This window comes from Chromobacterium sp. Panama, from assembly GCF_003052555.1.
Classification (GTDB): domain Bacteria; phylum Pseudomonadota; class Gammaproteobacteria; order Burkholderiales; family Chromobacteriaceae; genus Chromobacterium.
In genome coordinates this window covers 3,201,982-3,259,652 of the sequence record NZ_QARX01000001.1, presented here as the reverse complement: position 1 = coordinate 3,259,652, position 57,671 = coordinate 3,201,982, and the positions used below count along the sequence as shown (strand labels likewise).

At 63.7% G+C, this 57,671-nt stretch carries 48 protein-coding genes and 1 pseudogene (1 of these 49 running past the window's edge); 30 read left to right on the top strand and 19 right to left on the bottom strand.

Going from position 1 to position 57,671, the window contains the following annotated elements; all coding sequences use genetic code 11:
- Window positions 1–312, top strand: partial view of a sphingomyelin phosphodiesterase gene (sph, locus tag DB032_RS14725; RefSeq protein ID WP_158274313.1) — the 3' end only. The gene continues 1,209 nt to the left of window position 1, outside the view; the window shows 312 of its 1,521 coding nt (coding positions 1,210–1,521); its start codon lies beyond the left edge, outside the window; its stop codon occupies window positions 310–312.
- A gap of 185 nt (window positions 313–497) precedes the next feature.
- Here the strand turns inward: sph and DB032_RS14720 are convergent, their stop codons facing one another.
- From DB032_RS14720 to pflA, 4 genes are all read right to left on the bottom strand, one after another.
- Window positions 498–902, bottom strand: a complete 405-nt coding sequence (locus tag DB032_RS14720; protein WP_107800141.1) for a DUF3995 domain-containing protein — start codon at window positions 900–902, stop codon at window positions 498–500.
- A 198-nt stretch (window positions 903–1,100) separates the two neighbouring features.
- Window positions 1,101–3,185 (bottom strand): phosphate acetyltransferase, encoded by a 2,085-nt coding sequence (gene pta / locus DB032_RS14715; RefSeq protein ID WP_107800140.1) that lies wholly within the window; start codon window positions 3,183–3,185, stop codon window positions 1,101–1,103.
- 115 nt (window positions 3,186–3,300) lie between these two features.
- On the bottom strand, window positions 3,301–4,494 hold the full coding sequence (locus tag DB032_RS14710) for an acetate/propionate family kinase (protein WP_043594375.1): 1,194 nt from the start codon (window positions 4,492–4,494) through the stop codon (window positions 3,301–3,303).
- Between the two features lie 92 nt (window positions 4,495–4,586).
- Entirely contained in the window at window positions 4,587–5,378 is a 792-nt protein-coding gene (gene pflA / locus DB032_RS14705; protein ID WP_107800139.1) for a pyruvate formate-lyase-activating protein, read from the bottom strand.
- A 450-nt stretch (window positions 5,379–5,828) separates the two neighbouring features.
- Between pflA and DB032_RS14700 the strand changes: the two genes are divergently transcribed.
- Window positions 5,829–6,962: a hypothetical protein gene (locus tag DB032_RS14700; RefSeq protein WP_107800138.1), complete on the top strand. Its 1,134-nt coding sequence runs from the start codon at window positions 5,829–5,831 to the stop codon at window positions 6,960–6,962.
- Between the two features lie 141 nt (window positions 6,963–7,103).
- On the opposite strand, the gene DB032_RS14695 is transcribed toward DB032_RS14700, so the two are convergent.
- Window positions 7,104–7,832: a FadR/GntR family transcriptional regulator gene (locus DB032_RS14695; protein ID WP_107800137.1), complete on the bottom strand. Its 729-nt coding sequence runs from the start codon at window positions 7,830–7,832 to the stop codon at window positions 7,104–7,106.
- A 228-nt stretch (window positions 7,833–8,060) separates the two neighbouring features.
- Between DB032_RS14695 and lhpI the strand changes: the two genes are divergently transcribed.
- The 3 genes from lhpI to DB032_RS14680 all read left to right on the top strand — a co-directional run bounded on the left by lhpI (window position 8,061) and on the right by DB032_RS14680 (window position 11,301).
- Window positions 8,061–8,972: a bifunctional Delta(1)-pyrroline-2-carboxylate/Delta(1)-piperideine-2-carboxylate reductase gene (lhpI, locus tag DB032_RS14690; RefSeq protein ID WP_107800136.1), complete on the top strand. Its 912-nt coding sequence runs from the start codon at window positions 8,061–8,063 to the stop codon at window positions 8,970–8,972.
- 86 nt (window positions 8,973–9,058) lie between these two features.
- Complete coding sequence (locus tag DB032_RS14685) at window positions 9,059–10,075, top strand: proline racemase family protein (protein ID WP_107800135.1); 1,017 nt, start codon at window positions 9,059–9,061, stop codon at window positions 10,073–10,075.
- Between the two features lie 80 nt (window positions 10,076–10,155).
- The gene (locus DB032_RS14680) at window positions 10,156–11,301 is read left to right on the top strand and encodes a branched-chain amino acid ABC transporter substrate-binding protein (RefSeq protein WP_107800134.1); all 1,146 of its coding nucleotides are present in this window, start codon (window positions 10,156–10,158) and stop codon (window positions 11,299–11,301) included.
- Window positions 11,302–11,598: 297 nt separating this feature from the next.
- Here DB032_RS14680 and DB032_RS14675 read toward each other — a convergent pair whose 3' ends face one another.
- Window positions 11,599–12,273: a M24 family metallopeptidase gene (locus tag DB032_RS14675; RefSeq protein WP_107800133.1), complete on the bottom strand. Its 675-nt coding sequence runs from the start codon at window positions 12,271–12,273 to the stop codon at window positions 11,599–11,601.
- Window positions 12,274–12,823: 550 nt separating this feature from the next.
- Between DB032_RS14675 and DB032_RS14670 the strand changes: the two genes are divergently transcribed.
- Entirely contained in the window at window positions 12,824–13,264 is a 441-nt protein-coding gene (locus DB032_RS14670) for a hypothetical protein (protein ID WP_107800132.1), read from the top strand.
- A gap of 145 nt (window positions 13,265–13,409) precedes the next feature.
- On the opposite strand, the gene DB032_RS14665 is transcribed toward DB032_RS14670, so the two are convergent.
- The 8 genes from DB032_RS14665 to DB032_RS14630 all read right to left on the bottom strand — a co-directional run bounded on the left by DB032_RS14665 (window position 13,410) and on the right by DB032_RS14630 (window position 20,979).
- Window positions 13,410–14,168: an NYN domain-containing protein gene (locus DB032_RS14665; protein WP_107800131.1), complete on the bottom strand. Its 759-nt coding sequence runs from the start codon at window positions 14,166–14,168 to the stop codon at window positions 13,410–13,412.
- A gap of 113 nt (window positions 14,169–14,281) precedes the next feature.
- A complete protein-coding gene (locus DB032_RS14660) occupies window positions 14,282–14,632 on the bottom strand; it encodes a hypothetical protein (RefSeq protein WP_146176690.1) in 351 nt (116 codons plus the stop codon).
- A gap of 359 nt (window positions 14,633–14,991) precedes the next feature.
- Window positions 14,992–15,462: a VOC family protein gene (locus DB032_RS24440; RefSeq protein WP_199225910.1), complete on the bottom strand. Its 471-nt coding sequence runs from the start codon at window positions 15,460–15,462 to the stop codon at window positions 14,992–14,994.
- A gap of 248 nt (window positions 15,463–15,710) precedes the next feature.
- Window positions 15,711–16,364 (bottom strand): hypothetical protein, encoded by a 654-nt coding sequence (locus DB032_RS14650; RefSeq protein ID WP_107800129.1) that lies wholly within the window; start codon window positions 16,362–16,364, stop codon window positions 15,711–15,713.
- A gap of 406 nt (window positions 16,365–16,770) precedes the next feature.
- Entirely contained in the window at window positions 16,771–17,247 is a 477-nt protein-coding gene (locus DB032_RS14645) for a VOC family protein (RefSeq protein ID WP_233246721.1), read from the bottom strand.
- A 200-nt stretch (window positions 17,248–17,447) separates the two neighbouring features.
- The gene (gene pflB, locus DB032_RS14640; RefSeq protein WP_107800127.1) at window positions 17,448–19,706 is read right to left on the bottom strand and encodes a formate C-acetyltransferase; all 2,259 of its coding nucleotides are present in this window, start codon (window positions 19,704–19,706) and stop codon (window positions 17,448–17,450) included.
- A gap of 227 nt (window positions 19,707–19,933) precedes the next feature.
- Window positions 19,934–20,761, bottom strand: a complete 828-nt coding sequence (locus DB032_RS14635; RefSeq protein ID WP_158274312.1) for a formate/nitrite transporter family protein — start codon at window positions 20,759–20,761, stop codon at window positions 19,934–19,936.
- Window positions 20,762–20,766: 5 nt separating this feature from the next.
- Entirely contained in the window at window positions 20,767–20,979 is a 213-nt protein-coding gene (locus tag DB032_RS14630) for a hypothetical protein (protein ID WP_107800125.1), read from the bottom strand.
- Between the two features lie 807 nt (window positions 20,980–21,786).
- On the opposite strand from DB032_RS14630, the gene DB032_RS23795 reads away from it, so the two are divergent.
- The 3 genes from DB032_RS23795 to DB032_RS14620 all read left to right on the top strand — a co-directional run bounded on the left by DB032_RS23795 (window position 21,787) and on the right by DB032_RS14620 (window position 25,304).
- A complete protein-coding gene (locus tag DB032_RS23795; protein ID WP_146176689.1) occupies window positions 21,787–22,326 on the top strand; it encodes a hypothetical protein in 540 nt (179 codons plus the stop codon).
- A 201-nt stretch (window positions 22,327–22,527) separates the two neighbouring features.
- Window positions 22,528–23,817 carry an HAAAP family serine/threonine permease gene (locus DB032_RS14625; RefSeq protein WP_107801908.1) on the top strand — a complete coding sequence of 430 codons (1,290 nt, stop codon included), beginning with the start codon at window positions 22,528–22,530 and terminating at the stop codon, window positions 23,815–23,817.
- Between the two features lie 86 nt (window positions 23,818–23,903).
- Complete coding sequence (locus DB032_RS14620; protein WP_107800124.1) at window positions 23,904–25,304, top strand: L-serine ammonia-lyase; 1,401 nt, start codon at window positions 23,904–23,906, stop codon at window positions 25,302–25,304.
- A gap of 67 nt (window positions 25,305–25,371) precedes the next feature.
- Here DB032_RS14620 and DB032_RS14615 read toward each other — a convergent pair whose 3' ends face one another.
- The 4 genes from DB032_RS14615 to DB032_RS14600 are packed head-to-tail and all read right to left on the bottom strand — an operon-like array spanning window position 25,372 to window position 28,019.
- Entirely contained in the window at window positions 25,372–26,172 is an 801-nt protein-coding gene (locus DB032_RS14615; RefSeq protein ID WP_107800123.1) for an anti-sigma factor, read from the bottom strand.
- Window positions 26,172–26,690: an RNA polymerase sigma factor gene (locus DB032_RS14610; protein WP_107800122.1), complete on the bottom strand. Its 519-nt coding sequence runs from the start codon at window positions 26,688–26,690 to the stop codon at window positions 26,172–26,174. The genes DB032_RS14615 and DB032_RS14610 overlap by 1 nt, the downstream gene beginning before the upstream one ends.
- The gene (locus DB032_RS14605; RefSeq protein ID WP_107800121.1) at window positions 26,687–27,673 is read right to left on the bottom strand and encodes a YncE family protein; all 987 of its coding nucleotides are present in this window, start codon (window positions 27,671–27,673) and stop codon (window positions 26,687–26,689) included. Before DB032_RS14605 ends, DB032_RS14610 begins: the two co-directional genes overlap by 4 nt.
- Window positions 27,660–28,019, bottom strand: coding sequence for a hypothetical protein (locus DB032_RS14600; RefSeq protein ID WP_107800120.1), 360 nt, complete (start codon window positions 28,017–28,019; stop codon window positions 27,660–27,662). The genes DB032_RS14605 and DB032_RS14600 overlap by 14 nt, the downstream gene beginning before the upstream one ends.
- A 508-nt stretch (window positions 28,020–28,527) precedes the next feature.
- On the opposite strand from DB032_RS14600, the pseudogene infB reads away from it, so the two are divergent.
- The 6 genes and pseudogenes from infB to DB032_RS14570 form a co-directional block, all read left to right on the top strand.
- Window positions 28,528–30,417 (top strand): annotated as a pseudogene (infB, locus tag DB032_RS14595) (translation initiation factor IF-2); the annotation flags it as partial.
- Between the two features lie 210 nt (window positions 30,418–30,627).
- Window positions 30,628–31,047, top strand: coding sequence for a 30S ribosome-binding factor RbfA (gene rbfA / locus DB032_RS14590; RefSeq protein WP_107800119.1), 420 nt, complete (start codon window positions 30,628–30,630; stop codon window positions 31,045–31,047).
- Complete coding sequence (truB, locus tag DB032_RS14585) at window positions 31,044–31,967, top strand: tRNA pseudouridine(55) synthase TruB (RefSeq protein WP_107800118.1); 924 nt, start codon at window positions 31,044–31,046, stop codon at window positions 31,965–31,967. The genes rbfA and truB overlap by 4 nt, the downstream gene beginning before the upstream one ends.
- Before the next feature lie 121 nt (window positions 31,968–32,088).
- On the top strand, window positions 32,089–32,358 hold the full coding sequence (gene rpsO, locus DB032_RS14580; protein ID WP_019104449.1) for a 30S ribosomal protein S15: 270 nt from the start codon (window positions 32,089–32,091) through the stop codon (window positions 32,356–32,358).
- Window positions 32,359–32,551: 193 nt separating this feature from the next.
- Entirely contained in the window at window positions 32,552–34,696 is a 2,145-nt protein-coding gene (gene pnp / locus DB032_RS14575; RefSeq protein ID WP_107800117.1) for a polyribonucleotide nucleotidyltransferase, read from the top strand.
- Between the two features lie 85 nt (window positions 34,697–34,781).
- On the top strand, window positions 34,782–35,315 hold the full coding sequence (locus DB032_RS14570; RefSeq protein ID WP_146176688.1) for an STM3941 family protein: 534 nt from the start codon (window positions 34,782–34,784) through the stop codon (window positions 35,313–35,315).
- A 193-nt stretch (window positions 35,316–35,508) separates the two neighbouring features.
- Here the strand turns inward: DB032_RS14570 and DB032_RS14565 are convergent, their stop codons facing one another.
- Window positions 35,509–36,186 (bottom strand): DUF3313 domain-containing protein, encoded by a 678-nt coding sequence (locus DB032_RS14565; protein ID WP_107800115.1) that lies wholly within the window; start codon window positions 36,184–36,186, stop codon window positions 35,509–35,511.
- Between the two features lie 283 nt (window positions 36,187–36,469).
- Between DB032_RS14565 and DB032_RS14560 the strand changes: the two genes are divergently transcribed.
- The 15 genes from DB032_RS14560 to DB032_RS14490 all read left to right on the top strand — a co-directional run bounded on the left by DB032_RS14560 (window position 36,470) and on the right by DB032_RS14490 (window position 57,552).
- Complete coding sequence (locus tag DB032_RS14560) at window positions 36,470–39,091, top strand: family 20 glycosylhydrolase (protein ID WP_107800114.1); 2,622 nt, start codon at window positions 36,470–36,472, stop codon at window positions 39,089–39,091.
- A 382-nt stretch (window positions 39,092–39,473) separates the two neighbouring features.
- Window positions 39,474–40,688: an aspartate aminotransferase family protein gene (locus DB032_RS14555; protein ID WP_107800113.1), complete on the top strand. Its 1,215-nt coding sequence runs from the start codon at window positions 39,474–39,476 to the stop codon at window positions 40,686–40,688.
- A gap of 159 nt (window positions 40,689–40,847) precedes the next feature.
- Window positions 40,848–41,879 carry an arginine/ornithine succinyltransferase subunit alpha gene (aruF, locus tag DB032_RS14550; RefSeq protein ID WP_107800112.1) on the top strand — a complete coding sequence of 344 codons (1,032 nt, stop codon included), beginning with the start codon at window positions 40,848–40,850 and terminating at the stop codon, window positions 41,877–41,879.
- The gene (gene astA / locus DB032_RS14545; RefSeq protein WP_107800111.1) at window positions 41,876–42,910 is read left to right on the top strand and encodes an arginine N-succinyltransferase; all 1,035 of its coding nucleotides are present in this window, start codon (window positions 41,876–41,878) and stop codon (window positions 42,908–42,910) included. Before aruF ends, astA begins: the two co-directional genes overlap by 4 nt.
- On the top strand, window positions 42,910–44,370 hold the full coding sequence (gene astD, locus DB032_RS14540) for a succinylglutamate-semialdehyde dehydrogenase (RefSeq protein ID WP_107800110.1): 1,461 nt from the start codon (window positions 42,910–42,912) through the stop codon (window positions 44,368–44,370). Before astA ends, astD begins: the two co-directional genes overlap by 1 nt.
- A 201-nt stretch (window positions 44,371–44,571) precedes the next feature.
- Window positions 44,572–45,918 carry an N-succinylarginine dihydrolase gene (gene astB / locus DB032_RS14535; protein ID WP_107800109.1) on the top strand — a complete coding sequence of 449 codons (1,347 nt, stop codon included), beginning with the start codon at window positions 44,572–44,574 and terminating at the stop codon, window positions 45,916–45,918.
- A 600-nt stretch (window positions 45,919–46,518) separates the two neighbouring features.
- Entirely contained in the window at window positions 46,519–47,829 is a 1,311-nt protein-coding gene (locus DB032_RS14530; RefSeq protein ID WP_107800108.1) for a lysine N(6)-hydroxylase/L-ornithine N(5)-oxygenase family protein, read from the top strand.
- The gene (locus tag DB032_RS14525; protein WP_199225908.1) at window positions 47,826–48,878 is read left to right on the top strand and encodes an FAD-binding oxidoreductase; all 1,053 of its coding nucleotides are present in this window, start codon (window positions 47,826–47,828) and stop codon (window positions 48,876–48,878) included. Before DB032_RS14530 ends, DB032_RS14525 begins: the two co-directional genes overlap by 4 nt.
- 6 nt (window positions 48,879–48,884) lie before the next feature.
- Window positions 48,885–50,903 (top strand): class I tRNA ligase family protein, encoded by a 2,019-nt coding sequence (locus tag DB032_RS14520; RefSeq protein ID WP_107800106.1) that lies wholly within the window; start codon window positions 48,885–48,887, stop codon window positions 50,901–50,903.
- Window positions 50,900–52,522 carry an AMP-binding protein gene (locus tag DB032_RS14515; RefSeq protein WP_107800105.1) on the top strand — a complete coding sequence of 541 codons (1,623 nt, stop codon included), beginning with the start codon at window positions 50,900–50,902 and terminating at the stop codon, window positions 52,520–52,522. The genes DB032_RS14520 and DB032_RS14515 overlap by 4 nt, the downstream gene beginning before the upstream one ends.
- Window positions 52,523–52,558: 36 nt before the next feature.
- Window positions 52,559–53,164 carry a GNAT family N-acetyltransferase gene (locus DB032_RS14510; RefSeq protein WP_107800104.1) on the top strand — a complete coding sequence of 202 codons (606 nt, stop codon included), beginning with the start codon at window positions 52,559–52,561 and terminating at the stop codon, window positions 53,162–53,164.
- 35 nt (window positions 53,165–53,199) lie between these two features.
- On the top strand, window positions 53,200–53,928 hold the full coding sequence (locus DB032_RS14505; RefSeq protein WP_146176687.1) for a carboxylesterase: 729 nt from the start codon (window positions 53,200–53,202) through the stop codon (window positions 53,926–53,928).
- A gap of 132 nt (window positions 53,929–54,060) precedes the next feature.
- Entirely contained in the window at window positions 54,061–55,032 is a 972-nt protein-coding gene (locus DB032_RS14500) for a cupin-like domain-containing protein (RefSeq protein WP_107800102.1), read from the top strand.
- Between the two features lie 47 nt (window positions 55,033–55,079).
- Entirely contained in the window at window positions 55,080–56,297 is a 1,218-nt protein-coding gene (locus DB032_RS14495; protein ID WP_107800101.1) for an ATP-grasp domain-containing protein, read from the top strand.
- 37 nt (window positions 56,298–56,334) lie between these two features.
- Window positions 56,335–57,552 carry an MFS transporter gene (locus tag DB032_RS14490; protein ID WP_107800100.1) on the top strand — a complete coding sequence of 406 codons (1,218 nt, stop codon included), beginning with the start codon at window positions 56,335–56,337 and terminating at the stop codon, window positions 57,550–57,552.
- Window positions 57,553–57,671 lie beyond the last annotated feature (119 nt).

Sequence of the window (57,671 nt, the reverse complement as noted above, 5' to 3'; positions counted from 1 at the left end):
GGCCTGGACGCCAATCAATACGCCTACTACACCAAGCAAGGCCCGCTCAACGCCTCCACGGAACTGCGGCTGCAGATTCAGGACCGGCCGGACGGCTGCCTGCGGGACGGCGACATCGTCAGTTTCAAGGATTGGGCGCGGCAGAGCGATTACTATCTGACCGCCTGGAACGGCGGCGCTCACGATGGCCAGCTCTATCTATGGCAGCCCGGCGTCGGCCCGCGCGAACGCTTCCGCGTCGGCATCGCGCGCCAGCCGCAGCGGCAGGATTGGAAAGCGCAATTGATTTACGCGCAGAACAAGAAGCGCTAAGAACGTGTTTACGATCTCGCGAGCTAAGGCGAGACAAGGCGAAAACGGGCGAAAAAGCGGAGTGCAAACACGGTATATGAGCATTTCGAAGCGGTACTCGCCGTGTCACGTCTCACGACGCGCAGCAGATCGTAAACAGATTCCAACGAGAACAGCGGGCGGCTAGCCGCCCGCTTTCAGGAGCGTTACCAGGCGAGGATCAGCAACAAACTGCCCAGCAACAAACACAAGGGGGAATAGAAACGGGTGTCGTTGCGGGCGAAGCGGCTGTCGCGCACGCTCTTGAACAAGCCGACGTAGCGGAATTCGCCGATGCCGCGCAGCAGCAACGCCGCCGCCAGCGCCAGCAAGCCCCAGCGCACGGTCTCCATTTGCCAGAAGCGCGTCAGATGGCCATGCAGCGCAACCGCCAGCGCCGACAAGGCCAACACGCCGGCCACGGCGAACGTGCCGCCGCGGGTGGGCTGGAACAAGGGCTTGCCGTCCACTTCGGGCACGGCGGCGCCCATGCCCACGGTGCCGCCCAGCGCCCAATAGCAATGGACCAGACTGATAATCAGAAAAACAGTAATCAAAAACAGGCTCAGCATAAGCAGGTTCCCTTTCTAATTAAGTGTTTATCGGAAGTTCAACCTCTCCTTGATTATAACACAATCCCATCTGCATTGATTTTCGGCAAAAAAACGGCAACGCCGGGCAAAGCCCGCTCACTCTCGCCAAGCCTCAAACAAAACAGCCCCCGGCGCTTTCGCACCGGGGGCTGTTTTCAGATCAAGCGCTCTCGCCGCTTACTGCGCGTCCGCCTGGATCGCGGTCAGGGCTATGGTGTAGACGATGTCGTCCACCAGCGCGCCGCGCGACAGATCGTTGACCGGCTTGCGCAGGCCTTGCAGCATCGGACCCACCGACACCACGCCGGCGGAGCGCTGCACCGCCTTGTAAGTGGTGTTGCCGGTGTTCAGGTCCGGGAACACGAAGACATTGGCTCGGCCGGCCACTTCACTGTCCGGCGCCTTTTGGCGGCCTACGGATTCCACGCTGGCGGCGTCGTACTGCATCGGGCCGTCAATCATCAGATCCGGGCGCTTTTCCTTGGCGATGCGGGTGGCTTCGCGCACTTTCTCCACGTCCGAACCGCTGCCGGAAGTGCCGGTGGAGTAAGAGATCATCGCCACGCGCGGGCTCAGGCCGAAGGCGCTGGCGGAATCCGCGGACTGGATGGCGATGTCGGCCAGCTGCTCCGCGTTCGGGTCCGGGTTCACCGCGCAGTCGCCGTACACCAGCACCTGATCCGGCATCAGCATGAAGAAGATGCTGGACACGATGCTCGCGCCCGGCGCGGTCTTGATCAGCTGCAGCGCCGGACGGATGGTGTTGGCGGTGGTGTGCACCGCGCCGGAGACCAGGCCGTCCACCTCGTTCAGGGCCAGCATCATGGTGCCGATCACCACGCTGTCCTCCAGCTGCTCCGCCGCCTGCGGCGCGGTCAGGCCCTTGCTCTTGCGCATTTCCATCATCGGCGCCACATAGCGGCCGGCGGCCTCTTTCGGGGCCAGGATTTCAATATCGGCCGGCAGGGTCACGCCCTGGGCTTCCGCCACTTGGCGGATGCGCTCCGGTTCGCCGATCAGCACGCAGCGGGCGATACCCTTCTCGTGGCAGATGGCGGCGGCCTGGATGGTGCGCGGCTCGTCGCCTTCCGGCAGCACGATGCGCTTTTGCGAGCGGCGCGCGCTCTCGATCAGACGATGGCGGAAGGCCGGCGGCGGCAGGCGCACTTCGCGCGGCTCGCCGATCTTCTGCACCAGCACCGCGGTGTCGATGCGCTCGGCCACGAAGTCGATCATCGCCTGCATGCGCTCGGCGTCTTCCATCGCCACGTGACGGTCCAGATTGGCCAGCATGGTGCTGGTCTCATAGGTGTCGCGCTCGGTGGACAGAATGGTCAGGCCGGCTTGGCGCGCGGACTGGATCAGCGGCAGGATGCTGCCGGACACCGGTTCGCCGCAGGTCAGCAGCAGGCCGGCCAGCGGCACGCCGCGCAGCATGGCCAGCGAGGTGGCCAACACCACGTCGCTGCGGTCGCCCGGCGTCACCACCAGGGTGCCCGGCAGCAGGCGTTCGGCCATTTTCTCCACGGTGCGGGCCGCCACCACGGTTTCGCGCATGCGCGCTTGCTCGATCTGGCCGGCGTGTTCAATCTTCAAACCCAGCGCGCTGACCACGTCCAGCACGCGCGGCGCGTCCAGTTTGGCGTCGTAAGGCACGCAGCCTAGCAGCGGCGTGGCGCAGCCCTGCTCCGCCAGCTCCGCGCGCAGGCCGGCCAGATTGCCGCACTCCGCGCCGCGGTTCAGCAGCAGACCGGCCAGTTTGCCGTTGCCGTCGGCGCCGAACTGGCGCTGCACCAGCTGCACGCATTCGGCGATGTCGCGCGCGCCGCGGCCGGCGCCGGACAGCACCAGCAGCAGTTCCGCGGACAGGCTGCCGGCCATTTCCGCGTTCAGGCGGATGGCGGTTTGCGCGTCGCTGTCCGGCACCAGGCCTTCAACAATCAGCACATCGTGATTGTCCCGCGCCTGTTCCGCCAGGCGCACCACGTCTTCCATCAAGGTGGCCAGCTCGCCTTCGCGCAGCATGGCTTGAGCGCGGGCAAACGGGATGGACGCCGGCGCGTCGATATTGCACAGCTGACGGGCGAAGTGGCTGGACAGCTCTGCGCCCACGCTGGCGGGCTGCGCGATGGGCTTGACGAAGCCCACCTTGATGCCGTCGCGCTCCAGCGCGTGCACCAGGCCCAGGGTCATGGAGGTCAGCCCAGCGTCCGAACCATAGGACGCCAGGAAAAACACTCGTTTCGGTTGTTGCGATGTCATGAGTTTTACTTTCGACGCGCGCGCCGCCGCAAAGCGGCCCGGCGTTCAGAATCAGGCGGCGGCCGACGGAGCGCCGGCCGCGCGATACGGACGCGGCTTGCGCCGCGAAGTCCTATCAGATACCGGCCAGGTCGGCGGTATCCTTGGCGATCATCCACTCTTCGTTGGTGGCCATCACCAGCGCGGTGGTGCTGCCCGGCTGGCTGATCACGCCGGTGTTGCCGCGCACGGCGCGCTCGTTGGCGGCCGCGTCCACGGCGAAGCCCAGCACCTTCATGTGGTTCAGGGTCTTCTCGCGCAGCAGGCTGGAGTTCTCGCCGATGCCGCCGGTGAACACCAGCGCGTCGATGCGGTCCAGCGAAGTGGCCAGGCCGCCCAGCAGGCGGGCCAGACGGTGGGCGAACATGTCCAGCGCCAGTTGCGCGTCCACATTGCCTTCCGCCGCCGCTTCTTCCAGAGCGCGACAGTCGCTGGACACGCCGGAAATGCCCAGCAGGCCGCTCTGCTTGTTCAGCAGATTGTCGATGCCGTCCAGATCCAGGCCTTCCTTGCGGGCGATGAAAGTCACCGCGGCCGGGTCGATATCGCCGGAACGGGTGCCCATGATCAGGCCTTCCAGCGGGGTCATGCCCATGGTGGTGTCCATGCACTTGCCGTTCTTCACTGCGGAAGCGGACGCGCCGTTGCCCAGGTGGGCGATCAGGATGCCGTGATTAGCCGGGTCCAGCTTCAGCTCGGCCACGGTTTCGCCGGCGATGAAGCGGTGGCTGGTGCCGTGCATGCCGTAGCGGCGCACGCCGTATTCTTTGTAGAAGCGCTGCGGCACGGCGTACATATAGGCCGGCTTGGGCATGGTCTGATGGAAAGCGGTGTCGAACACCACCACCTGCGGCAGCTTGGGGAAGGCTTTCTGCGCGGCGCGGATGCCCACCAAGTGGCCCGGGTTGTGCAGCGGCGCCAGCGCGCAGCATTCTTCGATGCCGGCCAGCACTTCGTCGGTGATCAGCGCGGACGCCTGGAAGCGCTCGCCGCCGTGAACGATGCGGTGGCCGATGGCGACCACGCTGTCCAGCCACTCATGCTCGCCCATGAAACGGGTCAGCGCTTCCATCGCCTCGGCGTGGCTGCCGCCGTTCAGCGACTCCGTCTTCTTGCCTTCCGCGGTTTTGAAAATGATGCGCGAATCCGCCAGGCCCAGGCACTCGGCCAGACCGGACAGCAGCGGCTCGCTGGAGCCCTTGGGCAGCAGCGCGAATTTCAGCGAGGAACTGCCGCAGTTGATCACCAGAATTTCAGAAGATGTCGTCATAATATATCAGCGATTCATGATAGATAATTCGATAAACAAGCAGCGCCGCTCCGGGCGACGCTGCCAGCCAAAAACCACCGGCCGGAAGGCGTTCAAGTCACCTTCAAGCCTTTACAGGAAAACAACTCGCGGGCACGTTTGACTTGCTCCGGCGTGGGAATCGGCGTATCCGCCAACTGGTATTCCATGCCCAGCTTCTGCCACTTGTCCATGCCCAACTGATGGAAGGGCAACACCTCCACCCGCTCCACCACACTACCCAGGCCGGCGACGAAATCCGCCAGCCTGCTGATGTCCTCGTCGCCGTCGGTCAAACCCGGCACCAGCACGTAACGCACCCACATTTTCTTGCCCAGGCGTTGCAGCCGGCGGGCAAAGTCCAGCGTCGGCTGCAAGGGCTGGCCGGTCAGCGCGTGATAGCGCTCCGGGTCCGAATGCTTGATGTCCAGCATCACCAGGTCCACCGCGTCGAACCACTCGTCGCTCACCCGCTCGTGCAAAAAGCCCTGGGTATCCAGCGCCGTGTGCAGGCCGAAGCGGCGCTTGGCCTCGCGGAACAGCGCGCCCACGAAACCGTCCTGCATCAGCGGCTCGCCGCCGGACACCGTCACGCCGCCGGCGAACTTCAAAAAGCGCGCGTACGGCTCCAGCTCCGCCATCGCCTGCTCCACCGTGGCCTGGCGGCCGTTGTGCAGCTTCCAGGTATCCGGGTTATGGCAGTATAGGCAGCGGAACTGACAGCCCGAGGTGAAGAAGACAAAGCGCATGCCAGGCCCATCCACCCCGGCCCCGCTCTCCGTGGAGTGCAGGTAACCCACCACGGATTCGGGAGACATGGCGTGTTCTTGCGGGACCGTGTCCACGGCGGTTTGGGTATCTGGCATGCGTTTGTGCTCCTATGGCCGACAGAGGCCGGCCCTTAACAGGCCGCCTTTTAAAGCATAGTGCGCGGTTCCGAACGGGGGCGAGCCCAAAACGCCAGAGCCGAACACAAATGTTATTTTACGAACACATTTTATATTCTAAAACGAAAATATGTGTTTGATACAGGTCAAAAGCGTACATTGTGATGTGCGCACGCCACATCCTCCCACACCCCCCACCCGGCAAACCCTTGATTTACGTGGAGTTCTAGTTAAAACAGTCGTTAGTTTTACCTTGCACTGCAATATTTCCGCTCGTTCACGAACATCGTCATCACACGCCGGGGGCATAAACCCGGCCCCGCAAGCGCCGGACCGCGGCTGAGCTGGATCAAGGCAAGCCCCATTTTTGCAAACGTCATGACCGCCACCTATTATGCCAAAGGGATTCCACACCTTCGGTAAACCGCCATGAACGCACTGCGCCTCGCCCTCAAAAGCGTGATCGAATATCCGCTGCCCGCCTCCAGCCAAACCCATGAAGTGGCCGCCATCGGAGCGGACCTGCTGCTGATCTCCCAACAGCCGTCCGGCGCCCTGGTCAAAATGCGCGTGGACCCGCACAGCGGCCAGCCGCGCGCCGCCGTGTCCCACGTCATCGACAATCCGTTTTCCGGCCTGCACGGGCTGACCGTTTCCAAAACCCACCCCGGCTGCCTGTGGGTGACGCTGCAATTCCAGTCCGAGCTGCTGCTGATAGACCCGATAGCGTCTGACCTCACCACGCAGCCAAAAATCCTCAAGCGGGTGCCGCTGCCGCCGCCGGCGCGCGGCCCGCACGTGGTGGCGGAAGACGGCGACATCCTGTGGACCTCCTGCAAGGACAGCCATCACATCGTGCGCATCAACAGCCTCATGCCCGCGGACGCCACCCTCTATCCCTGCCCCCCGCGGCCCATCTTCGTCCAGCTCCACCCGGACAGCGGCGACGTGTACGCCGCCCTGGACCAATCCAGCCAGCTCTACCGCATCCCGGCCAACGGCGACGCGCCGGCCGCCATTGAAATCCCCGCCGAACACGGCAACACCCCGGTGGGCATGGTGCCGGGGCCGGACGGCAATCTGTGGTTCGCGCTACTGGGCAACGCCTCCGGCGGCAACGGCGGCTTCGGCCGCGCGCTGGCCGGCGGCGACATCGACTGGTTCCAGCTCACCACCGCCCCGGCCGCCGGCGCCGGCTTCATCCACCTGGGCTTTCCGCCCGTCGCCGGCCCGGAGCCGCGGCTGTATCTGCTGGCCTCGTCCATGGCCTGCGCCAACGCCCTCAACGGCGTGGTGCAAGTGAAGATGAGCGCGGACTACAGCCGCGTGGAAGCGCAACAAACCATCGCCTTCCCCTCGCAGCACAGCATGAGCCACCGCGTGCTCAGCACAGTGCACGGGCTCTACGCCACCGAACTGGGCGCCTGCTGCCTGGCGCATCTGCGCCCGGCGGAGAATCGTTACGGCGAAGGCGTCAATGAAATGGCCGACCCCTACTCGCTGTGGGGCTGCGGCATACCGGAGGGAGAAGTGCGCTATCCGGGAGCGCACCGGGAGGAATAGCGCCTGGCCATGCCCGGTCTGGCGAGGCCTTGACGGCAGGATACACATGAACGGCTCCGGCCCCGCAAACAGCCCTGTCCAGTGACGGGCGCGCCTGCGGGGCCGGAGCCGTTCAGCCATGCGGATCCATGCGCTGGCGGCTTAGCCGGAGATATCCCGCCTTACCCGTCGCAAATGCTGCTCAACGTAAAAGGCCGCGGCATCCTCATCGCCGATGATGATGGATTCGTAAATCAGCTGATGTTCCGCAACGTACAAGCCAATACGCTCCTCGTCATAGATGCCATCGTCGCGCAAGCGCTGCCAGAGAGGCTGCGCCATGGCTTTGGCCACCTCATCCGCGATGCGCACCATCAGCGCATCGCCGGTCATCACCGCCAGTTGCCGGTGGAACAAGCGGTCGCTTTCGCTCCAGAGCACTTGCTGCGCCGGAATGTCTATGTTTTTGACCCCCTTCATTTGCGCCAGGTAATACTCCGCCCTTTCATCGCGCTGGCCTTTTCTGGCCGCCATGCGGGCAATGGCCGGCTCTAGTATCAGCCTAACTTCCAGCGTCGATATCGGACTGTCGTCCGCCTGCCCGCGCTCGTTTGCGGGCACGGCTTGCCGCAGCCGTTGCAAGGCATCCGGGCAGACATAGGTGCCCGATCCACGACGCGTCATCACCAGTTGCTGATTCTGCAAAGCGCCAATGGCCTCCCGTACGGCAGGCCGGCTCACGCGGTAACGGGCGGCGAGCTCTCTTTCCGAGGGCAGCCGCGATTCAGGAGGAAACTCCCCTCCAACAATGCCGTTGCGGATCTGTTCAGCAAGCTGCTCATAGATGGGAAGCGGCTGAAAGTGGCTCTGTTCCAGAGTACTGGCATCCATTCTGGTTACCCCAAAAACCAATTTGTTGTGAATTGGTGACAATTGCGACCATGCCCCCGCCGCAGCAGCAGAAGCCCTTGTGACGCCACCTCCAAATTGGTAACTTACAAAACAAGTTAACGATATAACAAGGTAATTTTAAGACCAGTTTTATGGATTCCGGCAAAAACCCCAAGGGTAAACCGCGGATTTGGTCTGAATTTTGCCACTTATCGATGAGGGAGCACCATGTCCATCCCCGTACTGCCCGCCTCCGCAACCAAGAGCTTGTTGCCGATTGCCGATCTTTGTCAGGCCCTGTCCCTTGCCGCCGCCGAATACACGGCAGGGCGGATCGTCAGCCCGGAGCGGCAGGTGCTGCCTTTGCGGGGCGACGCCGTGCTGCTGTCCATGCCGGCCAGCGCCAGCGATATCGGCATTCACAAACTGGTCAACGTGTGCCCGGACAACCTCAAGCAGGGCCTCCCCACCATCCATGGCATCGTCAGCGTGTACGACGCCCTCACCGGCCAGCCGCTGCTGATTCTTGACGGCCCCACGGTGACCGCCCAGCGCACCGCCGCCATTTCCATGTTGGCGATCAACAGCCTGTACGCCGGCAGGCCGGCCGCCATCGCGCTGATAGGCACCGGCAAGCAGGCCTCCGGCCATCTGGAAGCCATTGCCGCCCTGTTCCCGGACATCCGCGTGGATGTGCATGGCCGGGAAATGGCGGACAGCGCCGAATTCTGCCGCCGGCACGCCCCCCTTCCCTTAGCGCTACGGCCATGCCGCGGCCGCGTAGCGGACGATGTCGGCGTGGTCATCACACTGACCACCAGCAAAGCGCCGATCTACCACGAGGACGCCCGCAGCAACCGGCTATTGGTGGGAGTGGGAGCGTTTCGTCCGGACATGGCCGAAATCGGGCCGGCCGCCATCGCCGGCAGCCAGCTGTTCTCTGACGACCCTGTCGGAGCGCGGCATGAAGCCGGAGACCTGATCCAGGCGGGCGTGGACTGGAACACCGTGCGGCCCTTGGCTGAGGCGATAGCAGGACGCTACGACGCCAAGCGCCCGCGCCTGTTCAAGAGCGTGGGCACCGCGGCCTGGGATTTGGCGGCGGCGCGCTGCGCGCTGGCGCATTGGAAGGCCGGTTAGCCGGGCGGCAACGTCCAGTTAGCCAAACGAACGGTGCGCCAACGCACCCGGTGATAAATAGGGTGATAAATAGGAGGAGAGAACACATGGATCCATTGCCTGCGGATTTTGTCATCGAGACCGTGGAAATGCACACCGGCGGCGAGCCGGTGCGCATCGTGCTCAACCTTGGCGACAGAATTCAAGGAGCGGACATCCTGGCCAAACGCCGTTTCATGAGCGAGCGCCTGGACCCCGTGCGCCGCCTGCTCATGCATGAACCACGCGGCCATTACGATATGTATGGCGCGGTGCTGGTGCAGCCCTCCATGCCAAACGCGGACCTCGCCGTGCTGTTCACCCACAATGAAGGCTATAGCACCATGTGCGGGCATGCCGTGATCGCCCTGGCCCGCTTTGCGGTGGACAGCGGCAAAGTGCCCGCCGTGGCGCCGCTGACGCGGGTGGGCATCGAATGCCCATGCGGCCTGGTGGAAGCCTTGGTGGAAATCCAGAACGGCAAGGCCGGCGCCGTGCAATTCGAGAGCGTGCCCGCCTTCGCCTTTGCCCTGGACCTGCCCGTCACCGTGCCGGGCATCGGCGAAGTGGTCGTGGATATCGGCTACGGCGGCGCCTTCTACGCAGTCGTCGCCGCTGAAAAACTGGGCGTGTCGCTGGATGGCCGCCTGCGCGAACTGGTGGACGCCGCCTCCGCCCTCACCCAGGCGGTGCGCGACGCCATCGCGGTGCGCCACCCCATTGCCGACGACCTGAGCTTCTTGTACGGCAGCATCCTCACCGATGGCCGCGACCGGGCCGCCGATGGCGGCAGCCGCAATGTCTGCGTCTTTGCCGACGCCGAAGTCGACCGCAGCCCCACCGGCTCCGGCGTCACCGCGCGCATGGCCATCCGACACGCCAAGGGGCTGGTCGCGCCTGGTGAAACCTGCGAATTCCAAAGCCTGACCGGAGCGCTGTTCAGCGGCGCAGTGATCCGCCAAGCCCAGTTGCCGGGCCATGACGCGGTGACGGTGCGCGTGGCCGGGCGCGCCCACTACAGCGGCAAAGCCAGTTGGTCATTGGAGCCTGACGATTTGATTGGCCGGGGCTTTCTACTGCATTGAACGCTTGCGTGGCGGCCCCCAGCCGCGCAAGGCGATGGCGCGGCCAGCCATCAAAACAGAGCAGCGCAAAGGAGACACGCATGAAACAGCAGCATCCTCGCAGCCTGATCGCCCTATTGGCTCTTGGCGGCACGATCACCCTCTTCGCCCTCAGCCCCGCCCATGCCGACACCGTGGTGAAAATAGGCTTCTCCTCGCCCTTGTCCGGCCCGCAATCCCACTACGGCAAGGACAATGAGAACGGAGCCAGGCTGGCGATCAACGAGCTGAACGCCAAGCCCATCACCCTCGGCGGCCAAAAAGTGAAGTTCGAACTGCGGTCCGAAGACGACCAGGCGGACCCGCGGGCCGGCACGCAAGCCGCTCAACGCCTGATGGATGCCGGCGTCAAAGCGGTGATCGGCCACTTCAACTCCGGCGTCACCATTCCCGCCTCGCGCATCTACGCCAAGGCCGGCGTCCCGCAACTCTCGGTCTCCACCAACCCCGCCTATACCGCCGCCGGCTACAAAACCGCCTTCCGTCTGGTGGGCAGCGACAGCCAGGTGGGCGGCGCGCTGGGCCGCTACGCGGTACAGCAGCTCAAGGCGCAGCGCATCGCGGTCATCGACGATCGCACCGCTTACGGCCAGGGCATTGCCGACGAATTCATCCAATCCATCACCGGCCTGGGCAAGCCGCCGATCAAGCGTGAGTACACCCATGACAAGGCCGCCGATTTCAGCGCCATCCTGACCGCGCTGAAGGCGCAGAAACCGGACATCGTGTTCTACGGCGGCGCGGACGCCCAAGCCGCGCCGATGGCGCGCCAGATGAAGCGCCTGGGCATGAGCGCCACCTTGATGGGCGGCGACATGCTGAGCACCGAGACCTTTATCAAACTGGCCGGCGCCAATGCGCTTGGCCACATTTCCGCCGTACCCGGCGGGCCGCTGGAAGCGCGGCCGGCAGGCAAGGCATTTCAAGCGCGCTACCAGGCCAGTTACCAACAAAACGTCGTCCTGTTCGCCCCGCACTTCTACGACGCGGTCATGATGGTGGCCGACGCCATGAAGCGCGCCAACTCGCCGGAACCGGCCAAATACCTGCCGCTGCTGGCCCAAACCCGCTACCAGGGCGTCAGCGCCGACTTCAGCTTCGACACCAAGGGCAATCTGAAGCAAGCGCCGGTGACGATCTCCGCGGTGGAAGGCAATGCCTGGAAGGTGCGGTCGGTGGTGCAGTAAGAACCGGTTTACGATCTGCTGCGCGTCGGCGATACGGCGTTGAAAACCGCTTCGAAATGCTCATGTACCACGCGTACATTCCGCTTTCTCAGCCGTTTTCGCCTTGTCTCGCCTTAGCTCGCGAGATCGTAAACACGTTCTAAGAACCAGTTCATAATCTGCTGCGCGTCAGCGATACCGCCTTGCCTCAGATTCTCTGCGGGGTTTTGTTCGCCGTTCTCAATTCGCCCGCGTCGCGGACGCAAACCCCGGCCAAGCGCCAAAGCGGGCGGGCGGCTCGCCACCGCCCGCCCCGGATCAGCCCTCGATCACCAACAGGTCTTCATAGAAAGCGCCAAATTCGCCGGACGGATCGGCAATCTGGATTTCCAGAATCCACAAACCGGTGTCCGGGCATTGGGCGAAATCGCCCAGGCTGCCGGCCTTGTAAATGGCGTGCGGAAAGTCCGATACCCGGTGGCCCTTGATGTCCAGGTTCAGCCGCCAGCCCATTGCCTCGGCGCGCTCCGCCGCGTACTGGTACAAGGCTGGGCCGGCCAGGCGATCGCGCCGCCATTTGTCCGCCACCTCCTGCCACAGCTGGCGCGCCGCCTCCGCACAGGCCTGCTTGCGCGCGTTGTCGCCGACCACGAAGGTATCGCCGGCGTCGCCCTCATGGCCATCCCAGACAATGCCCAGATCAATGAAAAAGATGTCGTCGTCCAGCAGCACATTGTCCGGGTCGATCTGCTGCTTGAAGATTTTCAGCGTGCTGCGGCCAAAGCGGATGATGATGCCGTGCCAGATGCGGTCCATGCCCATGCTTTCCAGCTCAGCCTTGGCCAAATCCTTGGCCTGCTGTTCGGTCATGCCGGGGCGGATCTGCGCGGCGATGCGCCGTACCGCCGCCATGGTTTTGTCGCGGGCGACGATCATTTTGTCCAGGGAGAAAGCGCTGCCCACCGCTTCCGGTGGGAGAGAGACTGTGGTCATGAGAAATGCCCTGTCTTAAGAACCTGTTTGCGATCTGCTGCGCTTCATGAGAGGTGACACGGTGAGTACCGCTTTGGAATGCTCATATACCACGAGTACATTCCGCTTCCTCAGCCGGTTTCGCCTGGTCTCGCTCTTGCTCGCGAGAACGTAAACACGTTCAAAAAATAAAGTGATGAAATGGGCAGTGAAGTATACCGCAACGCAGCAGAATCATGACATTCAAATCACGGACAAATCCTCCTGCCAGCCCCTGCTCTCGCGTCCCCGCTGGCTTGACCCTGCCGGCCCACTCGGTAACAATCGCCGGGTGCTGTTATTCACGGCACCGGGATTGGCATCTCGCAATTAACAACCAACGGACATATGCGTTACCGCATAGGCCCGTATTTCTCCATGGCTGCGCCAAATTCGGCAGGCTCGTGGTGGGGGAGCGCCCCGCGCTCGCCGGTTGGTTGTTACCGGAAATGCCAATCCTGCCTCGCGCCTGCCAACTCCCGTCTGAATACCTGGCAGGTGGTTTATCTTGTGTCAGCGCAGGAGAAACACCATGTCGAAAACCTTTCCCACTCGCCGCCGCTATCGCCAAGCCTCGCTGGAAGCGCGCGAAACCCTGCTCCCCTTCGTGTCCCGACGCCCAGGACGGCCGCAAGCCGATTACTGGCAGATGCCGGCCGCCCACCCGGACTACGCCGCCGACTGCGCCTACGGCCGCGAATGCGGCGCGCACTTCGTCCAATGGCTGAAGGACAACCCCGGCTATTGCGGCCAAAGCCTGCTGGCGCGCATCACCCGCGACATCGACTTCCGCAAGCCGGAGCAGCGCGGCTACCGAGTGGGCTTCTTCAACTATCTGGAAGCCATGCTCACGCTGGCCGCGCGCAAGGTGGACGTGTTCGAGCATGTTGACGAACTGCACCGCCAGCAACAGGCGCAGATCAAACGCAAGAATATGGAAAACCGTGCAGTGCGGAAGATAGAGAAGAAGTAAGGAAGAACGAACCCCGGCTTTGGCCGGGGTTTGGTTTGGGGGTTAGGTTTCTGTTAGCTTACGACCTCTTACGACCCGAAGCGGCCGGTCACGTCTCTAACGTAGAAGTGAGGGGAGGTCGGAGCAATGCGTAGGGACGGCCGGGTTAGGTTCTGTTCTTTGGCCGGTATGCCACAATGTTTACGACGCCCTTGCCTTTGAATTTTGTCATTTCGAAGATATCTATCTTCGCAATCAACTCTGGAATTTTGGTTACCCCGTAAGTGCGGGGATCGAAATCAGGTTTTAGTCTTTTTAACAGACCTCCCACTGGCGCCACATTTACCCAGTCTTCGCCATCATCTTCTTTGTACTGAAGCCAGCCAGATAGAAGTGCATCAACGATGTCTTGTGGAATCTCTTCGGTATTTGTGGCGGGCGAAGTGCCAGGTTTTTCGCTGAGTACGAACGAAATACTAGGCTCACCGAGATTCTCTGAAAAGATAAAATCATCACACGAGTTTCTAAATGAAACTGGCGTTTTCCTTTCACCAACGCCGAATACGTACATTTCTGACTCACGCAACCGAGATGCCAACTTTGTGAAATCACTGTCCGAGGAAATAATGGCAAATGCATCGTATTTTTCGGAGTACAGCAAGTCCATTGCGTCAATTATTAGTGATGAATCAGTCGAGTTCTTGCCAGTTGTATAGGCGAACTGTTGTATTGGTTGAATAGCTAATTCATTAAGGATTGTTTTCCAATTCTTAAGATATTCGCTGGACCAATCGCCGTAAGCTCTTTTTGTGATGACGTGACCATGCTTTGATATCTCGTCAAGAATCGACTTGATCTTTGAATGTTGCGCGTTGTCCGAGTCAATGAGAACAGCGATTTTTTTCTGGTCGTCCAAATTTTTCACGTGTAACCTCTCAAGTAGAACCTACGTGATGTCGGCACCAAATGGTGTCATAAAAAAAATAACCCACCAAGTGGTGGATAAAACGGAATGCCGAAGTTCCGCTTCTGGCCGGTTCAGTACCTGCCAACAATTTTGAGTTCCTCCGCAGCTTCCTGCACGCGCTGATGCAGTTTATCCGCTGCGACAAACCACCAAGGCTCCCGATAGCGACCATCCACCATCCGTTCAAGCTCTGGCGTCCACTCCTTGTGAAGCCAAAATACCCGCGGGACGGCTCTCGACAAGACGTTTAGGTCATCCTGGCAAAACCCCTCAGAAAGAAGACGGTCGATCTCAGCAAGGCACCCTTGGAATGCGGCGACCGACCCTTGAAGCGTTGCCACCTCCGATACCACAGGCATGAACGCTACGATGGCGCTTTTGAGCTCGCTCAACTGCTGCATACGGCAGAGATAATTAATCAAGTGTGACCTTTATGATGGTCGACCAGCTTGCAATGTCATGTAGCTCTTTGAGAAAACAGCCACTGCGAAGCGCTTGCAAGTGCCTGGTGTTGATGAATTGAAGTTCACATTCTCCAGGCCATCCAGGGCCGCCATTCAGGCCGCCCCAGAATGCATTGAGGTTGCGTCCCAAATAGTCCGCACCGCTAGGTTGGACCGATGCCATGTACATCGCCCAAAAGTCGGCTTCGGACTGAACAGTGAGGCAATCAACAACTATGGTTCGCATACTTTCTAGATCTACTCGGAAAACAGTCCTTCATCGACACCCCCTCTTTGCCATCACCCCCCTAGCAAAGATAAAACCTTCCCATCCCAAACTACCCTCTCCTCGCCTTCTCAATCCCCGTAATATCAATCTTCACCATCCCCATCATCGCGTCGAACACCCGCTTGGCGGCGGCGCGATCCGGATCGGCCAACGCTTCGGTCAACACCCGCGGCGTGATTTGCCAGCTTAGACCCCATTTATCCTTGCACCAGCCGCAGGCGCTGGCCTGGCCGCCGTTGCCGACGATGGCTTGCCACAGGCGGTCGGTTTCGGCCTGATCTTCGGCGGCCACCCGACCAGAAGTAATGACGTATAAATTAGACCACTTTATAGCACATGGGCATTTATTGCGGCATTGATCCAAAACAGCCGCGCATAAAAAATCCTCCTGAGCCGCGACATCGACTTCCGCAAGCCGGAACAACGCGGCTACCGAGTTAGCTTCTTCAACACTCTGGAAGCCATGCTCACGCAGGCCGCGCGCAAGGTGGACGTGTTTGAGGACGTTGACGAACGGCATCGCCAGCAGCGGGCACAGATCAAACGCAAGAGTATGGAAAACCGCTCAGTGCGGCGGATGGAGAAGAAGTAAGGAAGAACGAACCCCGGCTTTGGCCGGGGCTTGGTTTGGGGCGTGACGCTTTCTGAAAGAATAAGTGCTTAGCTTGCGGCCTCTTACGCCCCCTAGCTGTCCCTCGTGGAGGGCCGCAAGCGGCCAGTCTGCCCATCAAATGGAACTGTCCCCAACCGTTCACTGGGAAGTTCGTTTCAGTGGTTCAACTTGAACATATTGACGTGAACGCAGGAGGGGACGGCATAGTAGGTCATCAGGTGGTTCTCCAGTTCCGTCGCTGCCGTGGCGAGGTTCGTCAATGTGTGAACGCCCGAATTGGGATCGAAGAAATAGAGATCGCTACCGTCATAGGCAAGCGCCACAGAGTGGGGCGTAGCGCTTTGCATGGCGATCAGGGCCGCGCCGCGCCCGCTGCTCACCAATAGTTCGATGGTGTGCGTCAGCAACTGGACGAAGCCTCCCTCGAAGAAGGAAGACAAGGTTCCAATCGACTTGCAGCCCAGGGTCTGCGCCTCCTGTGAGTACAGGTTATGAAACGCCTGGATGGCCTTGCCCTGGTTGCGAATACCAGGAAGGTTGCCTCCTCTGGGGTCGCTGATCGGCTGGTTGTCAATGTCGGTTTCATAGGCGCCGGATGTCATGAGGCCATCACAGATCTGGTCCTGCAAAGCCATGATGCGCTCAACCTTCCGACTGATATTCCGCTGTTCCAACATGTCGGCAAGTCCCGGCACCGGACCCAAGTCGAGCGCGCGCATGCAGAAATAAAAGGAAATGCCTTCGCAGGAGCCACTATGCCGTGCGTTGAAGTCACTTTGTTTGCAAGCCAAAACGAGGGTGATAGCCACAACATGCTCCTTGCTTATTCTCGGTTTTCATAACCAGCTTCGACTGACCGAGCCGGATATTCGAAGTGAGTCCTGCTCGAAGAACGACCGGCGAAAGACATGCAACTGCAATCTGGCCCCTTTAAATTTCCTGTAGCAGGCGCCTGACGCTTCTAAGAACCTGTTTACGATCTGCTACGCTGCGTGGAGCGTTACACGATGAGTACGCCTTCGAAATGCTCATGTACCACTTGTACATTCCGCTTTCTCAGCCGTTTTCGCCTTGTCTCGCTCTTGCTCGCAAGAGCGTAAACACGTTCTACGCAATTGAAACAAGAAAAGCATTGGGCTCAGGGGTAAGCCGATGGCGTGTTGCTGCCCGAAATCAGCCACTTTTGGCCGTCAACAGCCACCTGAAAAATAACAACTATCCCCTCCTCGCCTTCTCAATCCCGGCAATATCAATCTTCACCATCTCCATCATCGCGTCGAGCACCCGCTTGGCGGCGGCCCGGTCGGGATCGGCCAGCGCCTCGGTCAACACGCGCGGGGTGATTTGCCAGCTCAGGCCCCACTTATCCTTGCACCAGCCGCAGGCGCTAGCCTGGCCGCCGTTGCCGACGATGGCTTGCCACAGGCGGTCGGTTTCGGCCTGGTCTTCGGTGGCCACCTGAAAGGAGAAGGCTTCGCTGTGTTTGAAGGCTGGGCCGCCGTTGATACCCAGACAGGGAATGCCCAGCACGGTGAATGCCACGGTGAGCACATCGCCCTCTTTGCCGGCCGGGTAGTCGCCGGGCGCTCGCAGCACCGCGCCGACGTGGCTGTCCGGGAAGGTGGCGGCGTAGAAGCGCGCGGCGTCTTCGGCGTCGCGGTCGTACCACAGGCAGATGGTGTTTTTGTCCACTCCCCATCCCTTTGCTGGCTCATATCGCTCAAAGACAGGCCATTGCCATGCACAAGAATAAGCAATGGCCGCATGCCCGAAACATACATTTGTCATGGTAGACAATTTTGGCGATCTCGCCGCGCGCATAAAAAAAGCCTCCCCTAAGGGAGGCTTTGCGCTGTGCCGGCTGGCCGTCGCGGTGGCCAGCGGCGTTGGACTTACATGCTGCCGTGGAAGGTGCGGTTGATCACGTCCAGCTGTTGCTCGCGCGTCAGCTTGACGAAGTTCACCGCATAGCCGGACACGCGGATGGTCAGTTGCGGGTACAGCTCCGGGTGTTCCATCGCGTCCATCAGGGTTTCGCGCTTGAACACGTTGACGTTGACGTGGAAACCGCCGGCGTCGGAGAAGCCGTCCAGGCAGTTGGCCAGGTTGGCAACGCGTTCTTCTTCGCTATGGCCCAATGCGTCCGGGGTGGCGGAGGCGGTCCAGCTGATGCCGTCCAGCGCGGCTTCATACGGCAGCTTGGCTACCGATGCGCCCGCGGCGACAAAGCCTTTCACGTCGCGGCCGTTCATCGGGTTGGCGCCCGGGGCGAACGGTTCGCCGGCGCGGCGGCCGCACGGGGTGTTGCCGGTTTTCTTGCCGTACACCACGTTGGAGGTGATGGTGAGCACGGACTGAGTCGGCATGGCGTTGCGATAGAAGTGCGGCTGGGCCTTGATCTTGTCCATGAAGGTTTCGGTCAGCCATACCGCGATGCTGTCGGCGCGGTCGTCGTTGTTGCCGTAAGCCGGGTAGTCGCCTTCGATCTTGTAGTCCACCGCCAGGCCCGCTTCGTTGCGGATGATGTGCACTTTGGCGTGCTTGATGGCGGACAGGGAGTCGGCGGCCACGGACAGGCCGGCGATGCCGCAAGCCATGGTGCGCAGGATGTCGCGGTCGTGCAGCGCCATTTCGATGCGTTCGTAGGCGTATTTGTCGTGCATGTAGTGGATGCAGTTCAGCGCCTTGACGTAAGTGGCGGCCAGCCAGTCCATCAGCAGGTCGAACTTGGGCATCAGTTCGTCGTAGGTCAGCACGTCGCTCTTGATCGGCTCGAAGCCCTTGGCCACTTGCACGCCGGATTTTTCATCCACGCCGCCGTTGATGGCGTAGAGCATGGCTTTGGCCAGGTTGGCGCGGGCGCCGAAGAACTGCATTTGCTTGCCGATGCGCATCGCGGACACGCAGCAGGCGATGCCGTAGTCGTCGCCCCAGTGCGGACGCATCAGGTCGTCGTTTTCGTACTGGATGGAGCTGGTGTCGATGGACACTTTGGCGCAGAAGTCTTTGAAACCGCGCGGCAGCTGGGTGGACCACAACACGGTCAGGTTGGGTTCCGGCGCCGGGCCCAGGTTGTACAGGGTGTTGAGGAAGCGGAAGCTGCTCTTGCTCACCAGGGTGCGGCCGTCTTCGCCCATGCCGCCGATGGATTCGGTCACCCAGGTCGGGTCGCCGGAGAACAGTTGGTCGTATTCCGGGGTGCGCAGGAAGCGCACGATGCGCAGCTTGATCACCAGGTCGTCGATCATTTCCTGGGCTTGTTCTTCAGTCAGCGCGCCGGAGGCCAGATCGCGCTCGATGTAGACGTCCAGGAAGGTGGCGACGCGGCCGAAGGACATGGCGGCGCCGTTTTGTTCTTTCACGGCGGCCAGGTAGGCGAAGTAGGTCCACTGCACCGCTTCGCGGGCGTTGACGGCCGGGCGGCTGATGTCGAAGCCGTACTTGGCGGCCATCTGCTTCAGTTCGTCCAGCGCGCGGAATTGTTCGGACAGTTCTTCGCGCAGGCGCAGCACGTCTTCGTTGAAAACGGCGTCGTCCAGCTCATGGAATACTTTTTGGCGTTCGGCCCGCAGGAAGTCGGTGCCGTACAGGGCCACGCGGCGGTAGTCGCCGATGATGCGGCCGCGGCCGTAGGCGTCCGGCAGGCCGGTGATCACGCCGGATTTGCGCGCGGCCATGATGTCCGGGGTGTAGGTGTCGAACACGCCCTGGTTGTGGCTCTTGCGGTAGTGGGTCCACACGTCCTTGATGACCGGGTCCAGCTTGAAGCCGAAGGCTTCCAGGCCGTTCTCAACCATGCGCAGGCCGCCGTTGGGCATGATGGCGCGCTTGAGCGGCGCATCGGTTTGCAGGCCGACGATGACTTCGCTGGCTTGGTCGATGTAGCCGGCGTCATGCGCGGTGATGGAGCTGCCGCGGTCAGCGGCTACGTCCAGCACGCCACGGGCGCGTTCTTCTTTCAGCAACTCGCTCAGGGTGTCCCACAGCTTTTGGGTGCGCGCGGTAGCGGGCGCCAGGAAGCTGGCGTCGCCTTCAAACGGCTTGTAGTTCAGCTGGATGAAGTTGCGGACATCCACCTTGCTTTGCCATTCACCGCCGGTGAAATCGCGCCAGGGGTTGGCTTGAGTCGCGTCACGATTCAGAGCATCCATGTGTGCCTCCTAGTAACTATCAGTAAATGTTGAGTACTGAACATATTGTACATTCGGTTTCGAAAAAAATCGTTTGATAAAGATCAACTGCCGCAGACTAAAACGCGCGTGCGGCCCCGCCCGAGTCGGCGGCAAAATCTCTTAAAAAACGCTTTATTTTCAATACCCTGAAAAACCACATCAACACGCCGTCATTGTAGCCGGCGCATTACATTCGAAAACGAACATCAAACACTCGTTCCAAGCGCCGCCGCGGCCGGTTTTGCGGCTTCGCGCCGCGCCGGCAGGGTGTGGCGCTCCAGCAGGTAAACCACCAGGCCCACGCCCAGCGCGCCGCCGGCGATATTGCCCAGGGTGGCCGGAATCATATTGTGCAGGATGGCGGCGGCGTCCAGGCCTTGCATGCCGTGCAGCAGCGCCAGCGAGAAGAAGGCCATATTGGCGATGCTGTGCTCAAAGCCGGAGAAGAAGAACACGAAGACCAGCAGCAGGATCATCAGCATCTTGGCGGCGTCGCCGGCCATGCGCAGCGGCACCCATACCGCCAGACAGATCACCCAGTTGCACAGCGCGCCCTTCCAGAAGATTTCCCAGCCGCCGGCGTGCACTTTGTGCGCGGCCACATTGAACAGCAGGTGGTCGGCCGGCAGGCTGCCCATGCCGCCGGCGCCGGCGAACACGGCGGTAAACAGCAACACGCCCAGCAGATTGCCCAGGTAGACCATGGTCCAGCTGCGCAGCAGGTTGCAGACGCGGCAGTCGCCGCTGAGCACGCCCACGCTGAAGTACATCACATTGCTGGTGAACAGTTCCAGCTTGCAGACGATGATGCTGACCAGGGCCACGCCGAAGAAGCCGGCCACGGCGATGTAGTAGCCGGGGGAGCCGACGGCGAAGAAGACCTGGCCCAGCTTGAGGCTGACGCTGAGCACCACGGCGATCAGCGCGCCGGCCATGCCGGCGCTCAATAGATAGCGGCCGGGGTGCTGACGCAGCACGGTCTGTTTGGCGGCGGCTTCTGCCGCGACGTAGGCGAGTGTGGAGGCGTGATTCATGTTTTTCATTTCGCGAGCTTGGGCAACGCCGCCAGCCGCGGGTCCATCTTGATGCAATGCCTATCAACTGCTGATGCCGTTTTCAGGTTTTGCCGGATTTTGCCCGGCCCGGCCTGCTTCCGGCATTGGCTTGGTTGGCTGTCATCCTTGATTGGTTCCCGCGTCTGCGCTTGCCCTGATTGTTGATTCACGAAAATTTTATGTTCGTATTGCATCATTGTTGTTTGATAACTATCAAACGCAAGCCTTTCCTTGGCACGCTTTCGCTCAAGCCTTTCTTTTTACAACATGCCCGGCAATGGATTTGCCGTCCCCGCCGCGGTTCAGCCGCCGGCTCTCCTTAGATCCGGTTCAAAGCCTGCCGCGCTTTACAAGACGCGGCGCGGCGAGCGCCGCTTCGAAATGCGGACGCACCGCGCGCGCATCCCGCTTTCTCAGCGGTTTCCGCCCTGTCTCGCTCCGGCTCGCGAGACGTTGACAGCCTCTTGCCTAGCCATTGAAGAGCCGCCGCGCCAGACGGGACGCGGCACAGCAATCGCGGTTTCGAGGATGCGCATGCGTTCCTGACACATTCCGCCCTTGAGACCGCCGCGCCTGGCCTTGCCCCTAATCGCGCGGTCTTGAACCGCTCGCGCGGCCAAGCAACCCCGATGCCGCATGCGCCGACTTGAGCGATTCCCGTAGCGCCGGCGTTGGCGCGCCTTGCTTCAGCCGCATAACTTGAGCGTGTTTGCCGCTCTTAAGAGGCGGTTCACCGCCTGCCGCGCGTCAGCGGGATGGTCCGAGCGAGGCCTTGAAACCGGCTTCAGAGCGCCCATGCGCCCCTTGCGCATTCCGCTTCTTCGGCGGCAAGGCCTTGCCTGGTTCTTGCTCGAGAGACTTTGAACAGGCTCTTAGGCGGATGGCAAGCGCGATAATAAACAAGCAAAAACACCATATAAATCATATGGATAATAGAAAAACGATCGTTTGAACGCTAGCGACATGTTGGAAACCAACCAAATAATGTTCGTTTTGAAATATTTTTGTTCGTTTTCGAAAACGATTTGGCTGCTCAGATTTCATATTATGATACTCCACCGGCCGCCCTCGGCTCTGCTGATATAGCAAATGTCTTGACGCAAGCGGCGGCGCCCAGCACCGTCTCCCCATCCCCGCCCCCAGACGTCAAAACCGAATTAATTCATTTTATTCATCAAGTTATCAAGCAAAAACCGGATGGGCAAACCACTCGCCGCAGCCAAGCACCCGTGCCGCCGCGCCAGCGGCAACCATGCCATTGGCGTGTTCCTTCCCGCTACAACTGCCTCGAACTATTGCGCAAAGTCGATGCGCCTTTTCAAGCAAGCGCTCGATTTCACTCAGCAACAATCAGCAAAGCAACAAGAAAACAAAGTAATCCGAAAATTGGAAGATTCTCAAAAAATGCGCGCTTTCTAGCCATTTTTTCAATAAACATAGATATTTTGTGGTTTTTTAAACCAAAACAAAGCAATCGTCATGATATTGATAAGACATCTACAGCAAATAGCAATTGTTCGGATGTTCGTTTTGCTTCAAAATAAAGTTGATTAGAATCAACTGATGTTCTGAAAGGTGTAACCCTCGCAGTACAACTGCCTATACCATGCACATCAATGAAGCCGTGAATCACTAATCAGCGGTTCCAGCTACTGACCAAAAGTCTAGCAAGAGATGAAAACGGCGCGCCGCCGGGCGGCACGCCAGAACGATTACCCCATTTGTCTTTAATGAAGGCCAATATCATGTCTCAAGCCGTTTCCACCCCCCTGCCCAAATCAGGCGCTTCGTCCTCCTGGACCAAGCAAGATACCGTCTGGATGTTGGGTCTGTACGGCACCGCCATTGGCGCCGGCACCTTGTTCCTGCCCATCAACGCAGGCATTGGCGGTCTGTGGCCGCTGATCGTCATGGCGCTGCTGGCCCTGCCGCTGACTTTCTTCGCTCACCGCGGCCTCACCCGTTTCGTACTGTCCAGCTCCAAGCCGGGCGCCGACATCACCGAGGTGGTGGAAGAGCACTTTGGCGTGGGCGCGGGCAAGCTGATCACCCTGCTCTACTTCTTCGCCATCTACCCCATTCTGTTGGTGTATAGCGTAGCCATCACCAACACCGTGCAATCCTTCATGGTCAACCAGCTGGGCGTGTCCGCTCCGCCGCGCGCCATTCTGTCGCTGATCCTGATCCTGGGTCTGATGGCCATCGTGCGCCTGGGCGAGAAGATGATCGTCAAGGCCATGAGCGTGCTGGTTTACCCCTTTGTCGCCTGCCTGATGCTGCTGGCGCTGTACCTGGTTCCGGAATGGAACAGCTCGGCCATCCAGCAAGCCGGCAGCCTGGGCGACGCCCTGTCCCACGGCGCGTTCTACAAAACGCTGTGGCTGGCCATCCCGGTCATGGTGTTCTCCTTCAACCACTCGCCCATCATTTCGTCCTTCTCGGTTGACCAGCAGAAGCTGCATGGCGACGCCGCTGAACCGGCCGCCGGCCGCGTGCTGATCCGCGCTCACATCATGATGGTGCTGTCGGTGATGTTCTTCGTGTTCAGCTGCGTGTTCAGCCTGTCCCCGGCCGACCTGGCCGCCGCCAAGGCGCAGAACATTTCCATCCTGTCCTACCTCGCCAACCACTTCCGCAACCCGGTGATTGAATGGGTGGCTCCGCTGATCGCCATCGTCGCCATCAGCAAATCCTTCCTGGGTCACTACCTGGGCGCCAAAGAAGGCTTCAACGGCCTGATCATCAAGCAACTGCGCCAGAGCGGCAAATCCATCGAGACCGCCAAACTGGACCGCTTCACCGCCGTGTTCATGATCATCACCACCTGGGCCGTGGCCACCTTCAACCCCAGCATCCTGGGCATGATCGAAACCCTGGGCGGCCCGGTCATCGCGATGCTGCTGTTCCTGATGCCGATGTACGCCATCGCCAAAGTGCCGGCCATGAAGAAATACTCCGGCGCCGCCAGCAACATCTTCGTGGTTCTGATCGGCCTGATCGCCATCTCCGCCATCTTCTACGATCTGTTCGCCTGATCGCCCTTCTCTGACAGCCCGGCCGGTCACGGCCGGCCGGGCTCCTCAGCATCAAGCCAAAGTATCAAGCCAAGAGGTAAGCAATCATGTTCAGCATGACTGATATCTACAAAATCGGCGTCGGCCCCTCCAGTTCCCACACCGTCGGTCCGATGAAGGCCGGCCACCAGTTCCTGGGCTCGCTCAAGGAAACCGGCCGTTTCAACCAAGTCACCCATGTTCACGTCGACTGCTACGGCTCGCTGGCCCTGACCGGCAAGGGGCATTGCACCGACCACGCCATCATCCTGGGCCTGGCCGGCAATCTGCCGGACACCGTGGACCCGGAACAGACGCCGGCCCTGATCGCCGATGTGGAAAAAACCCGCCAGCTGACGCTGGGCCGCACGCATCAGCGCGTGGGCTTCGACATGGATTTCCACACCGCCAACCTGCCGATGCACGAAAACGGCATGCAGATCCACGCCTTTGTCGGCGACGAGTGCGTGCTGACCAAGACGTATTATTCGATCGGCGGCGGCTTCATCGTGGACGAGGAGCATTTCAATCAAAGCTCCTGCAGCGACACCCCGGTGCCTTACCACTTCCTCAGCGCGCAGCAGATGATGGATATGTGCGAGGAAACCGGCCTGTCCATTTCCGCGCTGGTGATGGAAAACGAAAAAGCCTTCCATGAGGTCAAGGACGTTCAGCAGCATTTCGCCAAAGTGTGGGATGTGATGAAGACCAGCATTGACCGCGGCATGCGCACCGAGGGCAATCTGCCCGGCCCGATGCGGATTCCGCGCCGCGCGCCGGCCCTGCACCGGATGCTGACCAGCTCCTTGCAAGTGGCCAAGGACCCGATGAGCGTGATGGATTGGGTCAATATGTACGCGATGGCGATGTCGGAAGAAAACGCGGCCGGCGGCCGCGTGGTCACCGCGCCCACCAACGGCGCCTGCGGCATCGTGCCGGCGGTGCTGGCCTACTACAACCACTTCATCCAGCCGCTGGACGAGGACAGCTGCCTGCGCTTCTTCCTGTCTTCCGGCGCCATCGGCTGCCTGTTCAAGCTGAACGCGTCGATCTCCGGCGCCGAGGTGGGCTGTCAGGGCGAGGTGGGCGTGGCTTGTTCCATGGCCGCGGCCGGCCTGACCGAGTTGATGGGCGGCAGCCCGTCCCAGGTGTGCATGGCGGCGGAAATCGCCATGGAGCACAACCTGGGCCTGACTTGCGACCCGGTGGGCGGCCAGGTGCAGATTCCCTGCATCGAGCGCAACGCCATCGCCGCGGTCAAGGCTATCAACGCCGCGCGCATGGCCATGCACCGCGTCAGCAGCCCCAAGGTGTCGCTGGACAAGGTGATCGCCGCCATGTACGAAACCGGCAAGGACATGGACGCCAAGTACCGTGAAACCTCCTGCGGCGGCCTGGCCCTGCAGATCGTGACCGAGAGCAAGGTGGCGCCGACCCAGGCCATCCGCTGGGTGAACGACGCGGCCTGAGCTTAGGCCAGCCGTCAAAAGACAACGCCGCCGGGGCCAACCGGCGGCGTTTTTTTTACGCTGCGGCTCAGGAGGTCCGCAACTGGCCGTGCGCCGCCTCCGCCAACCTCCCCAGCTCATCCCGCGACAGGCCGGCCGACAAGGCGTAGGCGAAGCGGCCGTCCCACCAATAAAACACGTTCACCGGCCCCTGGCTGGCGAAGCGGAAGCCGGCGTCCCGCCGAGGCGCGGCGGTGGTGGCCACGTACAAGGTCATGCGCTGGCCGGCGGCGTTGTGGTACATGAACTGGGCCACCGGCCCTTGTTCGCCCGGCAACAGCCGGCCGCCGATCAACTCATAGCCTTGCGCGCTCAACAGCGGCGGCTTGACCCGGCTTTGCAGCCGTTTGGACAGCCAGGCCACCAACTGGTCCTGATGCTCGGCGTCGATTTCCACCGGCCGCTTCACGTCCGGGCTGTACACCACATGCGCCATCGCCGCCAAGCGCGGCAAAGGCTCCTGGCCGTCCGCCGCCGCCACCCACTGCGCAGCCGGCGCTTGCAGCTGACCGCGCAGCAACCAGCCGCCGCCGCCGCCCAGGGTCAACATCAGCACGGACGCGGCCGCGCCCTGCCACCACGGCACCCGCCACCCTCGCCGCAACGGGGCCGGCGGCGGCAACGCGGCGGCCAGCAGGCGCGGCGGGACGGGCTCTCGCAAGGCCGGCTCGAACAAGGCGCCGATATCCTCCTGCAAGCGGCGGTAAGCCCGCAGCCGTTCCCGCGCCTCCGGGTGGTTGTCCAGATAGGCTTCCACCGCCGCGCGCCGCTCCAGCGGCAAGGCGTCGTCCAAATAAGCCTGCAATTCCTGTTCCGTGACCGTTTCCATCAAACTCCTCCTCCGGCGGCCGGCGCGGCGCCCGCCTCCATCAAACCGCGCAAGCGTTCGCGCCCCCGGCTCAGCCGCGACATCACCGTGCCCAGCGGAATGTCCAAGGTCGCCGCAATCTGCTGATAGCTCATGTCCTCCAGCGCCAGCAGCAGCAACACGGCGCGCTGCTCCTCCGGCAGCCGGGCCAGATTGGCCGCCAGTTCGCGCAGCGCCAGGCCGCGCTCCTGCGGCGCGTCCACCGTCAGCTCGGCCATATCCTCCGACAGCGGCTGCCGCCTGGCGCCGTAGCGGCGAAAGTCGTCGATATGCTGCCGGTGCATGATGCCGAACAGCCAGGGGCGCAAGTCGCGGTCTTCCCGCCATTGCCGCCACTTGCGCCAGGCTTGCTCCAGCGTGTCCTGCACCAGATCGTCCGCCGCGCCCTGATCGAACACCAGGGCGCGGGCATAACGCCTCAGCCGCGGAATGCAATCCACCAGCAGACGGTGGAAGCGCTGTTGGGCGGCCTCGCTCATCCAGCGGCGGGGGCCAGCACCCGGACAATGGCCTTACGCGTCAAATCCACCTCAGCAATGCCCAGGTCTTCGTTCAGTACCCAAGCCTTGCCGCTGTCCCGGCTGAAGCTGATGGCCTGACGCGGCCCGCTGAAGCCGGTGATTTCCCCCACCGCTTCGAACGCCGGCAAGGACACCACGGTCAGCGAGTGGCTCTTGAGGTTGCCGGAATACAGGAAGCGCCCGTCCGGCCGCAAGGCCGCGCCGTAAGGCTCTTGCCCCACTTTCACCGTCTTGATCACGGTCCGGCTGGGCACATCCACCCAGGACAGCGTATCCGCGCCGCTATTGGCGGCGAACACGCTGCGGCCGTCGCCGCTGACGGAGATGGCGCGCAGCTTGTCGAAACCGCCCACCTCGGCGCGGGTCTCCAGCTTGGCCGCGTCCACCAGGGTGATCTTGTCGCCCAGGAAGTTGGTGACGAACACGGTGCCGCCGTCCGGCGATACCTTGATGCCCTGGCGCGGCTGGGCGAAACCGGTCAGCACTTTTTCCACCTTCCATTGCGGCAGATTGACCACGGTCAGGCTGCCGGCGGCCTGATTATTGACGTAGAGCCGGCTGCCGTCCCGGTTCAGCGCGGTGCCGAACGCCCCCGGCCCTATCGCCAGGCTGGCTTCCCGCGTCCAGCTGCCCGCGTGCCAGCGCTCCACCACCCCCTTGCTGCTGTCGGAGACGTAGAAGCGCTCCCCGTCCGGGGAAAACACGATATTGCGCGGCGTGACGAAGCCCGGCAGTTCGCGCAGCAGCTTGCCTGCGCGCAAGTCATAGGCCAGCAGCGTGCCGCGGGAGCTGTTGCCGGCCAGGGCCAGCGTTTCCGCCGGATTGACCGCCAGGGTGTTGTTGCGGATCTGCGGATCGAAAGCCGCCGGCTCCTGCGCCCAGGCCAAGGGTGTCGACAACGCCGCCAACAGCAGCGCCGCCCTCGCTTTAACGCGCCACATGCCATACCTCCTTGAAGCCGTCGCCGGCGCGCTCGCCCGGCTTGCCGTCTTTGGCGAAACGGTACAAGGGCTTGCCTTGATACGCCCACTGCGTCTGGCCGTCGTCGCGGCGGATCCGGCTGAAACCCTCCGGCGCGCTGTCCTCGGCCGCCACCAGCAAGGGCGGCCACAGCGCCGCGCAAGCCTGATTGCACGCGCTGCGGCCGCTGCCGGCCGCATCCTTGTCGAAGACGTACAGCGTCATGCCTTGCGCGTCCACCAGCGCGCCGTCGCGCCGCGACGCCGCCTCCCCGGCCAACGCGCCCATGCTCAGCGCCGTCAGCGCCACCGCCATCCATGCTTTCATCGCAGACTCCTCCCGTTGTAGAACACGCGGCCACTGCCGGCCCTCATCTCAAGGCCTGCGCGCCGCGGCGCTCCATCTTGACGAAACCGCCGACCATTCGGCGTTCAGTACGGGGTATACGGACGGACGGCGCGCTTTATTCCCGCCGCGACGCGTTTTTTTCAATTCCTGCCGCCAAAGCATGAAAAAACCGCCGGGAAACCGGCGGTTTTGTGCGAATGGCCGTGGCCCGCGTCCGGCTGGCGACAACCGCGGCCCGCGCCCGGCTGGCGACAACCGTGGCCCGCGTCCGGCTGGCGACAACCGCGGCCCGCGCCCGGCTGGCGACAACCGTGGTCCGCGCCCGGCTGGCGACAACCGCGGCCCGCGTCCGGCTGGCGATAACCGCGGTCCGCGCCCGGCTGCTGCCGGCGCGCCCGGCGCCCCGGCGGTTCCGGCCACCGTGGCCGGCCGTCCCGACGCCAAGAAAGGCGGCGGCGGCAAGAAGGGCGGCGATCGCTGGGACGAAGGCAAGAAGGGCGGCCGCGGTCTGAGGACCAAGGGCGGCGATGCCGGCAACGACTGGAAATCCCGCGGCGGCAAGAACCGTCACAAGCAGAACAATCAGCACGCCTTCCAGGCGCCGACCGAACCCATCGTGCATGAAGTGCTGGTGCCGGAAACCATTTCCGTCGCCGATCTGGCGCACAAGATGGCCGTCAAGGCCGTCGAGGTGATCAAGGCGCTGATGAAGATGGGCATGATGGTGACCATCAACCAGGTGCTGGACCAGGAAACCGCGATGATCGTGGTGGAAGAAATGGGTCACGTGCCGAAGGCGGCTCAGGCCGACGATCCGGAAGCCTACCTGGAACTGGGCGGCGCCGAGTCCGCGGTGGAAGTCGTGGAACTGCCGCGCTCCCCGGTGGTGACCGTGATGGGTCACGTCGACCACGGCAAGACCTCGCTGCTGGACTACATCCGCCGCGCCAAGGTCGCCGCGGGCGAAGCCGGCGGCATTACTCAGCACATCGGCGCTTACCACGTGGAAACCCCGCGCGGCATGATCACCTTCCTGGACACCCCGGGTCACGAAGCGTTTACCGCGATGCGTGCCCGCGGCGCCAAGGCCACCGACATCGTGGTGCTGGTGGTGGCGGCCGACGACGGCGTGATGCCGCAAACCATCGAAGCCATCCACCACGCCAAAGCGGCCAAGGTGCCGATGGTGGTGGCGGTGAACAAGATCGACAAGCAGGGCGCCAACGTCGAGCGCATCCGTCAGGAACTGGTATCGCATGAAGTGGTGCCGGAAGACTGGGGCGGCGACACTCAGTTCGTCGAAGTGTCGGCCAAAATGGGCCAGAACATCGACGCGCTGCTGGAAGCCATCCTGCTGCAAGCCGAAGTGCTGGAGCTGAAGGCTCCGGTGGAAGCGCCGGCCAAGGGCATCATCGTCGAGGCTCGCCTCGACAAGGGCCGCGGCCCGGTGGCCACCTTGCTGGTTCAATCCGGCACCCTGAAGAAGGGCGACGTGGTACTGGCCGGCACCGCCTTCGGCCGCGTCCGCGCGATGATGGACGAAAACGGCAAGGCCATCGAATCCGCCGGTCCGGCGATTCCGGTGGAGATCCTGGGTCTGTCCGACGTGCCGCAAGCCGGCGAAGACGCGATGGTGCTGACCGACGAGAAGAAGGCGCGTGAAATCGCCCTGTTCCGCGCCGGCAAGTTCCGCGACGTGCGTCTGGCCAAGCAGCAGGCGGCCAAGCTGGAGAATATGTTCGCGCAGATGGCGGAGGGCGAGGTGCAAACCCTGTCCATCATCATCAAGGCCGACATGCAAGGTTCCTACGAAGCGCTGGCCGGCAGCTTGCAAAAGCTGTCCACCGACGAAGTGCGCGTGGGCATCCTGCACTCCGGCGTGGGCGGCATCTCGGAATCCGACGTCAACCTGGCGATCGCCTCCAAGGCCATCGTGATCGGCTTCAACACCCGTGCCGATGCCGCCGCCCGCAAGCTGGCGGAGAGCGAAGGCGTGGACATCCGCTACTACAACATCATCTATGATGCGGTGGACGAAGTGAAAGCGGCGCTGTCCGGCATGCTGGCTCCGGAGAAGAAAGAACAGATCCTGGGCACGGTGGAAATCCGTCAGGTGATCCCGGTGTCCAAGGTGGGCAATATCGCGGGTTGCATGGTGACCGACGGCATGATCAAGCGCACCGCTTCGATCCGTCTGATCCGCAACCACGTGGTGGTGCACACCGGCGAACTGGACTCCCTGAAGCGCTTCAAGGACGACGTGAAGGAAGTGAAGCAGGGCTACGAATGCGGCCTGATGCTGAAAAACTTCAACGACATCCAAGAAGGCGACCAGCTGGAAGCGTTCGAAATCGTGGAAGTGGCGCGCTCTCTGTAAGCGAGACGCCAAGGGCGGGCGCCGGTCTGACCGTGAGGTCGGCGGGCGCTCGCCTTTTTTCTTGTTTGAATTAGCCACGGAAGTACACGGAATGAATGGCGCTGAATGAGGGGGCCTGATTCGGTGGACAAGGGGGCGCGCCGCCGATGCGCGCTTTCCGTGCCGTTCCGTGTGCTTCCGTGGCTAATTAATCAATTTATTGGAAATGCTATGGCCAAAGCCAAAAAAGGTTTCTCCCGTTCCGACCGCATCGCCGAGCAGATTCAGCGCGAACTGGCGGAACTGACCCGCAAGGGCCTGAAAGATCCGCGCGCCGGTTGGATCACCATCACCCTGGTGCAAGTGACCCGCGACTATTCGCACGCCAAGGTGTTCTACACCGTGATGGACGAGAAGACGCGCGAAGCCACCCAGGAGGCGCTGGAAAGCTCGGCCGGCTATCTGCGCTCCGAGCTGGGCCGCAGCATCAAGATCTTCACCACGCCGCAGCTGCACTTCGTCTACGACGAATCGGTGGAGCGCGGCATGCATATGACCAGCCTGATCAATCAGGTGGCGCGCGAGGACGCCGAGAAGTTCGGCGGCCAGGAAGCCGCGGCCGGCGAGGACGGCGCCGAGGGCAAGGAATGAGCAAGCCGCGCAGCAATCGCCGCCTGATAGACGGCGTGCTGCTGATCGACAAGCCTTACGACATCTCCAGCAACGGCGCGCTGCAAAAGGCGCGCTGGCTGCTGAACGCCGCCAAGGCCGGCCATACCGGCGTGCTGGACCCGCTGGCCACCGGCCTGCTGCCGGTCTGCCTGGGCGAGGCCACCAAGTTTTCCTCCTATCTGCTGGACGCGGACAAGGGCTACCGCGCCACGGTGAAGTTCGGCGTGGTGACCACCACCGGCGACGTGGAGGGCGAGGTGGTGTCCGAACGTCCGGCGGCTTTCGACCGCGACGGCCTGCTGGCGGCGATGGCGGCCTTCCGCGGCGAAATTTCCCAGGTGCCGCCGATGTATTCGGCGCTCAAGCATCAGGGCAAGCCCTTGTACGAGTACGCGCGCGCCGGCATCGAGATCGAACGCGAGGCGCGGCGGGTGCATATCCGCAAGCTGGAGTTGATCAGCCTGGACGGCGACACCGCGGTGATCGACGTGCTGTGCAGCAAGGGCACCTATATCCGCACTCTGGCCTGCGACATCGGCGAAGCCCTGGGCTGCGGCGCGCATCTGACCGGCCTGCGCCGCACCGCCACCGGCGGTTTTTCGCTGGACGAGGCCTTGCAACTGGCGGATATCGAAGCGCTGGAAATGCCGCAGCGCGAGGCCTTGCTGTTGCCGGCGGACATCCTGGTGCGCCATCTGCCCGAGGCGGAACTGGCGGCCGAGGAGGCCGGTAAATTCATGCACGGACAGCCCGTGCGTTTTACCGAAAAATGTGCGAAAATGCAGCGTTTCCGGATTTACCGCGAGGGAAGCCGGGAATTCTTGGGGCTGGGCGAGGCGCGCGACGATGGTCGCCTGCATCCGATCCGGCTCCTGGCGAGCAAGACGGTGACGTCTTGAACGCCGACGGCCGCAAGGCCGCTTTACCGGAGTGTTGATGGGTTGCGAGGGTTTCGGCCTTGGCTGCTCGCTGCACTTGTCGGGTTGAAAGACCCCTACTGATAATTTGGAGTTACCCCAAATGGCAATGACCGCCGCTCAAAAAGCAGACATCGTTAAAGACTTCCAGCGCAGCGAAGGCGACACCGGTTCGTCCGAAGTGCAAGTGGCTCTGTTGACCGCTCGCATCAACGACCTGACCCCGCACTTCAAAGCCAACACCAAGGACCACCACAGCCGTCGTGGCCTGTTGAAGCTGGTAAGCCGTCGCCGTCGTCTGCTGGATTACCTGAAGCGCACCGATGCCGATAGCTATCGCGCATTGATCGCTCGCCTGGGCCTGCGCAAGTAAGGTTGGGTTTTGGAAAAGTCGCAGCGTGCTGCGACTTTTTCATGCCGCATGCAAGATCGCGAGCATTATTGCTGTAACAACGGGGGGAGCCTCTAAAAATTCGGATCGGCGCTGTTGGTCGGAATTTTTAGGGGTTCCCGTTGTTTTTTCGGCTTGCGATTATTTGTCACACACAAAGAAATAGGGAAACCCTGTGTTCAATAAAATCACCAAGTCTTTCCAGTACGGCCGTCACACCGTCACCCTGGAAACCGGCGAAGTCGCCCGTCAGGCGTCTGGTTCCGTCATCGTCTCCGTTGAAGACACCGTCGTGCTGGTCTCCGTGGTGGGCGGCAAGAACGTCAAGCCGGGCCAGGACTTCTTCCCGCTGACCGTGGACTACCTGGAGCGCACCTACGCCGCCGGCAAGATCCCGGGCGGCTTCTTCAAGCGCGAAGGCAAGCAGTCCGAGAAGGAAGTGCTGACCAGCCGCCTGATCGACCGTCCGATCCGCCCGCTGTTCCCGGAAGGCTTCTTCCACGACGTGCAGATCGTCGCCACCGTGATGTCGCTGAATCCTGAAGTGGATTCCGACGTTCCGGCGATGATCGGCGCTTCCGCCGCTCTGGCCATTTCCGGCCTGCCGTTCGCCGGCCCGATCGGCGCCGCCCGCGTGGGCTACGCCAATGGCGAATACATCCTGAACCCGACTCGCACCGAGCTGGCCGCGTCCGAAATGGATCTGGTGGTCGCCGGCACCGAGCGCGCGGTGCTGATGGTGGAATCCGAAGCCAAGGAACTGCCGGAAGCCGTGATGCTGGGTGCCGTGGTGTTCGGTCACGAGCAGATGCAAGCCGCGATCAAGGCCATCAACGAACTGGCCGACGAAGTGAACCCGGTGATGTTCGACTGGGCCGCTCCGGTGGCCGATGAAGCGCTGATCGCCCAAGTGCGCGCCATCGCCGGCGAGCAACTGGCCAACGCCTTCCGCCTGCGTCAGAAGCAAGCCCGCACCGTGGCCATCAACGAAGCCTGGAGCGCGGTCAAAGCCGGTCTGATCGACGAAAACACCGACACCCTGAAGGCCAATGAGATCAAGGGCATCTTCAAGGGCCTGGAAGCTGAAATCGTTCGCGGCCAGATCCTGGCCGGCGATGCGCGCATCGACGGTCGCGACACCCGCACCGTGCGCCCGATCAGCATCCGCAACAACGTGCTGCCGCGCACCCACGGTTCCGCGCTGTTCACCCGCGGCGAAACCCAAGCCATGGTGGTGACCACGCTGGGCACCAAGCAGGACGAGCAGATCATCGACGCGCTGGCCGGCGAATACACCGAGCGCTTCATGCTGCATTACAACTTCCCGCCGTACTCCACCGGCGAAGCCGGCCGCATGGGCCCGCCGAAGCGCCGTGAAATCGGCCACGGCCGCCTGGCCAAGCGCGCGCTGGTTGCCGTGCTGCCGCCGGAATCGGAATTCGGCTACTCGATGCGTGTGGTGTCGGAAATCACCGAATCCAACGGCTCCTCGTCGATGGCTTCCGTGTGCGGCGGCTGCCTGTCGCTGCTGTCCGCCGGCGTGCCGCTGAAGGCGCACGTGGCCGGCATCGCCATGGGTCTGATCCTGGAAGGCAACCGCTTCGCGGTGCTGACCGACATCCTGGGCGATGAAGATCACCTGGGCGACATGGACTTCAAAGTGGCCGGTACCGCCGCAGGCGTGACCGCGCTGCAGATGGACATCAAGATCCAGGGCATCACCAAGGAAATCATGCAGGTGGCGCTGGATCAGGCCAAAGAAGGCCGCATGCACATCCTGGGTCTGATGAAGGAAGCCGTGGACGGCCCGCAAGAGCTGTCCGCTCACGCTCCGCGTCTGTACGTGATGAAGATCAACCCGGACAAGATCCGCGAAGTGATCGGCAAGGGCGGCGAAACCATCCGCTCCATCACCAAGGACACCGGCTGCGAGATCAATATCGAGGAAGACGGCACCATCACCATCGCTTCGGTCAGCAACGAAGGCGCGGAAGCCGCCAAGAAGCGCATCGAAGAGATTACCGTTGAAGTGGAAGTGGGCAAGGTGTACGAAGGCACCGTGGTCAAGATCCTCGACAACAACGTCGGCGCCATCGTGTCCATCCTGCCGGGCAAAGATGGTCTGGTCCACATTTCCCAGATCGCCAACGAGCGCATTAAGAACGTGGCCGACTATCTGAAAGAAGGCCAGGTCGTGAAGGTCAAGGCCATCGAAATGGACGACCGCGGCCGCATCCGCCTGTCCATCAAGGCCCTGCTGGAAGAAGAAGCCAAGACCGCGCAGGCGACTGCCGATTCCTTCGGTCTGAAAACCCAGTAAGCCAGCCAGAGCGCCGCTCCGATGCGGAGCGGCCGCCGGCTAGCATCACCCCCTGCCATGGCAGGGGGTTTTTTACGACTGCGAGATGAGCGCGATGGATGAGACGCGTATTGAGTTCGGCGGCGGCAAGGTGCTGTTGCTGATCGTCGCCGGCCTGGCTTTTGTCGCCGTCGGCTATGCGATGTGGACTGCGCCGGACACGGATATCAGCCTGGTCCGGCGTTATGGCGCCGGAGGCGCGGCGATGGTCTTCTTCGGCGCTTGCTGCCTGCTAGGCCTGCGTCAATGCCTGCAGCGCAAGCCGGCCCTGGTGTTCAACGCGCAGGGGCTGTCGGACCATTCCAGCCAGATCGCCGTCGGCTTGATCGCATGGACGGATATCGTGGGCTGGGAAGTCTCGGCGGGGCGCGGTCAGCAGTTTTTGATCATCAAGGTGAGAGCGCCGGGCAAGTACCTGAGCCGGCTGGGGCCGGTGGCGCGGCTATTCAGCCATTTCAATTTCATATGCTATGGCAGTCCGATCGCCATTTCCTCCACCGCCTTGCAGGCGAGTTTCGATGATTTGCTCGCGTTGCTTGGGCGCTATCATCAACGCTATGGCTCGGCGCCCGCCGGGTGAGCTTAGTCATTGCCGCACACGCCGAGCGCTTTGCGACTCGGCGTGTTTTGGCTTGGTTCTCAGGGGCTGTTGACGATCTCGCGAGCTAAGGCGAGACAAGGCGTAAGCGGAGTGTGCAAGTGGTGCATGAGCATTCTGAAGCCGTACACACCGTGTAAGGCTCCACGACGCGCAGCAGATCGTAAGCCGGCTCTCAGGGCTGGGCCGGCTTGATCGCCATCCCGCGCGCCAGCAGCCTGGCGCTGTCGCGGCACCAGTCGTCGATCAGGCTTTCCAGGCTTTCCAGCTTGACCGCCTCGCCGCGCTGGCGGCTCTTGTCGCTTTTGCGCAGATTGACGCTGCCGGCCAGCAGCTTGCCGTTATTGGCGTCTTCCAGTTGTCCCATGCTGGCCACCTTGGTCAGATAGGGTTCCTTGCCGGCGGCCAGCCGGCCCAGATTGAACACCGCCTTGATCGGCAGGATGTCCAGCGGCTCCACGCCCGGCCGTTCCTGAGCCATGCCGGTGACGGCCACGCGCAGGCGGGCGCTGTCCGGCAGCGCCTCGCGGCTGACCGGGATGCCTACCTTGTGCAATTCCTCGGTCATCCGCCGCTGAAAATAGGCGGCGATCCGGTTTTCCTCGCCGCTCTGCAGCAATTGCCAATCGCCGTCAGCCTGGTGGCGCATGAAGTACAGCGGTTCCACCACGATGGATTTGTAAGCGCTCAGCTGCGCGTCCGGCGCCCGGTACAGCTTTTGCGAGGCGTCGCGGTCCGCGGCCTTGAAGGCGGTCAGCGGCAGGCTGAACACGGTCTGCGGGGCCGCGGCGTCTTGGGCCAGGGCGGGCAGGGCGGCCAGCAACAGCAGGCCGAAGGTGAGGATCTTGCGCATGAGGCGTTCCTGTGTTCATGGGGTATGAGGCTTGCGGCGATGCTTGCGGCAACCGCGGCTAGACCGGCGGCGCGGCGCGGGCGTTCCCCGGCTTCACACATCTTTGCATTCCGCCATCATCATGCTAGCAGCCGGCCAGGGCGATGCGCGATTTTGATCTTGAGCATTGAATACCACATTAATACCAGTTAGCCTGTGCCCACGGTGGCATGCGGATGACGATTGGGAGTCGCGGCGATAGCGTTTCGCCGCGCGGCGCGCCACGCAAATCGCAGAGGTGAGCATGAGGACGAAACAACTATTGGCGGCGGGCCTGTTGTCGGCCAGCGCGCTGGCTTGGGCGCAGCCGGATGTCGCGGCGATGGCGCGGGACCTGTCGCTGGCGGTGGCGGTGGACAGCAATAAGGGCGCGGCCGCCGGCGCGCGCTGCGTGGAACTGGGCGCGGACTGGGGCAGTTGTCTGAAAGGGCGGCTGATCCTGCAAAACCATGGCTCGGTCGCGGTGCCGGCCAAGGATTGGACCTTGTATCTGCACAGCATCCGGCGGCTGTTGAAGCTGGACAGCCCTGACTTCGAACTGAGTCATCTGACCGGCGATCTGTACCGGCTGACGCCCAAGCCCGGCTTCGCCGGCATCGCCGCCGGCGCCAAGCTGGAACTGCCCTTGGTGGCCGAGTATTGGATGTTGCACAACAGCGACGTGTTGCCGCGGCCCTATCTGGTAACCGACGGCCAGGCGCCGGCAGTGCTGGCGCGCAATGACGACGACGACGCCAGCTATCTGCTGCCGCTGCCGGGCGATGAATGGAAGTCGCCGGCGGGCGAAGCGCGGCCCCTGATGGACGCCGCCGAGCGTTATCGCGAATTCGCGCGCCGCGGCCCGCAACTGGCCGCCGCCGATGTGGCCGCGCGGGTGATTCCCGCCGCGCTGCGCGTCAAGCCGGACGGCGGCAAGACGGCGGCCGCGGGGCTGAGCTGGCGGCTGCCGGCGCTGGCTCCGGACGCGCGCGCGGCGCTGGCGCAACGCAGCCGCCAGCTGGGCCTGGCCGGGCAGGGCCTGCCGGTCAGCGGCGCGGTGGTCAAGGGCCTGCCGGCCGACATCGCCGTCGCCGGCGGTTACCGCTTGCGGGTGGGGCGCGGCGGCGCGCGCATAGACGCGCATGACGCCGCCGGCCTGTTCTACGGCGCGCAGACCCTGCTGGGCCTGATGCCGCAAGGCGGCGGCGAGATCCCGACGCTGACGGTGGAGGACGCGCCGCGCTACGCGCACCGCGGCTTCATGGTGGACGTGGCGCGCAATTTCCGTCAGCCGGCCACGCTCAAGCGCCTGATCGAGCAGATGGCCGCCTACAAGCTCAACAAGCTGCATCTGCATCTGTCCGACGATGAAGGCTGGCGCTTGCAGATCAACGGCCTGCCGGAATTGACCGAGGTCGGCGCGCGCCGCTGTCACGATCTGAACGAGGACCGCTGCCTGCTGCCGCAACTGGGGTCCGGTCCGGACAACCGTTCCGGCGGCGGCTATTTGAGCCGCGAGCAGTATGTGGAATTGCTGCGTTACGCCAAGGCGCGCTTCATCGAGGTGATTCCGGAAATCGACATGCCGGCGCACGCGCGCGCGGCGGTGATGGCGATGGAGCGGCGTTATCGCCACCTCAGTCAGTTGGAGCAGCCGGAAGCCGCCTCCGCCTACCGGCTGATCGATCCGCAAGACCGTTCCAACACCTTGTCGGTGCAATTCTACGACCGTCACACCTATGTCAATCCCTGCGTGCCCGGCGTGCCGCGCTTCGTCGACAAAGTGGTGTCGGAAGTGGCCGCCATGCACCGCGAGGCCGGCGCGCCGCTGGCGGTCTGGCACTTTGGCGGCGACGAGGCCAAGAACATCTTGCTGGGCGGCGGTTTCCAGGACCTGTCCGGCCAGGACCCAGGCAAGGGCAAGATCAAGCTGGCGGAGCAGGACAAGCCCTGGGCGCGCTCGCCGGCCTGCCGCGCGCTGCTGGCGGAGCGGCCGGGGAAAACCGTCGCCGATCTGCCCTTGCAGTTCGCCGAGGACGTCAGCCGCATCCTGGCGCGGCACGGCATCGCCACGATGGGCGCCTGGCAGGACGGTTTGAAAGGCGCGAAATCGCCCAAGGATTTCGCCACCGCCAAGGTGATGGTCACCGAGTGGGACGCCTTGTTCTGGGGCGCGGCCAAGGAGGCGCACGAGTTCGCCAACAAGGGTTTTGAGACCGTGCTGGCGATGCCGGATTATTTGTACTTCGACTTCCCCTATGAGTTGAACCCCAAGGAACGCGGCTATTACTGGGCCTCGCGCGCTACCGACAGCTATAAGGTGTTCAGCTTCGCGCCGGACAATCTGCCGCAGAACGCCGAGGTGATGACGGACCGTCAGGGCAAGGCCTTCGAAGTGCCCAGCGAGGCCGGGCCGGCGCGCTTCGCCGGCATCCAGGGCCAGGCCTGGAGCGAGGTGATGCGCAGCGACGCCCAGTTTGAATACATGGCCTATCCGCGGCTGTTGGCATTGGCCGAGCGCGCCTGGCACCGCGCGGGCTGGGAACGGCCTTATCGTCAGGGCGAGCGCTATCAGCTGGGCGTCAGCCATCTGGTGGACCGCGCGGCCTTGAACCGGGACTGGCAGCAGTTCGCCGCAGTGCTGGGTTGGCGCGAGGCGGCCAAACTGGAGCGCGCCGGCATCGGTCTGCGCATCGCGCCGCCGGGCCTGGCGAGCGGGGCGGCGGCGGTGCTGACGGAGTTCCCCGGCCAGGCGCTGCAGTTCTCGCCGGACGGGCGCGACTGGACGCCGTACCGGCCGGGCCTGGGCGCGGAAGCGCCTTATTGGCGCGGCGTCAGCGGCGACGGCGCGCGCTTTAGCCGGCAGGAGGCGCGCGGCGGCGACTGAGCGCCGATGCGGGCAAGGTAAGGACGCTCGGGCCGCCGGCCCGGGCGTTTTTCATGGATGAGCGGTTTCCCGGCGTTGATAAGACAATAGAGTTGATCTATCTTGATGATCCCGCAGCGCGCCGGAGGGCGGCGTTTACAGCCGGATTGAGCACAGTTGCCCTCTGTAATGGATGTTGTCGGACAAAATTTATTGCGCTGTATCAAAGAATGTATACGCCGGTGTCGCAAACCGGATATGGATTTGCGACGGGCTTACCTTAGAATCATTGAAACTTCATGAAATCATCGATAAAGCCGGCATCACGACCGGTCCGGCCAGCCGCTTGGGATTTCATGATACGGATAAGAAACGACGATAGAGCAGGAAGGGAACCATCAAGATGAGCAATACTGTAACGCGCGCCGATTTCGACCAGGTCATGGTCCCCAATTACGGTCCGGCCGGTTTCATCCCGGTCAAGGGCCTGGGTTCCCGCGTATGGGACCAGAGCGGCCGCGAATTCATCGATTTCGCCGGCGGCATCGCCGTCAACTCGCTGGGCCATTGCCACCCGCAGCTGGTGGCGGCCTTGACCGAGCAGGCTTCCAAGCTGTGGCACGTGTCCAATGTGTTCACCAACGAGCCGGCCTTGAAGCTGGGCAAGCTGCTGACCGAGTCCACCTTCGCCGAGCGCGTGTTCTTCTGCAACTCCGGCGCGGAAGCCAATGAAGCCGCCTTCAAGCTGGCGCGCAAATACGGTTCCGATCACTTTGGCCCGGAAAAGAACCAGATCCTGGCCTGCAAGAACTCCTTCCACGGCCGCACCCTGTTCACCGTCAGCGTCGGCGGCCAGCCCAAGTACACCGAAGGCTTCGGCCCGGTGCCGGGCGGCATCGCCCACTTCGAATACAACGACATCGAATCGCTGAAAGCGGCCATCTCCGACCAGACCTGTGCGGTGGTGATCGAACCCATCCAGGGCGAGGGCGGCGTGATGCCGGCCGACAAGGCCTTCCTGGAAGCCGCGCGCCAGCTGTGCGACCAGCACAATGCGCTGTTGGTGTTCGATGAAGTGCAAAGCGGCGTCGGCCGCACTGGTTCGCTGTTCGCCTATCAGGAATACGGCGTGACCCCGGACATCCTCAGCTCCGCCAAGGGCATAGGCGGCGGCTTCCCGATCGGCGCGATGCTGACCACCGAGAAAGTGGCCAAGAGCTTCGGCATCGGCACCCATGGCTCCACCTACGGCGGCAACCCGCTGGCCTGCGCGGTGGCGCACAAGGTGCTGGAACTGGTCAAGGAGCCGGCGGTGCTGGAAGGCGTGCGCGCCAAGCACCAGCGCTTCGTCGACGGCCTGAACGCGATCAACGCCAAATACCAGGTGTTCAAGACCGTGCGCGGCATGGGCCTGCTGCTGGGCTGCGTGCTGACCGACGCTTACGCCGGCCGCGCCAAGGAGTTCCTGAAAGCCGCTGAAAAGCAGGGCCTGATGTTGCTGGTGGCCGGTCTGAGCGTGGTGCGCCTGGCGCCGTCGCTGGTGATCGAGGATCAGGACATCGACGAAGGCCTGGCGCGTTTCGACGCGGCCATCGCCGAACTGGTCGCCGGTCGATAAGCGCCCGCGGCACTGATTCCGGGCGGCCGCCGGCCGCCCTTGCTCCAAGACACAATACTGTTATCCGCCCACGCTCCCGCCCCTGGCAGGCGCGCGGGTGATGCTGCGCCGCGGTCCCGCCGCGGCCCGGCCGGATTTCAGCGATAGGGGAGATGTCCCATGCTTACCGTGCGTCCCGTCCGCACCTCCGATCTGCCCGCCATCGAACGCATGGCGGTGGCCAGCGGCATCGGCGTCACCAGCTTGCCCAATAACCGGGAAAAGCTGTTCGAGCGTATCCAGCAGTCCGTGTCCGCCTTCGAGCACGAGGCCACCGGCGACTCCGGCTGCGAATACTATATGTTCGTGCTGGAGGAGGGCGGCCAGGTGCTGGGCACCGCGTCCATCAACGCTTCCGCCGGCTTCGACGAGCCCTTCTACAGCTACCGCAGCGAAATCTTCGTGCATGCCTCGCGCGCGCTGAAGGTCAACAACCGCGTGCACGTGCTGAATATGTGCCACGACCTGACCGGCATGGTGCAGCTGTGCGGCTTCTACGTGGACGGCCATCTGGAGACCTTGGCCGCCGAGCTGCTGTCGCGCGCCCGGCTGCTCTTCATCGCCAGCAAGCGCGAGCGCTTCGGCCGCCGCGTGATCGCGGAGATGCAGGGCATTCACGACGACGCCGGCCAGTCGCCGTTCTGGAACGCCATCGGCCGCCGCTTCTTCAATATGGATTTCCTGCAGGTGGAACAGGCCTTCGTCAGCCACAGCAAGACCTTCATCGCCGAGCTGATGCCCAGCTATCCGATCTACGTGCCCTTGCTGCCGGACGAGGCGCAGCACGCCATCGGCCAGATCCACGCCAGCTTCGAGCGCTCCTGCCAGCTGCTGTGCAACGAGGGTTTCGAAGCCGACAACTATATCGACATCTTCGACGGCGGCGCGGTGCTGACCGCCGAGGTGGACCGGCTGAAAACGCTGGAAAACAGCCGCTGCTACCCGGTGGAAGTGCTGGCCAGCCTGCCGGAGCAGGCGCAGCCGCAGTTGTTGAGCAATCTGGAGTCCAGCGAGTTCGCCGCCGCGGTGTGCCGCGTGGCGGTGGTGGACGGCGTGGCCTTCATCAATCCCGACGCCGCCCGCGCGCTGGGTCTCGCCAGCGGCGGCCAGGTTCAAGTGGCCGGTTTGCAGCAGAAGGAGTCCGCAGCATGATGTTCATCCGCCCCGTAGCCCACAAGGACCTGGACGGCCTGATGAATCTGGCGCGCAGCGCCGGCGTCGGCCTGACTTCGCTGCCGGTCAACGAAGAGCGGCTGTCGCGCCGCATCGCCCGCTCGGTGCTGTCTTTCGCCGGCGAGCTGGACAAGGCCGACCAAGGCTATGTCTTCGTGATGGAAGACGGCGCCACCGGCGCCATCGCCGGCATCTGCGCGCTGGAAGCCGCGGTGGGCCTGAAGGAGCCGTGGTACAACTACCGCGTCGGCACCATCGTCCACGCCTCGGAGGAGTTGGGCGTCTACTCGCGTCACGACACCTTGTTCCTGTCCAACGACCACACCGGCTATTCCGAGCTGTGCACGCTGTTCCTGCACCCTGACTACCGCGCCAACCGCAACGGCGGCCTGCTGTCCAAGAGCCGCTTCCTGTTCCTGGCGCAGTTCCCGCAACTGTTCGGCAAGCTGGTGGTGGCCGAGATGCGCGGCGTGTCCGACGAGGCCGGCCGCTCGCCGTTCTGGGAAGGACTGGGCCGTCATTTCTTCTCCATAGACTTCGCCCACGCCGACTATCTGACCGGCGTCGGCCAGAAAGCCTTCGTCGCCGAGCTGATGCCCAAGCATCCGGTCTACATCGACTTCCTGCCGCCGGAGGCGCAGGCGGTGATCGGCCAGACCCATGAAAACACCCGCCCGGCGGTGGCGATGCTGGAATCCGAAGGCTTCCGCTACGAGGGCTATGTCGACATCTTCGACGCCGGCCCGACGGTGCAGACCTATACCAGCGAAATCCGCGCGGTGAAGGAAAGCGCGACGGTCGCGGCGCGGCTGGCGGACCCGCTGCCGGAAGGCGACAAGAACTTCTACCTGGTGTCCAACGACTCGCTGGCCGGCTTCCGCGCCGTCCTGGCCGAGACGCTGGCGCCCACCCATGAAATCCTGCTGACGCCGGAACAGGCGCAGGCGCTGAACGTGGAAGAGGGCGGCCATCTGCGCTGCGTCGCGCTCTACCCCAAGGAGAATGCATAGTGAGCAGCTTATTCATCAACGGTCAGTGGCAGGAAGGCGCCGGCGCGGCGCTGAGCAAAACCAATCCGGCCGACAATAGCCCGCTATGGCAGGGCCGCGCGGCCGACGCAGCTCAGGTGGACGCCGCCATGGCCGCCGGCCGCGCCGCGTTCAAGCACTGGGCGCGCACGCCGCTGGACGCGCGGGTTGCGGTGGCCAAGCGCTTTGGCGAACTCCTGAGCGCCAATAAGGACGCGCTGGCCCGCGTCATCGCCCAGGAAACCGGCAAGCCGCTGTGGGAGGCGCAGACCGAAGTGACCACCATGGTCAACAAGGTGGACATCTCGCTGAAGTCCTATCACGAGCGCACCGGCGAACGCGCCGCCGCCATGGGCGACGCCCAGGCGGTGCTGCGCCACAAGCCGCACGGCGTGGTGGCGGTGTTCGGCCCCTACAACTTCCCCGGCCACCTGCCCAACGGCCACATCGTGCCGGCGCTTTTGGCCGGCAACGCGGTGATCTTCAAACCGTCCGAACTGACGCCGTGGACGGCGCAGGAAACGGTGCGCTTGTGGGCCGAAGCCGGCCTGCCGGCCGGCGTGATCGCGCTGCTGCAAGGCGCGCGCGACACCGGCGCGGCGCTGGCCGGCCATGCCGGCATCGACGGCCTGTTCTTCACCGGCAGCTCCGCCACCGGCGCGCTGCTGCACAAGAACTTCGCCGGCCATCCGGACAAGATCCTGGCGCTGGAAATGGGCGGCAACAATCCGCTGATCGTGGAGGGTGTCCAGGACATCGACGCCGCCGTCCACCACATCGTCCAGTCCGCCTTCGTCTCCGCCGGCCAGCGCTGCACTTGCGCGCGCCGGCTGCTGCTGCCGCAAGGCGCTTGGGGCGACGCGCTGCTGGCGCGGCTGGTGGAGGTGGCGGCCAAGCTGCGCGTCGGCAAATACGACGCCGAACCGGCGCCCTTCATGGGCGCGGTGATCTCCAGCGCCGCCGCCGAGGCGTTGCTGCAAGCCCAGGCCGCGATGCTGGCGGCCGGCGGCAAGGCGCTGCTGGAAATGCGCCGCTTGACGCCGGACGCGGCGCTGTTGAGCCCGGGCATCATCGACACCACCGCCGCCGCGCGGCCGGACGAGGAATACTTCGGCCCGCTGCTGCAAGTGATACGCTACGCCGATTTCGATCAGGCCATCTCCATCGCCAACGACACCCGCTTCGGCCTGGCCGGCGGCGTGCTGTCCGACGAGCGCGCGCTGTACGAACGCTATCTGCTGGAAAGCCGCGCCGGCGTGGTGAACTGGAACAAGCCCTTGACCGGCGCGTCCAGCGCCGCGCCCTTCGGCGGCGTCGGCGCCTCCGGCAACCATCGCGCCAGCGCCTATTACGCCGCCGACTACTGCGCTTATCCGGTGGCCTCGCTGGAATGCGACAGCCTGGCCGTGCCGGCGCAGCTGTCTCCCGGCATGGTGTTTTAAGAGCGCCCCCTCTCCCGCAAGGGGAGAGGGACTGAAGGCTGAGTGCGACGCCCGTTCATTCGTGCAGTAAGCGTGGGCGTGCGGTTTTCTCCCCTCGGGGGAGAGGGGGCGTGTAGTCAACGCAAAAGAGTTAGGTGGCGAGAAGGGGCCAGATGGCCGTCCCGCCATTCAGATGGATTGAGGCAAGGGAGCATTCTCCAAATGAACGCCTATGAAGTGAATTTCGACGGCCTGGTGGGCCCGACCCACAATTACAGCGGCCTGTCCTTCGGCAATGTGGCGTCCACCAGCAACGTCAGCGCCGCGTCCAATCCCAAGCTGGCCGCCAAGCAGGGCCTGGCCAAGATGAAGGCCTTGCACGACCTGGGCTTCAAGCAGGGCGTGCTGGCCCCGCACGAGCGTCCGGACGTGGCCAGCCTGCGTCTACTGGGCTTTGGCGGCAGCGACGCCGAGGTGGTGGCGCGCGCCGCCAGGGAAGCGCCGGCCATCCTGGCCGCGGCCAGCTCGGCCTCCTGCATGTGGACCGCCAACGCCGCCACCGTCAGCCCGTCCGGCGACACCGCCGACGGCCGCGTGCATTTCACCCCGGCCAATCTGAACAATAAATTCCACCGTTCGATCGAGCATCCGACCACGGGCCGGCTGCTGCGGGCGATGTTCGCCGACGAGTCCCGCTTCGCCGTGCATCCGGCGCTGCCGGCGCAGATGCACTTCGGCGACGAGGGCGCGGCCAACCACACCCGTTTCTGCGCCGAGTACGACGGCGCGGGGGTGGAGTTCTTCGTGTTCGGCGCGGCGGCTTTCGACGCCCGCTATCCCAAGCCGGCCAAGTTCCCGGCGCGCCAGACCCTGGAAGCCTGCCAGGCGGTGGCGCGCTTGCACGGCCTGAGCGCGGAGCGCGTGGTCTACGCGCAGCAGGACCCGGACACCATAGACGCCGGCGTGTTCCACAACGACGTGATCTCGGTGGGCAACCGCCAGGTGCTGTTCCACCATGAGAAATCCTTTGTCGACCAGCACAAGGTGCTGGCCGAGCTGAGCGCCAAGCTGGCGGCGGTCGGGGGCCGCTTCGTGTCGGTGGAGGTGCCGGCGGCGGAGGTCAGCGTCGAGGAGGCGGTGAAGAGTTATCTGTTCAACAGCCAGTTGCTGTCCAAGCCGGACGGCAAGATGATCATTGTGGTGCCGGAAGAGTGCCGCAATCAGCCGCGCGTCTGGGCCTACCTCGGCAAGCTGGTCGCCGGCGGCGGTCCCATCGACGAGGTCAAGGTGTTCGATCTCAAGCAAAGCATGCAGAACGGCGGCGGCCCCGCCTGCCTGCGGCTGCGCGTGGCGCTGTCGGCGGCGGAAATCGCCGCGCTCAATCCCAAGGTGCTGATGAGCGACGCGCTGTTCGCCACGCTCAACGGCTGGGTGGATCGCCATTATCGCGACCGCCTGAGCAGCGAAGACCTGGCCGATCCGCAGCTGCTGATCGAAAGCCGCACCGCGCTGGACGAGTTGAGCGGCATCCTGGGCCTGGGCTCGGTGTACCCCTTCCAGCTGGTTTGAGCCAGCGATACCCACGCCTGATTTCGAGTCAGGCGCTCTAGCGAAACAGGCCGGGATTCCCGGCCTGTTTTACGTTTGAAGCGGCGGCGTCCGCCCGGATGCGCCGCTCTTGTCGTCGGGATGATGACAGCCTTTCTTTCACCGAAAACTGTCCTGATTAATGGTATCTATTTGACGAATATCATCTATTTTTGGTTTTTAATGTTGTTTGACATGACAAAAGTCATGTGATAGCTTGAATGACATTGGAATATATTGATCGATACGGCTTGCGGATTTCGGCCTCCTAGCCACGGAGGACGCGGGTTTGCGGCGCGGCCGTCCGCTGCGGCGCAGCGGTTGGGCGTTTGGCGAGGGCGGAGACGAAACGAGGCCTGAGGCGTTTCTACAACGGGATACGGCCTGGCCTTTGGTACTGGTCTGGACGAAATGGCGGAGGTTGATGCCGGAGCGGGCGGCGTTTCGCCCCCGGCGATGTTTTGGCGGTTTTGCGGTTGTTGTTGATTGCGAATGAGAGTGCCGGTTGGATTTTCCGCCGCTGCGATACGCAGTTCATCGCGGCTCCTTTTGTCTTGCATACACTTCAAGTGCCAATACACCATGAAATATCACTGCATCGGCATCGGCAGCGGGCCGTCCAATCTGAGCGTGGCTTCGCTCTTGCATGGCCAGCACGACATCAAGAGCATCTTCTTCGAACAGAAAGCGGCGTTCACCTGGCACGACGGCATGATGATTCCCGGCGCGGGGCTGCAAGTCTCCCTGTTCAAGGATCTGGTCACGCTGGCGGACCCGACCAACCGCTTTTCCTTTGTGTCCTATCTGCACCAGCACGGCAGATTGCTGCAGTTTCTCAATGCGCGTTTCGATCAGGTGTCGCGGCTGGAATTTCGCGATTATCTGAAATGGGCGGCGGAGAGCAACGGCAATATCTGCTTTGGCGAGCGGGTGCTGGAGGTCGATTTCGACGGCGGCGCCTTCGTGGTGCAGACCACGAAGCGGAGGGTGCAGGGCGACAATGTGGTCGTCGGCGTCGGCATTGTGCCGGAGGTGCCGGACTTCGCGCGCTCCTGTCTCGACGACAGCACGCATTTCCACGTCAATGAGTTCGCCGCCAAGGCCGGCGTCGCGGCGGGCAAGCGCGTGCTGGTGATAGGCGGCGGCCAGTCCGGCGCCGAGGTGGTGCTGGATTTGCTGCGCCGCGGCGGCGGCCAGGCGCCGGCGGCGCTGAGTTGGGTGTCGCGGCGGGAGAATTACTTCCCGCTCGACGATTCCCCGTTCACCAACGATCTGTATACGCCCACCCATTCCAATTATTTTTACGAGCAGGACGAAATCTTCCGCAGCGCCTTCATCAAGCGCAATCTGCTCAGCAGCGACGGCATTTCCGAATGCACTTTGCGCAGCCTCTACCAGCAGATCTATTCGCTGCGCTTCATCGAACGCTCGCCTATCGACATCCGCCTGCTGCCCTTCCGCGAGGTGCGCGCCATCGGCCGGAACGGCGAGCGCTGGTCCATCGCCGCCCGCCATCTGGGCGCCAACGCGCCGGAAACGCTGGAAGCGGACGTGGTGATCTGGGCCAGCGGCTTCAAGCCGGCGCCTACGCCCTTCTTGCAGCCGCTGCGGGAGCGCCTGGAGCGCGAGGGCGAGGAAATCGCCGTCGACCGCGATTACGCGGCGCTGGGCAAGCTGCCGCGCAATCGCAGCCTGTTCATCCTGAACGCCATCCGCCAGCAGCGCGGCCTGGCCGATCCCAATCTCAGCCTGACCGCCTGGCGCAGTCAGATCGTCATCAACCGCATGCTGGACGCGCCGCGCGCCGGCGATGTCGACGCCGCCTTCGTGTCCTGGGCGCCGCTGGCCTCGGCGCGCGCGGACGAGCGCAAGAACAAGAGGGAATGGGCATGACGGCGCCCCGCATCGTCGTCGTCGGCGGCGGCATCCTCGGCTGCACGATAGCCGCGCGCCTGCTGGAGCGCGAGCCGCGGGTCCGGCTCACCCTGGTGGACCGCGACCTGGTCGGCGCGGGAGCATCGATGTATTCCGCCGGCGTCCATTTCCCGGTGGGACGCTCCGAGCGCGTGCGCCAACTGAGCGCGGCCAGCGCGGATTACTACCAGACCTTGCGCGCCCGCCATCCGCAGCTGCCCATGCACGGTTTCGACTTTTTCGTCGCGGCCGGCGCGGCCGACGCCGATGAGGTCCGCGCCCGCTGCGCCGGCCTGCTGCCCTTGTCGGCGGAGGAACAGTCGCGCGTCGCGCCGGATCTGCCGGTCGGCCGCGAGCTGTGGCGGATGCCGGATTGCCATGTGACGGATGTGCAGGGGCTGGCCTTATGGCACGCGCAGCGTCTGCGCGGCCGCGCCGAGGTGTTGGAAGGCGTGGGGGTCGAGGCGCTGGACGAGAGCGCCGACGGCGTCCGCCTGAGCTTGTCCAGCGGCCGGGAGCTGGCCGCCGACGCCGTGGTGCTGGCCCCCGGGCCATGGGTCAACGAGGGCTGCTGGAGCGGGCTGACCGCCGGGCTGGGGGTTCGCGTCAAGAAGGTGGTGGCCCTGCATCTTCAGCGGCCGGCGGAGGAGGGCGCCGCGCTGTTCTTCCCCGCCGAGGACGCTTTTCTGGCGCCGCTGCCGCACCGCGGGCATTGGCTGTTCAGCTACACCTGCCAGCAATGGGACGTGTCGCCGGAGCAGTGCCGGCAGGCCGGGGTGGAGGCTCGCGAGATCGCCGAGGCGCGCGAGGCGCTGCGGGGCGTCGCGCCGGCGCTGGCGCCGCTGCTGAGCTCGGGCCGGGTGTTCTGCGACGCCTACAGCCCAAGCCGCGAGCCGCTGGCGCAATACCTGGGCCGTCATCGACGCGTTCTGTTCGTCGGAGCGTGCAACGGCTCCGGTTACCGGCTGGCGCCCGGCGTCGCCGCGGAAGCCGTCGCCCTGCTCAATCACACTCTCACCAAGGGATAGCCGATCATGCACATCATAGAATTGAACGAAGCGCAGCGGTCGCCGGCTTTCGGCATCGAGATGGCGTCCATCGCCGGCCTGGGCGAGCAGGAGCAGGTGCGGCTGGCCTACGGCGTCGTCGAACCCGGCGGGGAAAGCCAGCCGCACAAGCACGACGAGCTGGAAGCCTTTCTGATTCTGAGTGGGGAGGGCGTCATCGACGCCGACGGCCGCTCCCAGCCGGTGCGCGCCGGCAGCCTGGTGCTGTTCAAACCGTTTGAAAAACACGTGTTGCGCAATACCGGCGGGCAGCCGCTGCGCTTCTGCGACTTCTACTGGCGGGACGCGGCCAAACGCGAGGCCGCCGCGCAGGACAACGGCGCCGCGCGTCTGAAAGGGCGGCCGGTATTCGTGTTTTCCACGCCGCCCACGCCCAACGGCGATCTGCACCTTGGCCATCTGTCCGGGCCCTATCTGGGCGCCGACGTCTATGTGCGCTTCCTGCGCGCCAGCGGACACGAGGCCTACCACCTGACCGGCAGCGACGATTACCAGAGCTATGTGGTGGGCCGCGCCCGCCAGGAAAACAGCAGCCCTCAGCAAGTGGCCAGCCATTATTCGGCGGCGATCCAGTCCACGCTGGATCTGATGGACATCCATCTCGATCAATACACCGTCACCACCCGGGACCCGGCTTACGCGGCCGGCCTGCGCGATTTCTTCTCGCGCCTGGTGCGGGGCGGCGCGCAGCTGCGTTCCGACGCGGCGCTGTTCGACGCCGAAACCGGCGATTATCTGTACGAGGTGGACGTTTCCGCCAAGTGTCCAAGCTGCGGCTCGCCCTGCGGCGGCAATATCTGCGAGGAGTGCGGCGAGCCCAACAACTGCGTGGATCTGGACGCGCCGCGTTCGCGGCTGTCGGACGCGACGCCGGTCACCGGCGCCATCCGCCGCTACATGATCAATCTGTCCGCCTTCAAGGACGCGGTGGAGCAGCATCAGCGCCTGGGCAAGGTGTCGCCGCGCCTGCAGCAATTGGCTGAGCGGGTGCTGGCGCGCAAGGACTATTGGGTGCCCATCACCCATCCGGCGCAATGGGGCGTGCCGCCGGCGGAGGAGGTCGAGGGCGAGCAGGTGATCTGGGTGTGGCCGGAAATGGCTTACGGCTTCCTGTACGGCATCGCCGAACTGGGCGGCCGGCTGGGCAAGCCCTGGCAAGCCGACCGGCCGCAGCCGGACTGGAAGATCGTCCACTTCTTCGGCTACGACAACAGCTATTACCACTCCATCCTGTACCCGGCCTTGTACCGGATGGCCTTCCCGGACTGGCAGTGCGACATCGACTACAACGAGAACGAGTTCTACCTGCTCGACGGTCTGAAGTTCTCCACCAGCCGCCGGCACGCGGTATGGGGCAAGGACATCCTGAGCCCTGACAGCGTGGACGCGGTGCGCTATTACCTGGCGCGCACGCGCGGCGAGCAGGAGCGGACCAATTTCACGTTGGAGGATTTCCATGCGTGCGTGGAGCGGACGCTCTTGGGCCAGTGGCAGGTCTGGCTGAGCGGCCTGGGCGAGCGCTTGCGGCAGGATTTCCAGCAACGCGCGCCCGACGCCGGCAACTGGACCGCCGCTCACACCGCCTATTTCGACGCGCTGAGCAACCGGCTGACCAGCCTGAGCACCCATTACGGCGCAGACGGTTTCACGCTCAACCGCGTGACGGAAGAGCTGGACGGGCTGGTGGCCGGCGCGCTGCGCTTCGCCAAATCGAACGAGCGCATCCGTCGGAATCCGGCGCTGCGCGACGAGTACCGGACCGCGGTCGCGCTGGAGCTGGCCACGGCCCGCCTGCTGGCTCAGGCCGCCGGCCCGCTGATGCCGCGCTTCGCCCAGCGCCTGGGCCGCGCCCTGGGCATGGAAGGCGTCGACGTCTGGCCGGAAAGCGTGGAGCTGTCGCCGCCGGGCGCCGCTCTGGACTTGGCAGAGCAGCGCTTTTTCACGCCGCTGCGCCGGGCGGGCGCGGCGGAGGAAGGGCGGTCATGAGCGAGATGAGGTCTCAAGCGCCGCGCGGCCCGGACGTCGATCTGGTCAACGCCGTCGCGCTGCGCGGATGCGATGACGAGCGACATGTGATCCGCTTCCGGCAAGACGGTGTCGTGCGCGCCTGGACGCTGGCCGAGCTGGACCGCAAGGCGGCGCGCGTGGCCCGGCGCTTGCATGCGCTGGGCCTGCGTCCGCGCGACCGGGTGGGCATTTTATCGCGCAATCGGATCGAATTCGTGCTGCTGGATCTGGCCGTCCTGAAACTGGGGGCGGTGACCGCCGGCTTCGAGGCCGGGCGTTTCGAGCCGGCGCGCATCGTGGACCTTTACGGCTTGAAAGCCTTGTTCGCCGAGGGCGTGGACCGCTCGGGCGCGGTGTTCGACATCGCCGAAGTCCAGGCCTGGGCCGAACACGCCGAGGCGGACGCGACGGAGCGACCCTTGCACGCCGGCTACGACCCGGCCGACGTGCTGGCGATCAAGTTCACCTCGGGCAGCACCGGCGCGCCCAAGGGCCTGGAAGCCACCGTCGCTAGCGTCAACAGTTCCATCAATGAAGTGCAGGCGATGTTCGGGCATGGGGACGGCGACAATCTGCTGGTGTTCCTGCGGCTGGCCTTGCTGCAGCAGCGCTACTGGATTTATTCGGCGCTGGCGTTTGGACACGACCTCACGCTTTCCGATCTGGATCAGGCGCTGGACATGGCCAAGGCCTGCCAGCCCACCGTCGTCATGGGCGTGCCGGGCTTTTACGAAGCCTTGCGCGCCAGCCTGTCGCAGCGGCACGGGGACGCCGATTCCGCCGCCCGCGGCGCGCAGATACAGGCCGCGCTCGGCGGGCGCGTCCGTTATCTGTGGACCGGCTCCGCTCCGGCCAGCCGGACGGTGCTGGAATTCTTCAACCATGCCGGCGTGCCGCTGTACGAGGGATACGGCAGCAACGAGGCCTGCATCGTCGCCAAGAACCATCCCGGCGCCTTCCGCCTGGGCAGCGTGGGCAAGGTGCTGCCCAACAAGTCCATCCGTTTCGACCAGGACGGCGTCTTGATCGTGGCCAGCCGCCATCCGGTCAACTGCCGCTATACCTGGTGCGATCCCGGCGTCAGCGAAAAAAGCTTCCTGCCCAGCGCCGAGGTCAAGACCTGGGATCTGGGCCATGTGGACGAGGATGGTTTCCTGTACATCCACGGCCGCGTGGACGACGTCTTGACCATGGCCAGCGGCCGCAATGTGCTGGCGAGGCCGCTGGAGGAGGGCTTGCGCCGGCACCCGGACGTGCACGAATGCGTGTTGTACGGCACCGGCAAGCCCTTCATCACGGCCATCCTGTCCCCGGCCTTGGCCGGGGCGGACGCCGAGGCTTTGCGCCGGCATATCCGGGCGCTGAACGAGGATGTTTTCCAGGAGGCGCGCATCCTGGCGGCGCTCATCGTCGACGAGCCGTTTTCCATCGAGAACGGCCTGCTGACTTCTCAATTCAAGCCCAAGCGCAAAATGATTCATCAGCGCTATATGGCGCAGCTGGACGACATCTATGCGCGCCACGCGCGGACGCCGGAAGCGTTTTCGGCGGACGCGGCGTATGTGCGGGATGGCCGGGCGCCGCAGCCCTCTTTCTGATACGCGGCCCGCTTAAACCTATGCAAGGAGCGATACATGACTTGGCGTAATTTGAAGGACCTCACCCTGGAAAACGAACGCGTGCGCTTGCGCCGGATTCAGATCGGCGATTACGCGGCGTTCGAGCGCATCGTGTTCGAGCCCGCCATCTGGGAGTACTTCGTCGCCCGCATCCAGACGCCGGACGATCTGGGCCGCTTCGTCGAGCAGGCGATACAGGACACGCTCAACGGCAGCCGCATCGTGTTCGCCATCATCGACCGCCAAACGGACCGCATCGTCGGCAGCACCGCTTACGGCAATCTCGCCGAGGGCGAGCGCCGCCTGGAGATAGGCTGGTCCTGGCTGTGCCGGGACGCGCGGCGCACCGGCATCAACCGCGCGGTCAAGTTCGAACTGCTCAAGCACGCGTTCGAAGCGCTGGAATGCGAGCGCGTGGAGTTCAAGACCGATGTGCTGAACGCCGGCGCGCGCGCGGGCCTGGCCGGCATCGGCGCGACGGAGGAAGGCGTGCTGCGCAGCTTCAACTTCATGCCCGGCGGCCGTCGCCGCGATGTGATCTATTACAGCGTGCTGCGCCAGGAATGGGAGCGGGTCCGCGCCGAACGCTTCCCGGCGCTGGCCGCCGCGGCAAGCCGTTGAGCGGCCGGGCCGGCATCAAGATGGACGCCCCCGACATGTCCGCGAGCCTGCAGATGAAAACCGAAGACTTCGTCTTTAGCGCCGGCGAGCACTGGCTGGCCGCCACCCGCGTGCAGCCGGACGCCGGCGCGGCAAGCAGCGTCCTCACCCTGCACGGGCTGGGCCAGACCGCGAACCGGCACACCATACGCTATGTGCTGGACCACCTGGCCGGGTACGGCCTGGGCTCGGTGTGCTTTGAATTCTCCGGCAACGGCGACAGCAGCGGGGCGCTGGAAGAGGCCTGCCTGCGGCGTCGTTACGAGGAAACGCTGGCCGCCGCCGAACACCTGGACAAGCGCGAGCCGCTGACCCTGATCGGCACCAGCATGGGCGGCCATCTCGCCGCCTGGGTCGCGCCGGTGCTGAAGCCCGCCTGCCTGGTGCTGTTCTGCCCGGCAAGCTATCCGGCCGACGCCGCCGAATCCCGTTTCGACGGCGGCCTGGCCCGTCCCGGCCCCTATCCGGACTCCCCGGCCTATGCCGGCCTGCGCGAATTCAGCGGCGACTTGCTGATCATCGGCGCCGGCAAGGACGCGGTGGTGCCGGCCGAGACGCTGGACGGCTATCTGGCCGCGGCCATGAACGCCCGCAGCAAGAAGGTGGTCTGGCTGGACGACTGCGAGCATTTCATCCATCGCTGGCTGCCGCATCAGGACGCTTTGCGGCCGCAAGTGCTGACGACGATAAGGGACACCATTCTGCGGGCGCGCGCCCGCCAATAAGACCCACTAACAAAACCCCTGATCCCGCGTTGCGCCTCCTTGTCGTACGACTTGTACTGTCCGTGTCGGCGCGCCTTGGCTCAGGTTCTCTGCGAGGTTTTGTTAGCGGCTCTAAGTCTATTGGAGGAATCCATGCAACACGCTCCCGTTCTGATCGAAGCGAATATCCTGAAGCGGCGCGATGTCGCCAGCCTGGAGATCGTTGAAAACGCGTTCTCCAGCGGCCCCGTCGCCGAGGCCCTGCGCCGGGCGCCGGGCATCGAGCGCCGCCGGGGCTTGAGCAAGGAGGCGTTCGACCGCGAATACCGCCACCAGCAGCGGCCGGTGATTCTGGAAGGCTACGCCGCCGACTGGCCGGCGGTGCGCCATTGGAGTTTCGAGCATCTGGCCAAGCGCTGCGGCGCGACGCCGGTGGTGGTCAACAGCTATAGCAGCCAGCGTTCCGCCCAGGCCAGCTTCGCCGAGTTCGTTGACATGCTGATGCGCAACGAGGGGCCGGAGGCGACGCCCATCTATCTGCAGGAATGGTATTACCAGGCCTCCTGCCCCGAGCTGGCCGCGGACATGCCGGAACTGGACATCGCCCAATACGATTTCCGCCGCGATCTGTACGGCGAGGTGATTTCCACCAATCACCAGCTCTGGCTGGGCCAGCGCGGCGGCGTCACCCGGCTGCATCAGGACTCCTACACCATCGACGTCATGCATGTGCAGCTGGTGGGGGAAAAACACTGGACCGTCTTGGGGCCGCAGGCGATGTTGCCGGAAACGGAGACGGGAGGCGCGGATCTGCAAGCGCTGGCCGACGATCCCGCCGCCCAGCTGATGCAATGCACGCTGAAGCCCGGCGACGTGCTCTATCTGCCGGCGCTGTGGTTCCACCGCATCAAATTGTTGAGCAACTCCATCGGCCTGGGCCGGAAGTGCCTGGACCAGGCCAATCTGCAAACCCATATCCGGCAACGGATGGCGGAGCTGCTGGCGCTCGCCCTCAATCCGGAAGAGGTCAAGCTCACCCATCCCGAACTGTTCAATGTGGTGATGATGCGCAACCGGGTCTGGGCCAAGCGCATGGGCATCGATTTGTCGAAACTGCGCCCATGATCCGGCTTTCGCCCCGCGGTGCGGGACACATCATCAGGAGAAAATAAATGAAGCAAGCACATGTATTGGTTGTCGGGGGATTGAACCACACGCTGGACAGGCTGGAGCAATTGGGCGCCCGCTATTCGATGATGCAGATCCCGGAGCGCGTCAATGAGCGCCAGTACGGCGCGGCGGTGCGCTACGCGGTGATGGATTACGAAGACATGGAGGAGGTCTTGCTGCTGGCGCGCGCCTGGCACGCCAAGGACCCGTTCGACGCGGTGGTGTCCTTCACCGAATACGGCCTGCATCCGGCGTCGCAATGCGCGATCGAGCTCGGCGTCGCCGGCGACAATCTGGAAGCGGTGCTGAACACGCGCGACAAGATCAAGATGCGGGAGCTGCTGGGCCGCCACGGCCTGAGCCCGGTGCGATACCAGGTCTGTCAAAGCCTGGACGACGCGAGAAGCTTTTTCCGCTCGCTCAACGGCGAGGCCATGGTGCTGAAGCCGTATGCCGGCGGCCTGAGCGAGGGCGTGTTCTTCGTGGATGAGGACGCGCATCTGGAGGCGCGCTGGAACGGCTCCCGCGCGGTGATGGACGGGCCGCTTCTGGCGGAGGAGTTTCTGCACGGCCCGGAGTACAGCGTGGAATCGCTGTCCATCAACGGCCGGCATGAGATCGCGATGATCACCGAGAAAGAGGTCACGGCGCTGCCGCGCTTCATCGAGCTGGGCCACCAGGTGCCGGCGCGGCTGGACGAGGCGCAGCAGGCGGCGGTCAAGGCCTTGGTCAGCCGTTTTCTGGACGTCATCGGCCAGAAAACCGGGCCCGCGCACACCGAGATCCGCCTGACGCCGTCCGGGCCCAGGATCATCGAATCGCAAACCCGGATAGGCGGCGATCAAATCTGGGAAATGTGCGAGCTGGTCAGCGGCGTCAACCTCACCGGCGAGACCATCGCGGCGCTCACCGATCTGCCGCGGCCCGAACGCAAGCCGGCGGCCAAGGCCGCCGCCATCCGCTTCTTCTCCTACGAAAACGCCCGCATTCTGGACGTGAGCGGCGTCGAGCAGGCGAAAAGCGCCCAGGGCGTGATCCGGGTGGAATGCCAGCTGCACGCCGGCCTGCGCTGCGAGACGCTTAAATCGTCCAATTCCCGCCAGGGCTACGCGCTGTGCGTGGGCGACTCGATAGAGCGGGCCGTCGCCAACGCGGAGGCCGCGCGCGACGCGGTGCGGGTGGAGTGGGAAGCGCTGAGCGCGGAGCAGGGCGGACTTTGAACCGTTTCTTGGACAACTCGAATAAAGACAGGCAAGCATGAACTCGCATCCGGTCCGGCGCAGCGTGTTGTACATCACCGCGCATTACATCATGACCTATCTCGGCTACTACGGCCTGGTCTCCACCCTGGTGGTCACGCTCAACAAGGCCGGGTTCAGCGCCGAACGGATCGCCATGCTGGTCATCCTGTTCACCTTGACGACCAAGGCGGCGAAGATACCGCTGGCGCCGTGGCTGGACCGGATGGCGGCGACGAAGTCCGTGCTGATAGGCTGCGTCATGGCCGCGGTCGGTTTCTTGCTCTTGTATTCGGCCAAGGATTTTTATTTGACCGCCTGTGCGCTGGCCCTGTCCGGCACCGGCATTTCCATCAACGCGCTGGCGAGCAAGCAGCTGGCCGCGGCGACCAGCGATATGATGGACAACCGCGCCAAGCTATTCTCCATCACCTATATCGGCATCAATATCGCGGCGGCGGCGGCGGCGCCGCTGGCTCTGTACCTGGCGGCCAAGGGGCAGTACCAGCTGGTGTTGATCGGCATCGCCGTCTCCTACTGCGTGGCCGGGGTGGTGACCTTCCTGAACTTCGGCAAGCTGGGCATGAAGCGCCCCGGCGGCGGCGCGCCGTCGTTTCTGGCTTATTGGAAGTTGCTCTACGTGCCCGGCATTCCCCCCTTCCTGCTGATCAATTTCTTTTGCTGGCTGCTGTACGGCCAGCTGTTCAACGTGCTCGCGCTCTATGTCTCGGAAACGCTGGCCCAGCCGGGCAAGCTGGGCTGGCTGTACACCCTGAACGCCTTGCTGGTGATCGGGCTTCAGCTCTTGGTCACCCATCTGGCCCACCGCTGGAGCGGCGGCAAGCCGCTGGGCATTGTCCGTTCCTCCTACGCCACCTTCGCGCTGGCCTTCATCATGCCCTTCATGCTTCCGGGCTATATCGGCGCGCTGGCCTTCGTGCTGCTGTTCACCTTCGCCGAGATGATGTTCGCGCCCAGCATGGACGTGCTGCTGCTGTCCTTGATCGGCAAGGAGAGCCGGGCGGTCGCTTACAGCGTGCTGTCCATCAGCACCGCGCTGGGGGAGTCGCTGGGCGGAGGCATGGGCGTTGCGGTTTACCGCTGGATGGCGGATTACGGCCATGCCGGCCAATTCTGGCTGGCGCTTGCCGGCTTGTCGCTGCTGTGCATCGCCGTCGCCTATGTGTTGCAGGAGTCGAGCGCCGGCTTGCGCGCGCAGGCGGCGGGAGCGGTTTAGCGAAGCGGAGCAGAGCGTAAACCGCTGCTTAGAACCTGTTCACGATCTTTCCGAGAGATGGCTCCAAGACATGGAATCCGCTGCGCGGATGGTGATTTTCATTGCCGGGGCTGCCCGGC

What these genes read in the sequence shown, in the direction of transcription:
- DB032_RS14605 (WP_107800121.1), bottom strand. Translation starts at nt 27,673, where the DNA reads ATGTGGCGCGTTAAAGCGAGGGCGGCGCTGCTGTTGGCGGCGTTGTCG.
- pflA (WP_107800139.1), bottom strand. Translation starts at nt 5,378, where the DNA reads ATGCCAGATACCCAAACCGCCGTGGACACGGTCCCGCAAGAACACGCC.
- DB032_RS14570 (WP_146176688.1), top strand. Translation starts at nt 34,782, where the DNA reads ATGAGCGCGATGGATGAGACGCGTATTGAGTTCGGCGGCGGCAAGGTG.
- astB (WP_107800109.1), top strand. Translation starts at nt 44,572, where the DNA reads ATGAACGCCTATGAAGTGAATTTCGACGGCCTGGTGGGCCCGACCCAC.
- DB032_RS14610 (WP_107800122.1), bottom strand. Translation starts at nt 26,690, where the DNA reads ATGAGCGAGGCCGCCCAACAGCGCTTCCACCGTCTGCTGGTGGATTGC.
- DB032_RS14635 (WP_158274312.1), bottom strand. Translation starts at nt 20,761, where the DNA reads ATGAATCACGCCTCCACACTCGCCTACGTCGCGGCAGAAGCCGCCGCC.
- truB (WP_107800118.1), top strand. Translation starts at nt 31,044, where the DNA reads ATGAGCAAGCCGCGCAGCAATCGCCGCCTGATAGACGGCGTGCTGCTG.
- DB032_RS14560 (WP_107800114.1), top strand. Translation starts at nt 36,470, where the DNA reads ATGAGGACGAAACAACTATTGGCGGCGGGCCTGTTGTCGGCCAGCGCG.
- DB032_RS14720 (WP_107800141.1), bottom strand. Translation starts at nt 902, where the DNA reads ATGCTGAGCCTGTTTTTGATTACTGTTTTTCTGATTATCAGTCTGGTC.
- DB032_RS14495 (WP_107800101.1), top strand. Translation starts at nt 55,080, where the DNA reads ATGAAGCAAGCACATGTATTGGTTGTCGGGGGATTGAACCACACGCTG.
- DB032_RS14680 (WP_107800134.1), top strand. Translation starts at nt 10,156, where the DNA reads ATGAAACAGCAGCATCCTCGCAGCCTGATCGCCCTATTGGCTCTTGGC.
- DB032_RS14625 (WP_107801908.1), top strand. Translation starts at nt 22,528, where the DNA reads ATGTCTCAAGCCGTTTCCACCCCCCTGCCCAAATCAGGCGCTTCGTCC.
- DB032_RS14700 (WP_107800138.1), top strand. Translation starts at nt 5,829, where the DNA reads ATGAACGCACTGCGCCTCGCCCTCAAAAGCGTGATCGAATATCCGCTG.
- astA (WP_107800111.1), top strand. Translation starts at nt 41,876, where the DNA reads ATGATGTTCATCCGCCCCGTAGCCCACAAGGACCTGGACGGCCTGATG.
- DB032_RS14500 (WP_107800102.1), top strand. Translation starts at nt 54,061, where the DNA reads ATGCAACACGCTCCCGTTCTGATCGAAGCGAATATCCTGAAGCGGCGC.
- DB032_RS14685 (WP_107800135.1), top strand. Translation starts at nt 9,059, where the DNA reads ATGGATCCATTGCCTGCGGATTTTGTCATCGAGACCGTGGAAATGCAC.
- DB032_RS14695 (WP_107800137.1), bottom strand. Translation starts at nt 7,832, where the DNA reads ATGGATGCCAGTACTCTGGAACAGAGCCACTTTCAGCCGCTTCCCATC.
- DB032_RS14600 (WP_107800120.1), bottom strand. Translation starts at nt 28,019, where the DNA reads ATGAAAGCATGGATGGCGGTGGCGCTGACGGCGCTGAGCATGGGCGCG.
- pta (WP_107800140.1), bottom strand. Translation starts at nt 3,185, where the DNA reads ATGACATCGCAACAACCGAAACGAGTGTTTTTCCTGGCGTCCTATGGT.
- rpsO (WP_019104449.1), top strand. Translation starts at nt 32,089, where the DNA reads ATGGCAATGACCGCCGCTCAAAAAGCAGACATCGTTAAAGACTTCCAG.
- DB032_RS14670 (WP_107800132.1), top strand. Translation starts at nt 12,824, where the DNA reads ATGTCGAAAACCTTTCCCACTCGCCGCCGCTATCGCCAAGCCTCGCTG.
- DB032_RS14630 (WP_107800125.1), bottom strand. Translation starts at nt 20,979, where the DNA reads ATGATGCAATACGAACATAAAATTTTCGTGAATCAACAATCAGGGCAA.
- DB032_RS24440 (WP_199225910.1), bottom strand. Translation starts at nt 15,462, where the DNA reads ATGCCGTTCGTCAACGTCCTCAAACACGTCCACCTTGCGCGCGGCCTG.
- DB032_RS14620 (WP_107800124.1), top strand. Translation starts at nt 23,904, where the DNA reads ATGTTCAGCATGACTGATATCTACAAAATCGGCGTCGGCCCCTCCAGT.
- DB032_RS14505 (WP_146176687.1), top strand. Translation starts at nt 53,200, where the DNA reads ATGTCCGCGAGCCTGCAGATGAAAACCGAAGACTTCGTCTTTAGCGCC.
- DB032_RS14710 (WP_043594375.1), bottom strand. Translation starts at nt 4,494, where the DNA reads ATGACGACATCTTCTGAAATTCTGGTGATCAACTGCGGCAGTTCCTCG.
- DB032_RS14510 (WP_107800104.1), top strand. Translation starts at nt 52,559, where the DNA reads ATGACTTGGCGTAATTTGAAGGACCTCACCCTGGAAAACGAACGCGTG.
- DB032_RS14515 (WP_107800105.1), top strand. Translation starts at nt 50,900, where the DNA reads ATGAGCGAGATGAGGTCTCAAGCGCCGCGCGGCCCGGACGTCGATCTG.
- DB032_RS14520 (WP_107800106.1), top strand. Translation starts at nt 48,885, where the DNA reads ATGCACATCATAGAATTGAACGAAGCGCAGCGGTCGCCGGCTTTCGGC.
- pflB (WP_107800127.1), bottom strand. Translation starts at nt 19,706, where the DNA reads ATGGATGCTCTGAATCGTGACGCGACTCAAGCCAACCCCTGGCGCGAT.
- DB032_RS14615 (WP_107800123.1), bottom strand. Translation starts at nt 26,172, where the DNA reads ATGGAAACGGTCACGGAACAGGAATTGCAGGCTTATTTGGACGACGCC.
- DB032_RS14565 (WP_107800115.1), bottom strand. Translation starts at nt 36,186, where the DNA reads ATGCGCAAGATCCTCACCTTCGGCCTGCTGTTGCTGGCCGCCCTGCCC.
- DB032_RS14530 (WP_107800108.1), top strand. Translation starts at nt 46,519, where the DNA reads ATGAAATATCACTGCATCGGCATCGGCAGCGGGCCGTCCAATCTGAGC.
- DB032_RS14525 (WP_199225908.1), top strand. Translation starts at nt 47,826, where the DNA reads ATGACGGCGCCCCGCATCGTCGTCGTCGGCGGCGGCATCCTCGGCTGC.
- aruF (WP_107800112.1), top strand. Translation starts at nt 40,848, where the DNA reads ATGCTTACCGTGCGTCCCGTCCGCACCTCCGATCTGCCCGCCATCGAA.
- DB032_RS14675 (WP_107800133.1), bottom strand. Translation starts at nt 12,273, where the DNA reads ATGACCACAGTCTCTCTCCCACCGGAAGCGGTGGGCAGCGCTTTCTCC.
- DB032_RS14555 (WP_107800113.1), top strand. Translation starts at nt 39,474, where the DNA reads ATGAGCAATACTGTAACGCGCGCCGATTTCGACCAGGTCATGGTCCCC.
- lhpI (WP_107800136.1), top strand. Translation starts at nt 8,061, where the DNA reads ATGTCCATCCCCGTACTGCCCGCCTCCGCAACCAAGAGCTTGTTGCCG.
- rbfA (WP_107800119.1), top strand. Translation starts at nt 30,628, where the DNA reads ATGGCCAAAGCCAAAAAAGGTTTCTCCCGTTCCGACCGCATCGCCGAG.
- DB032_RS14490 (WP_107800100.1), top strand. Translation starts at nt 56,335, where the DNA reads ATGAACTCGCATCCGGTCCGGCGCAGCGTGTTGTACATCACCGCGCAT.